Below are 56,056 nucleotides of genomic sequence, written 5' to 3'. Positions count from 1 at the left end.
CCAGCGTGTCAGCGTCGAGCCGAAGGCACGACCGCACTTCTCGGCCGCCGCCGTGGCTGCGGCCGCTTCGTTCTCGGTGCTCGGGGTGTTCACCTCGCTCACGGCCAGCTTCGTCGGGGGCACGCTCGGCCTGCACTCGAGGCTGCTCACCGGCGCCATCGTCTTCGGGGTCATCGGCGCCTCCACGGTGTCGCAGGTCGTCCTCGGCGCACGCGACGTCCCCGACCGCCTGCGGGCCGGCATGGCCGCCATGTCGGTCGGGCTCGTCCTCGTCGCGGTCGGCGCCTGGACCACGTCACTACCCGTCTTCGTCGTCGCCGGCGTCCTGGCGGGGGCCGGCGTCGGGCTCGTCTTCAACGTCGCGATCACGACGGCCGCCACGGTCTCCTCGCCCGAGCACCGAGGCGGCACCCTGGCCGGGATGTTCCTCGCCGCCTACGTCGGGATCACGGTCCCCGTCGTGGCAGCCGGTGTCGCGGTGACGTTCTTCCCCGCGTCGGCCGTGCTCGTGGTGTTCGCGGCGGTCGTGCTCGTCGCCGTGCTCGTCTCGACGACGAGGCTGCTCGCCCACTCGACCCCGTCGTCCCACTCCTGAGCGGCCCTGGCTCGAGGGACGCCGCTCCTCACACCAGACGAGCCGGCCAGGCGGCCCCCACTCGACCACGACCGGGAGCCACTCGTGGCCTCTCGACGGTGACAGAGGGCCAGACGTGGCCTCTCGACGGTGAGCGAGGCGCCAGACGTGGCCTCCCGACGGGGGAACGTCAGTCGCGGCCGGAGGCGGCGTAGATGCGCCGGACGACGTCCTCGATGTCCGGCTCCTCGATGGTCAGGTCACGCACCTCGTGCCGGGACGAGACGTGGGCCAGGACGGCCGCGACGGTCGTCGCCGCACTGTCGAACGACAACCGCTGACGCAGCCCGTCGGACTCGCTCTGCACGAGCGTCGCCCCCGGCACGTCGCACAGGTCGGGGGTCGGCCCGGCCAGGTCGAGGACGAGGATCCGCTGGGCACCCACCGTTCCGGCGAGCCCCGTGAGCGTGCCGTCGAAGGCGAGCCGCCCGTGGTCGACGACGAGGACCCGGTCGCAGAGCCGCTCGATGTCGCCCATGTCGTGCGTCGTGAGCAGCAAGGTCGTGCCCTGCTCGTGCCGCTCGGCGACGAGGAACTCGCGCAACCGCTGCTTGGAGAGCACGTCGAGCCCGATGGTCGGCTCGTCGAGGATGAGCAGCTCGGGAGAGTGCAGCAGGGCCGCGGCGATCTCGGCGCGCATCCGCTGTCCGAGGGACAGCGAGCGCACCGGCGTGCCCAGCTGGGGACCCATCTCGAGCTGCTCCACGAGCAGGTCGGTGCGGGCGCGGGTCGAGCCGTCGTCCATCCGGTGGATCGCGCCGAGGATGGTGAACGAGTCACGCAGCGGCAGGTCCCACCAGAGCTGCGAGCGCTGGCCGAAGACGACTCCGAGCCGACGCGCCACCTCCACGCGCCGGCGCATCGGGTCGAGCCCGCACGTGCGCACGTGACCCGAGGTCGGCTTGAGGATGCCGGTGAGCATCTTGATCGTCGTCGACTTGCCGGCGCCGTTGGCCCCGATGTAGCCGACCGCCTCGCCGGGCTCGACGGAGAAGGTCATCCGGTCGACCGCTCGGGTCTTCCTGAAGTCGCGCACCAGCTCGCGCGTCTCGATGATGCTGTCGGCGCTCATCCACCTGCTCCTTGGTAGTGACGGGTCCCGAGCCTCCAGCAGAGACCGGCAATGGCCCAGGCGAGCAGCGCCGCGAGGGGCGTGCACCAGGCGAGCCAGTGCGGCGCGAGGCGGTCGCCCGGAAGGCCGAGGACGGCCACGGCCGGGATGTAGGCGACGAAGGCGGTCGGCGCGACGAACGTCCAGAAGATGCGCAGCGGACCGGGGAAGACCTGCTGGCTCTGCTGGGCGGCATACGACCCGCCGTAGGTGAAGGCGTTGGTGAACTCGGAGCCGTCGACGAGGAAGAACTGCAGGCCACCCGCTGCCGTGAAGAGGGCCGAGAAGATCGCGGTACCGCTCACGACCGTGAGGACGATGAGTGCGACGGTGGCCGCCGACCAGGCGATCGGGGCCGTCACGAGGGCCACCGTGAGCGCCACTAGCGCGACCGCGAGACGGCCGACCCTCCGCAGCGAGAGGTCGCTCGTCATGAGCTGGGCGAGCAGCGGCAGTGGGCGCACGTAGAACGCGTCGACCTGGCCGGCCCGGATGAAGCGCGGCAGCTGGTCGAGGTGGCCGACGAACATGTCCGCGAGCGAGAAGGCGAGGTTGGACAGGGCGAAGACGAGCAGGGCGGCCGTGAAGTCGAGGCCGCCGAGCACGTCGACGTTGTGGAAGATGACCCAGACCTCGGCGAACTCCGCGAGCCCCACGCCCACGGTGCCGAGGATGTCGGTGACGAACGACGCGCGGTACTGCATCTGCGCGCGGGCACGCGAGGCGAGCAGCACCCGGTAGGGCCGCAGCCGCTCGGACAGGCTCTCGTCAGCCACCCTGCACCTCCAGGCGACGGCGACCGGCCCGCAGCACGAGCTGCCCCAGCCCGAGCAGCGCCACGGCCCAGAAGACCTGGACCGCGACCGCGGAGGCGATGTCGGTCCCGACGACGCGACCGGCGAGGATGTCGATGGGGTTCTGCAGCATCGACGGGAAGGGCGACCAGTTGGCGATGGTCCGCAGCCAGGTCGGGAACCACGGCACGGGCAGGTAGAGCCCGCAGAGCAGACCACCGGTGATCATCCACAGCAGCGTGATGCCACGGATCTCGACGAGCCAGAACGCGAGCAGGTTGATGACGAAGTTGCCGGCGAAGGCGACGACGACCGCGAGCACCACGGAGACGGCCCCCGCCACCCAGCTGAGCGCAGAGGGCGGCCACGCCAGGTCGAAGAGGAGCCCACCGAGCAGGATCGCCGGGACGCCGCGACCGACGAGGTTGATCCCGGCGCGGCCGAGATCGCCTGCGAGGTAAGCCATCTGGGGGTCGACCGGTCTCAGGAAGTCCACGGCGATGTCGCCCGTGCGCACCCGGTCCTTGACCTCGGCGAAGCCCCACAGGTTGACGGTCCCGAGCAGCGCCTGCCCCCACCAGACGAAGGCGAGCGCCGTGGGCGCGTCGTAGCCGCCGATGGCCGAGCCGGCCGACGCCAGGGCGGCCAGCAGCACCGAGGCCCGGATGAAGCCGAAGACCGAGTTGGTCGTGACCCCCGCGAGCAGTGCCAGACGGTAGGTCGAGTGGCGGCGGAAGCCCGCCCGGACGAGTAGCCAGAAGGTCCTCACGACGCCTCGACACCTCCCCCTCGACCCACGCGCCCGGCAGATGGCACGAGGGGCGACGCTACAAGTCGGCGGGTCCTCCGGCAACCCCGGGCGGCCGATCTGCCCCTCGTCATCTACCGTGGGCCCGTGGCCTCCTCCCCTCGCGACCTGTCCCCGGACGCCCTCGAGTTCCTGTCCGTGCGACACCTCGCGACCCTGACGACGCTGCGCGGCGACGGTGGCCCGCACGTCACCCCCGTCGGGTTCACCTGGGACACCGAGTCGCTCGTGGCGCGGGTCATCACCAGCCGGTCGAGTCAGAAGACGGTCAACGCGGCTCGCGGCGGCCGCGCCGCCCTCTGCCAGGTCGACGGCCGACACTGGCTGACGCTGGAGGGCCACGCCCGCGTCGTGGACGACGCCGCCTCGGTGTCGGACGCCGAGCGACGGTATGCCGCCCGCTACCGCGAGCCGCGACCCAACCCGCAGCGGGTGGTCATCGAGATCGTCGTCGACCGGGTGCTCGGCAACCTCTGAGCCGGGCCGGTCACGCCGGGAGGCGGTAGCGCTCGCCTTCGAGGGGCTCGACGAGGCCGTCGGCGACGAGCGAGTCGAGGCAGCGCATCACCTGCGTCCGGTCGTCGGCCGAGTCCTCGAGGCGGGCAAGGGGCAGTGCCGCGTGGGCGTCGCGGAGCCGGCGCAGCAGCTCGCCCCGAACCTGCCGGTCGGTGCCGTGCCAGCTCTGACCGCGCCTCGGTGGTCCGTCGTAGGCCGGCCGGCCCGCGACGTTCCAGGCGCACAGGTCGGCGACCGGACACTCGTCGCACCGTGGCCCGCGCGCCACGCACACGAGCGCCCCGAGCTCCATGACCGCGACGTTCCACGTGTTGGCCGTGCTCCGCTCGGCCGGCATCGAGTCGGCTGCGAGCTGCGCCTCGGCCCGGTTCAGCGTGAGATTCGGGAAGGCCTTGCCCTCCCTGGTGCGGGCCAGCACGCGCCGGACGTTCGTGTCGACGACGACCTCGGGGATGCCGAACGCGAAGCACGAGACGGCTGCCGCCGTGTAGGCGCCGACCCCCGGCAGGGCCAGCAGCTCCTCGGGTCGGCCCGGCACCTCGCCCCCGTGTCGCTCGACCATGGCCCGCGCCGCCTCGTGGAGGCGCAGCGCACGACGCGGGTAGCCGAGGCGCCCCCACGCCCGGACGGCGTCACCGGGGGCGGCGGACGCGAGGTCGGCCGGGGTGGGCCAGCGCTGCATCCACTCGCGCCAGATCGGCTCGACGCGCGAGAGCGGCGTCTGCTGCGACATCACCTCGGAGAGGAAGACACCCCAGGGCGTGGCGTCCGGCGCGCGCCACGGCAGCTCCTTGCGCCCCGCCTCGGCGTACCAACCGTTGACGCGCTCGTGGAGCAGCGACAGCGGGACCTCACGGGACGGCATACGACAGCGGACGACGGCGGAGCCGGTCAGACGTAACGCTCGAGGATGCTCGACTCGGCCAGGCGCGAGAGGCCCTCGCGGACGGCTCGGGCCCGGCCCTCGCCGACGCCCTCGACGAGCATGAGGTCCTCGATGCCGGCCGCGAGGAGGCGCTGGAGCGACTCGAAGTGCGTCACGAGGCGGTCGACGATGGCGGTGGGCAGGCGCGGCACCTTGGTCAGCAGGCGGTAGCCCTGGGGCGAGACCGGGACGTCGAGGCTGTCGCCGACGACGGAGAACCCGACGGCGCGGGCGCCGGCCGCGAGGTCGAGCAGCTCGACGGCGTTGAGCGTCTGGAGGTTGTCGAGCGCCTCGTCGACGTCGAGCCCGGACTTCGTCGCGGGGAGGTAGTCGCGGATGACGAGCTCGCGGTCGTTGCCGAGCCCGCCGACGAGCTCCTCGAGCTGGAGGCTGAGCAGGCGGCCGTCGGTGCCGAGCTCGACGACGTAGTCCTGGATCTCGGCGGAGATGCGGCGCACCATCTCGAGACGCTGGAGCACCGCGGTGACGTCGCGGACCGTGACGAGGTCCTCGATCTCGAGCGCGGACAGGGTCCCGGTGACCTCGTCCAGGCGGGACTTGTAGCGCTCGAGGGTCTGCAGGGCCTGGTCGGCGCGCGAGAGGGTCGTCGGCGAGCCCTCGATGACGTGCCGGAGGTCGCCGACGTAGAGCGCGACGACGCCCATCGACTGGCTCACCGAGATGACGGGGAAGCCGGTCTGCTTGGCCACGCGCTCGGCCGTGCGGTGGCGCGTGCCGGACTCGGTCGTCTCGATGCGTGAGTCGGGGACGAGCTGCGTCGCGGCGCGCAGGATGCGGGTGCCCTCACGGTCGAGCACGACCGCGCCGTCCATCTTGCACAGCTCGCGCACGCGCGTCGCCGAGAACTCCATGTCGAGCACGAAGCCACCCGTGCAGATCGAGTCCACGACACGGTCGAAACCGAGCACGATGAGCGCTCCGGTGCGACCGCGCAGGATCCGTTCGAGGCTGTCGCGCAGCTCCGTGCCGGGGGCTACCGCGGCGAGGGCCGCGCGGAGCAGCAGCTCGTCGTTCCGGTCCATCACTTCCCTGTTCGCAATGGGGGCGCCGAGCGTCCCGCCCGGTCGCTCGCAGTCTAGACGGTGCCGACCGCAGCCGCGCTCGTTGACCGACCACCGGCGAGGCGTCCCATGGCCTCGATGGCTCGCGGCACGTCCGCGACCTCCACGGCGCGCAGTCCGGCGGGCACGACGGTGCCGGTGAGGCTCCCCGCGGGCACGAGGGCATGGCGGAAGCCGAGGCGCGCCGCCTCGGCGAGCCGGCGGTCGAGTCCGGTGACGCGGCGCACCTCCCCGGCGAGCCCGACCTCACCGAAGGCGACGACGTCGGGAGCCAGCGGCTTGTCGACGACGGAGGAGGCCACGGCGCAGACGATGGCGAGGTCGGCGGCCGGCTCGGTGATGCGGACACCGCCGACGGTGGCCGCGAAGATGTCGCGGGAGGCCACCGGCGCGCCGGCCCGCTTGTCGAGGACGGCGATGATCATCGCCAGCCGCGAGGCGTCGAGCCCGCTGGAGGTGCGACGCGGCGACGGCAGGGTCGAGGTCGCCACGAGCGCCTGGACCTCGGCGACGAGCGGCCGCCGGCCCTCGAGGGTCACGGTGACGCACGTGCCGGGCACCGCGTGGTCGCGCGTCGAGAGGAACAGCCCGCTGGGGTCGGCCAGGCCGGTGATGCCGGAGTCGGTCAGCTCGAAGCAGCCCACCTCGTCGGTGGGGCCGAAGCGGTTCTTCACGGCGCGCACGAGGCGCAGCCCGGAGTGACGGTCGCCCTCGAACTGGATGACGACGTCGACGAGGTGCTCGAGCAGGCGCGGCCCGGCGATCGAGCCGTCCTTGGTGACGTGCCCGACGAGGAGCACCGCGACCCCACGCGACTTCGCCGCGGCGATGAGGCTGCCCGTCACCTCGCGCACCTGGGAGACGTTGCCCGCCTGCCCCTCGACGTCGGCGCTGGCGATGGTCTGCACGGAGTCGACGACGAGCAGCCCCGGCGAACGGGCCTCGACGTGGCCGAGCACGGTGGCGAGGTCGGTCTCGGCGGCGAGGTAGAGCGTGTCGGCCATCGCCGAGATGCGCTCGGCGCGGGTGCGCACCTGGGCGGCCGACTCCTCGCCGCTGATGTAGAGCACCTCGGAGCCGGACCGCGCGGCCCGGGCGGCGACGTCGAGCAGCAGGGTCGACTTGCCGACGCCGGGCTCGCCGGCCACGAGCACGACGCCCCCGGGGACGAGACCACCGCCGAGCACCCGGTCGAACTCGGCCACACCGGTGGGGCGGGCGGCTGCCCGGGTCAGGTCGACCTCTCCGATGCGCTGCGCCGGCGTGACCGCGGTGGCCGCGGTCGTGCGGGCGGCCGTCGGGGCGCCGGTCTCGGAGACCGTGCCCCAGGCCTGGCACTCCCCGCAGCGGCCGACCCACTTCGCGGTGGTCCACCCGCACTCGGCGCAGCGGAAGCCGGGCGTGCGTCGGGTCGTCGTCCTCGTAGCCATGGGCACGACCGTACGGCGCGCGTGCGACAGCGCCCGGAGTGGCCTGCCGGGACGGCGTGAGAAAATGGCGCCATGGAATCGGTTCTGCCCTACGTGCTCGCCATCGTGCCCACGGTGGGCGTCGGCACGCTCTTCTACTTCGTCATCAAGAGCATCCTCGAGGGCGACCGTCGTGAGCGCCTCGCCCAGGCGCAGTGGGAGGCCCAGCACGACCGGCGCGCCAGCACCGCGCGCCAGAGCGCCTCCGCTGCCCCGGGCACTCCGGATGCCGCCGACACCGCTGACACCGCTGACACCGCCGGCTCTCCGAGCAGCCCCTCCGCCCCCTGACGACACCCGCGCAACGCCCTGACGAGACCCGCACGAGGCCTTGTCGAACGGGCATCTCGGCGTTAGCCGTCAACGCCCCCGAGGCCTTTATCGGCAATCCCCTCAGAGGTCACGATCCGACACCGGAAATATCGTCCGGGCGCCATTGTTTTGGATGGAAATGCATTCAGAGCCGCAGGGCGCTAAATTGATACTGCCCGCGGGTCACGCATTCGCGGATTACCCCTCCCACACCGAATTGCAGATGGAGAAAAATGGCTCAGCGTGTCGAAGTGGTGTTGATCGATGACATCGATGGTGGAGATGCCGCCGAAACGGTGACATTCGCCCTTGATGGCGTCACGTACGAAATCGACCTGTCCGACAAGAATGCCCGCAAGCTTCGCGACGACCTCGCGACGTGGACGGGACATGCCCGCCGCGCGGGCACGGCCAAGGCCTCGTCGCGTCGTCGTGCGGGTGCCGGTGCGGCGAAGCGCACCGACCTCGCGGCCGTGCGCGAGTGGGCCCGGGCCAACGGTCACGACGTCTCGGACCGCGGCCGCATCTCGGCCGACGTCCAGGCGGCCTACGACAAGGCGCACTGACCGAACCGGTCACGACCGACGAGAGGGCCCGGCACACCACAGGTGCCGGGCCCTCTCGCGCCCCCTACCCGGTGGCGCGCGGCTCAACCAGTGATCGCTGCGGCGAGATCGCCGTCGCGCGCGACGCGCTCGAGCACCTCGTCCGCGGTCAGCTGGGTCAGCTCGCCCCCGTCCGCTCCTGCCTCGATCTCGTCCCACGAGCGCGGTGCCGCGACGGTCGGGCTCTCGCGGCCGCGCAGGGAGTAGGGGCACACGGTGGTCTTGGCCGCGACGTTCTGGCTCCAGTCGAGGAAGATCTTGCCGGGCCGCAGCTCCTTGGCCATCTTCCACACGACGAGGTCGGGATGGGCCTTGGTCAGCTCCTGCGCGAGCTGCTGGACCGTGTCGCGGATCTCGTCGCTCGTGTGCGCTCCGGGCAGCGCGGCATACAGCTGGAGTCCCTTGCTGCCGCTCGTCACCGGAAGGGTGTCGAGGCCGATGCCGCCGAGCCGGTCGCGCACGATGAGCGCGACGCGGGCGCACTCGTGCAGGCCCGTGCCGGGCCCGGGGTCGAGGTCGATGACGAGCCGGTCGGGACCCCGCGCCTCCGCGTCGCGGCCCTCCCCCTCGTAGCGCCACTGGTGCACGTGCAGCTCGAGGGAGTTGAGGTTGGCGAAGTAGGTGAGCCCGGCGAGGTCGTCGATGAGGGGGAACACGGGGTCTCGTCCGGCTCTCCGGATCCACGACGGGGTGCCGGCGGGGATGTTCTTCTCGAAGAACTGCATGTCACCGACCCCGTGCGGGAAGCGGATTCGCGTGACGGCGCGGTCGCGCAGGTGCGGCAGCATCACCGGGGCGATGCGCGCGTAGTAGTCGAGCACCTGGGCCTTGGTCGTGCCGGTCCGGGGGTACATCACCTTCTCGAGGCTCGACAGCCTCATCCGTCGGCCGTCGACCTCGACGGTGACCTTGGTGGCCTCGTAGGGCATCATTCACCGTCCCCGTGGTCGTCGACGTCGCTGTCCACGTCGACGGCGGTGAGGTCACCGCGCAGGCCCTTGTATGCCGGTTGGCGCAGCTTGCCCTGCCCGCTGAGTCCCAGCGACTGCACGTCGGCGACGAGCACCGGGTGCACCCAGGTGGCACCGGACGAGTCTTCCGCGGGAACGTCGGTGGCAAAAGGGGATTCGGCCGATGTGAGGGACTCGAGGTCGCGCATCAGGGCCTGTCCGGTCTTGCCCGCGAGCCCCGACCCGACACGGCCGAGGTAGCGCAACCCGCCGGGGCCGGGGACGCCGACGAGCACCGCGCCGAGGCGGCGCGAGACGGTGCCGGTCGACTCCGGACGCCAGCCGCCGATGACGACCGAGACGGTGCCGCGGTGGGGCGACTTCAGCCAGTGCGGCGACCGGAGTCCGGGCACGTAGACCGAGTCCGTGCGCTTGGACACGATGCCCTCGAGGCCCTGCTCCTTGGTCGCGGCGTGCAGCGTCACGCCGTCGGAGAAGGTCGGGGGCGTCTGCCACCGGGGTGCGGCGAGCTCGAGTCGTTCGAGCGTCGCGCGGCGGTCGGTCCAGGCGCGCGACAGCAGCTCGACGCCGTAGAGGCGCAGCAGGTCGAAGGTCATGAGGGTGACGGGCGCGGCCTCGGCGAGCATCGCCGCCCGCCGGGCGTCGGTGACGTGGAAGCGCTCGGCCATCGCCGCGAACGACGGCACGCCGTCGCGCATCGAGACGATCTCGCCGTCGAGGAGCATGTCGGCGTACTCGTCGGCGAGCCCCCGCAGCTCGGGAAAGGCCACCGTGACGTCGCGTTCGGTGCGGGAGAAGAGGCGCAGCTCGCCGTCCACGACGTCTGCCAGCACCCGCATGCCGTCCCACTTCACCTCGTGCTGCCAGCGGTCGCCGACCGGAATGGTCGTCGTAGCCGTCGCGAGCATGGGGCGCATGGGTGCATTCTTGTTCCCATGCGAGCCATCTGGAAAGGCGCCGTGTCGTTCGGCCTCGTCAATGTGCCGGTCCGACTCTTCTCGGCGACGGAGAACCACGACGTGCAGTTCCGGCAGGTCCACGAGAAGGACGGCGGCCGCATCAAGTACCAGCGCGTCTGCTCCATCGACGGCGAGGAGGTGCCCTACTCCGACATCGCCAAGGGATACGAGGCCGCCGACGGCCAGATGGTCGTGCTGACCGACGAGGACCTCAAGAGCCTCCCGACGCGGTCGACGAAGGAGATCTCGATCGAGAAGTTCGTGCCCTCGGAGCAGATCGACCCGCTGCTCTTCGACAAGAGCTACTACCTCGAGCCGGACAAGACCGGTCTCAAGCCCTACGTCCTGCTCCGCGACGCCCTCGAGAAGGCCGACCGGATGGCGCTCGTCACCGTCTCGGTGCGCACCCGCATGACCCTGGCAGTGCTCCGGGTGCGCGACGGCGTCATCGTGCTCCAGACGCTGCTCTGGGCCGACGAGGTGCGCGCTCCCGAGTTCGAGTCGCTCTCGGAGGAGACGCACGCGACGGCCAAGGAGCTCGCCATGGCGAGCTCGCTCGTCGACTCCCTGTCAGGCGACTACGAGCCCGAGGAGTTCGAGGACGACTACGCCGAGGCGGTGACCCAGCTCGTCGCGACGAAGATCGAGGGCGGCGACATCACCGAGACGCCCGAGGCCAAGGGTGAGGAGACCGAGGTCGTCGACCTGCTCGCTGCCCTGCAGCGCAGCGTCGACAAGGCCAAGGCCGCCAGGACCGGCGGTGCGCCCGGTTCGTCCGGTTCGTCTGTTTCTGCCGGCTCGTCCGACGCCTCGGACGACGACTCCTCCGCCACGTCCGCCTCGAGGCCCGCCGCGAAGAAGGCGACGACGAAGTCCGCCGCGAAGAAGACGACGGCGACGAAGAAGACGGCGGTCAAGAAGACGACGGCCAAGGCCTCGACGAAGAAGGCAGCCACCAAGAAGGCCAGCTGACGAGAACCGGCGCCTCTCGCGGCCACGCCTCGCGACGTAGGTCACGTTGACGGCATACGCCCTCTTCCGGGCACCCGCTGCGCGAGGATGAAGGCGTGCGGACGGCGACGATCGACGAGCTCACCCAGCGCCTGCGGACACTTCCCGAGAACCCTCGAGTCGTCGTCAGCGGCAACATGGCCGTGCCGTGGGAGGCGGTGCGCGCGCTCGACGAGGCCCAGCCGACCTACGTGCTGCACGCGCTCAACGCACCGGCGGGACTGCCCACGCGCGAGGGCGTGACCGTCGAGACGTGCTTCGTCGGACCGGGGATGCGTCGTCACCCGCGGCTGCGCTACGTGCCCTCGCGCCTGTCCCTCGTCCCGCTCCTCTTCGCCCGCGCCCTGCCGCCCGACGCGGTGCTCCTGCACTGCGCGCCGCCGCGGCACGGCCAGGTGAGCATGGGCCTCGAGGTCAACGTGCTGCCGGCGGCGCTCGAGGCGTGCCGGGCGCGCGGCGGGCTCGTCGTCGCGGTGGTCAACCCGCAGATGCCCTACACGTTCGGCGACGCCGAGGTGCCCCTCGAGCAGATCGACCTCGTCGTCGAGGTCGACTCCCCGATGGCGTCGCACGCGGCCCTGCCGCCCGACCCCGAGAGCCAGGTCATCGGCGAGCGCGTCGCGGCCATGGTCAAGGACGGCGCGACGATGCAGCTCGGCATCGGAGCGGTGCCGGACGCGACCCTCGCGGGGCTCACGTCCCGACGCGGACTGCGCATGTGGACCGAGATGTTCTCCGACGGCGTCCTCGCCCTCGACGAGGCGGGCGCGCTCGACCCGGACCACCCGCTCGTCACGTCGTTCAGCTTCGGCTCGCCCGCCCTCTACGCGTGGCTCGACGGCAACCCGCGCGTCCGGATGATGCGCACCGAGAAGACGAACGACCCGGGCCTCATCGCCTCGCAGCGGCAGATGACCTCGGTCAACACGGCGCTCGAGGTCGACCTCTTCGGACAGGCCAACGCCTCACGCATCAGCGCCCGCATCCACTCCGGCTTCGGCGGCCAGACCGACTTCATCGTCGGTGCCCTGCACTCCCCCGGCGGCCAGTCGTTCATCGCACTGCGGTCGTGGCACCCGAAGGCGGACGTGTCGACGATCGTGCCGCTGCTCGACGAGCCCGTCACGAGCTTCCAGCAGAGCGCCATCGTCACGGAGCACGGCGTCGCTCCGCTCTGGGGCCGCAGCGAGAAGGACCAGTGCCGCGACATCATCGAGGAGTGCGCGCACCCGCGGGTCCGCGACGACCTGTGGGAGGAGGCGCACGGCCTCGGCCTCGCCTGACCGAGGGCGTATGCCGTCCGGCTCGTAGGGTGACCGCATGACCTCCGCCTCCCCCTCCTCGCCGGCCTCACCCTCCACCTCGACGGGTGGTGACCGGCCGGTCGCCGTCGTCACGGGCGGGACGCGGGGCATCGGGCTCGCCGTCGCCCGCGACCTCGCGGACACCCACCACCTCGTCATCGGGGGACGCAGTCCGGAGTCGGTGGCCGAGGTCGTCGCGTCGTTCCCGTCAGCCGAGGGGCTCGTCGCCGACCTCGCCGACTGCTCGGCCGGCGGGTCGCTCGCGAGCGCCCTGGATGCGCTCGTGCCCCGTCTGCACCGGGTCGACGTGCTCGTCCACTCGGCCGGAGTCCTGCGCAACGGCACCGTGGCCGAGTCCCCGGTCGGCGACTGGGCCGACTCGATGACCGTCAACGTCGTGGCGGTCGCCGCCGTGACCAGGGCCCTGCTGCCGGCGTTGCGCGCCGCCCACGGGCTCGTCATCACCGTCAACTCCGGGTCGGGCCTGACCGCGACGCCCGCCTCCGGCGCCTACTGCGCGTCGAAGTTCGCGCTCCGGGCGCTCAGCGACGCGTTGCGGCAGGAGGAGCGCGAGCACGGGGTCCGTGTCACGTCGCTGCACCCGGGCCGGGTCGACACCGACATGCAGCGCGAGCTCGTCGAGTTCGAGGGGGCGGAGTACGACGCCGGCGCCTACCTCGACGTGGCCTCGGTCGTGCGCGCCGCTCGCCTGGCCATCGACGCCGCCCCCGACGCGAGCGTCGACATGATCTCGGTCCGCCCCCGCGGCTGGCGCCCCACCACCGCCTGACCCCGGCAACACACCGAGCAGGTGCCGGCCCACCGGGATCGGATGCCGGTGAGTTGCGACCTGCTCGGTGTGTTGCGGTCAGATGCGGCTGGCTCCGCGGGTCGGGACGAGCGCGAGCCGGGCGAAGGCCAGCGCCTCGGCGAGGTCGACCTCACGCTGCTCGCGGCCGACCTTGCGGGTCGAGACCTCGACGACGACGTCACCCTGCCAGCCGCTGTCGGCCACGTGCTCGAGCACGGCCGCGCACGGCTGCCCGCCACGGCCCGGGACGAGGTGCTCGTCGAGGAACGACCCCAGCCCGTCGGCGAGGTGCAGGTGCGCGAGACGGTCACCGAGGGCCTGGGCCATCGCCAGCGCGTCCGAGCCGGCGGTCGCCGTGTGCGACAGGTCGAGGGTGACGTTGGCGTAGGGCTGGCCCACCGGGTCCCAGTGCGGGAGGTAGGCCATGACCTCGCGCCGTGCTGTGCGCCACGGGTACATGTTCTCCACCGCGAGCCTGATCCCCGACTCCTGCTCGCGGAGCGCGACCCCGTCGACGAACCCCGCGGCATACTCCCGCTGCCAGCGGAACGGCGGGTGCAGCACGACGGTGCCTGCGCCGACCTCCAGCGCGAGGTCGATGGAGCGGTCGACCTTGCCCCACCGGTCGGTGCCCCAGACCCGCTGGGTCAGCAGCAGCGTCGGCGCGTGCACCGAGACGATCGGCAGGCCGTGCAGCTCGGACAACGCCCGCAGCGCGCCGGCCTCCCGTGTGACGGGGTCGGTCCAGACCATGACCTCGATCGCGTCGTAACCGAGCCGCGCCGCGGTGGCGAAGGCCGTCGCCGCGTTGTCGGGATAGAGCGAGGCGGTCGAGAGGCCGACCCGGATGGTCATGCGGCCATTGTGCGCCACCGCCGGGCGCGTCCCACGGGGCGGGTCACGGGGCAGGTCACGGCGTGGTCGCCGGCGACCGGGCCGCCCTCACGACGTGAGGTGGTCGAGGCGCCGGAGGATGAGGCCCTCGCGCAGCGCCCAGGGGCAGATGTCGAGCTGCTCGACCTGGAGCAGGTCGAGGGCGGCCTCGGCGACGAGCGCCCCGGCATACAGCTGGCGGGCGCGGCCCTCGGAGACCCCGGGCAGGTGCGCACGCGCCGCTGCGTCGAGCGGTCCGACCCGTGCGACGATCCGGCGCAGGTCGTCGCGAGTCAGGGTGCGCGGCACGAAGGGACCGTCGGCACGGGGCGCCGCGCCGGCGATCCGGGCCAGCGACCGCATCGTCTTGGACGTGCCGACGGCCCGGTCCGGCGCCCCGGCCGTCAGCAGGGGTCGGACCCGCTCGGCGAGCGTGGTGCGCACGAACGAGCGGAGCTCGCGCGCGGCGGCCTCGGTGGGCGGGTCGTCGGGCAGGTGCTCACGGGTGAGGCGTCCGGCGCCGAGCGGCAGGCTGAGTGCGACGTCCGGCTCCTCGTCGAGGCCGGCCGCGAGCTCGAGCGACCCCCCGCCGATGTCGACGACGAGCAGGCGGCCGCTCGACCACCCGAACCAGCGACGCACCGCGAGGAAGGTCATGCGTGCCTCGTCCGAGCCGCTGAGGGCCTCGAGCTCGACGCCGGTCTCGGCACGCACCCGCTCGATGACGGCCTCGCCGTTGGGCGACTCGCGCAGCGCCGAGGTCGCGAAGGCGAAGAGGTCGCCGACGCCCTGGTCCTCGGCCACCGCGAGGCACTCGTGGATGAAGGCGACGAGTCGGTCGGCCGTGACGTCGCTGACGCGTCCGTCGACCCCGAGGCTCTCCGACAGCCGCAGCTCGGTCTTGTGCGAGAACGCCGGGAGCGGCTGCGCGCCGGGGTGGGCGTCGACGACGAGGAGGTGGACCGTGTTGGACCCGATGTCGATGACGCCCAGGCGCATGCGTTCACCCTAGTGGCGCCCCGTCGGTGACGTATGCCGTCAGGCCGAGCGGCGGCTCAGCGTGAGCGAGGCGAGGGCGAGCGCACCGGCGATGAAGGCCGCGACGACGCCGAGGTCGCCGAGCACGGCGGTCACGGGGTCGGCGTTGCTCGCGATCTCCTTCATCGCGTCGACGGCGTAGGACAGCGGGAGGACGTTGCTCACCCACTCGAGCACCGTCGGCAGCTGGTCCCGGGGCACGAGCAGACCACACAGCAGGAACTGGGGCAGCAGGAACGCGGGCATGAACTGCACGGCCTGGAACTCGGTGCGCGCGAAGCCGCTCGCGAGGAGCCCGAGCGCCGTGCCGAGGACGGCGTCGAAGACGGCGACCACGACGAGGAGCCACAGCGGCCCGGCCACGTCCAGACCGCACACCCACACGGCGAATCCCGTTGCGATCAGGGCCTGCACGGTGGAGAGCGCACCGAACGCGGCGGCATACCCCATCATGAAGTCGCCCTTGCCCATCGGCGTCGTCAGGAGGCGCTCGAGCGTGCCGGTCTGGCGTTCGCGAAGGGTGGCGACGGAGGTGACGATGAACATGACGATCATCGGGAAGACGCCGAGCAGGGCGGGCCCGATCGCGTCGAAGACCGGTGTGCCGTCGTAGATCCAGGCGAGCAGCCCGAGCAGGACGCACGGCACGACGATGATGAGCGCGATGGTGCGACGGTCGGTGCGCACCTGGCGCAGCACGCGCCCCGAGGTGGCGACGGTGAGCGCGGCGTTCATGACGCGCTCCTCTCACCGGAGCCGGCAGTCCTGGCCGTCTCGGCGTCGATGAGCGCGAGGAAGGCGGCGTCGGCGTCGACGGCACCGGTCTGCTGGAGCAGCTCGGCGGGTGTGACGTCGGCGAGCACCCTCCCCTCGCGGAGCAGGACGAGGCGGTCGCAGCGGGTCGCCTCGTCCATGACGTGGCTCGACACGACGAGCGAGTGGCCGCGGTCGGCGAGGTGCCGGAAGAGGTCCCAGAGGTCGCGGCGCAGCACCGGGTCGAGTCCCACGGTCGGCTCGTCGAGCACGAGCAGGCTCGGCCGCCCGACGAGCGCCGCAGCGAGGGAGACGCGCGACTCCTGGCCTCCGGAGAGGTCCTGGACGAGCTGGTCGGCGTAGGACGTGAGGTCGACCTCGGCCAGGGTGCGGTCGACGGCCTCACGCAGCTCGGCGCCCCTCAGTCCGACGGCTCGGCCGAAGTAGGTGACGTTGTCGCGCACGCTGAGGTCGGCGTAGACGCTGGGGCTCTGGGTGACGTAGCCGACGCGGTCGCGCAGCACGGCCGAGCCCGCGGGGTGGCCGAGCACCGTCACGGTGCCCGACTCGACGACCTGGACGCCGACGATGCAGCGCATGAGCGTGGACTTGCCCGAGCCGGAGGGGCCGAGCAGGCCGACGACCTGGCCGCCGGGGATCTCGAGGTCGAGGCCCGGGATGACCCGACGCCTGCCGCGCACGACCTGCAGGCCGCTCACGGCGACCGCCGGACCACTGTTATTCATCATGTGATGAAATCTACTCCGGTGCGACCGAACCGTCCACCAGGTAGCCCTGCAGGACCGGGCCGAGCCGGTCGACGAGCTCGTCGCGGCTCGCGTCGACCAGGCCCGGGACGCGCACGACGTAGCGCGCGATGACCACCCCGATCATCTGCGAGGCCGCCAGCGCGCCGCGCAGCTGCGCGTCCTCCGCGCCCGCCGAGGCCGCCAGCCGCCCGAAGACCTCGCGCCCGAGGAACTCGCGCAGCATCCGCGCCGCCTCGTCGCTCGTCATCGCCGAGCGCACGAGGGCGACAAGGGCCTCGCGGCGCTCGGGGGGCTCCCAGACCGTCAGGAACGTCTCGACGAGCCGCCGCCCCAGCCCTTCCCGACCGCCGTCGAGCACGTGCTCGATGAGCTCGGCGGGGTTGACCGGCACGGCCATCGTCTCGGCGAAGAGCGCCGCCTTGCCGTCGAAGTAGTGGTGCACGAGCGCCGGGTCGACCCCGGCGTCACGGGCGATGCCGCGCAGGCTCGACTTGTCGTAACCCTTGGCAGCAAAGGACTTCCGGGCCGAGCTGACGATGGCCGCCCGCGTGTCGACGCCACCCGGGCGGCGCCCCCGCCCCTTCGGCGTCGGCTCGCTGCTGGCCCTCGGCGTCATGGGCCCACGCTAGCCCTCGCCGTCGGGGACTCCTCGCGTATGCCGTGTGGTGACCTCACGCAGCACCGCCGCGGCGCCGTCGGCGCGGGCCCAGACCGCCCAGTCGTAGGGCCGAGTGCCGTGCACGTCGTCGCGCGCCTCCGGGTCGGCCCCGTCCGCCAGCAGCAGACGCACCTGCTCGACGTCGTCCATGAACGCCGCCTGGTGCAGGGCGGTCCTGCCCCGAGGCACTCGTGGACGCGGCAGCCCCTCCAGCACCGCGGCGTCGGCCACGCCGTGGTCGACGAGCAGGGCGAGGCGGTCGGTGAGGCCGTGGTCCCGGGCCCAGTCGACCTGCCGGGCGATCATCTCCGCGATCGTCTCGGCGGGCTCGCCCGTGCGACGGGCCCAGACCTCGGAGGAGGGACGGCCCAGGCCGTGCGCGAGGAGCAGCTCGAGATGGCTGTCGTCGCGCCCGAACATCCGGTTGTAGAGCGCCTGCCGGTCATTGGGGTCGGCGCCGCGCTCGAGGAGCAGCTCGGCGAGTGCCCGCCACTGCGGGTGCCGGGGCTGGCGACCCGGCCCCATCTCGCCCTCCCCGAACACGCCGGTCAGGGCCGTGAACGCGGTGGGCAGCCCCTGCCAGAGGTAGCCGCTGTCGGGGTCGGCACCGGCATCGAGCGGGACGCGCGCGGAGCCGACGGCGTCGACCTGCGGCAGCCGTGAGTAGACGAGGTAGAGCAGCGGTGGCCACCGGAACGGCCCACCCTCCCGGGTCGCAGCTCCGCGGTCTGCGGTGACGTGCGCCCGGACGGCGCGCGCGTCGCCGGCCGCTGCTGCGACGAAGACGTCGCGGTCGACGAGACCCGGTTCGTGCGCGAGCAGCCGCGCGGACCGGATCCAGCGGTCGGGATCGTCGCGGTCGGTGTAGGTCAGGCAGGCGAGCGCCGCTACGAGAGCGGCGGGAGAGGCGAGAGAGGCGGACTCGCCGATCCCGGCGCCGTGAGCATCGTCGGCCTCGTCGGCCTCGTCGGCCTCGTCGGTCTCGTCGGTCTCGTCGGCCTCGTCGGCCTCGTCGGCCTCGTCGGCCTCGTCGGTCTCGTCGGCCTCCTCGGACGCCGGGTCGAGGGCAGCAGGGTCGCGGCTCAGGTCGGCCGCCGCAGCGAGGTACGCACGCAGCCGCGGCCAGCTCGCGAACCCGAGGCGACGCGCCACGACGAGCTGGGCATCTGACAGGGCAAAGGTCGTGGCGTCGGCAGGAGCACCCTCTGGATGGTGCCGCTCGACGTCGCCGACCGCACGTGGCCGGCCGGAGCGGACGGCCCGCTGGAGCCGGCGCGCCTCGCGGCGCAGGTGCTCGAGGTCGGGGTTGGCGGGCAGGGACAGGGCCATGACGGCCTCCTCTCGTCGTGCCCGCGTGCGCTCATCGGGCCGAAAGGAGGTCGGACCGCGTGCTGTTCCGCCCCAGGGAGGCTGAGCCCCTTCCCGCGCACCGGAGGCGACCTGGACGCCACCGCCAGCGTACGCCCGCGGGCCGGTGGGAGGCAGGACACGGCATACGCGATCGGGTTCACGCCGCCGACGCGCCATCCACGGGGTGGGCGTCGTCGACGCGGTGGAATCCTCGGCGGCATAGGGTGAGTCGGTGGCCGAAGCACCTCTGGACCTCCCCCGCGTCTGGGTCGAGTTCGCCGACCCCGCCGACAGCAACCAGCGCTACCGCTGCGACCTCACGTGGCTGACGAGCAGCTGGACGTGCATCTTCGGCAGCGGCTGCCAGGGCATCTACGCCGGGCGGCCCGACGACGGGTGCTGCACGCTCGGAGCGCACTTCACGGACAAGGACGACTGGAAGCGGGTCGAGAAGGCCGTCGCGGAGCTCGGCGAGGACGAGTGGGAGTACCACTCCGTCGGCCGCGCCACCGGCAGCAAGGACGACTGGACCGAGAAGGAGGACGGCGCGCGCAAGACGAAGGTCGTCGACGGTGCCTGCATCTTCCTCAACCGTCCCGGCTTCCCCGCGGGCGCCGGCTGCGCGCTGCACCAGCACGCCGTCCTGACCGGGGTCGAGCCGCACACGCTCAAGCCCGACGTCTGCTGGCAGCTGCCGATCCGGCGCACCTTCCGCACCGTCGAGCTGCCCGACGACACGAGCTACCTCGAGGTGACGATCACCGAGTACGACCGTCGCGGGTGGGGTCCCGGTGGCCACGACCTCGACTGGTACTGCTCGGGCAACTCCGAGGCGCACGTCGGCCGCGAGCCGGTCTACCGCTCCAACGCGCCCGAGCTGACCGAGCTCATGGGGCCGCTGGCCTACGCCGAGCTGGCGATCCGCGCCGAGGCGCACCTCGCCCAGGTCAAGGCCGTCCGCGCCCGCGGCGTGCGCAAGCTGCTCCCGCTGCTCGTGCACCCCGCCACGATCGAGGCGCAGCGCGGGAAGTGAGCCGACGATGAGCGAGATCATCCCGTCCCCCAACATCTGGGAGACGCCCGACGTCTACGAGGTCGAGAACCGCGGCGTCGACCGCGCCCACGTCATCGAGGACGCGATGCGCGCCGTGCTCGACTGGTCAGGACGCGACGTCCTCGACGTCGGGTGCGGCACCGGCTACCACCTGCCGTTCTTCGCCCGCGACGCCCGTTCGGTCCTCGGTGTCGAGCCGCACCCGCCACTGGCTTCGCTTGCGGCACAACGCATCTCGGGTATGCCGTCCGTCTCGGTCCGCGAGGACGGCGCAGATGCGATCGGAGTGCCCGACGACTCGTTCGACGTCGCGCACGCGCGGTGGGCCTACTTCTTCGGACCAGGATGCGAGCCGGGGCTGGCCGAGCTCGACCGCGTCATGCGACCAGGTGGGGCGGCGTTCGTCATCGACAACGACGCGACCCGGTCGACGTTCGGCCAGTGGTTCCGGCGGGCGCTGCCCTCCTACGACCCGCGCGCCGTCGAGCGCTTCTGGCAGCGACAGGGCTGGGAGCGCGAGCAGCTCGACATCCGTTGGGAGTTCGACTCGCGCGAGGACTTCGAGGCCGTCGTCGGGATCGAGTTCGCGCCGGAGCACGCCGACCTCATCCTCGCCGAGCACCCCGACGCGACGGGCGTCGACTACGCCGTCAACCTCTGGCACCGCCGCTTCTGACCCGTCAGTCGGTGAGGTCGAGGGCGATGTCGACGATGGGTGAGCTGTGCGTCAGGCCACCGACCGAGACGTAGTCGACGCCCGTGCCGGCATACTCGCGGACCACCTCCAGGGTCAGGCCGCCGGTGGCCTCGATCTCGACGGGTTCGCCTGCGGCGCGGAGCAGCTCGACGGTCCGGCCGAGCACGTCGACCGTCATGTTGTCGCACATGATGAAGCGCGCGCCGGCCTCGTAGGCCTCCTGCGCCTCGGCCGGTGTCGTCACCTCGACCTGGACGTCGACGTCGGGGAACCGGTCGCGCACGAGCGCATATGCCGCCGCCACCGAGCCGGCCGCGAGCTTGTGGTTGTCCTTGATCATCGCGACGTCGTAGAGGCCCATGCGCTTGTTCGTGCCGCCGCCGCAGCGCACGGCGTACTTCTCGAGCCAGCGCAGGCCGGGTGTCGTCTTGCGCGTGTCGAGGACCATCGTCCGAGTGCCCTCGAGCGCGTCCGCCCAGCGCCGCGTGTGCGTCGCCACGCCCGACAGCCTGCTCAGGATGTTGAGGATCGTCCGCTCGGCCACGAGGATCACCTGCGTCGGGCCGGTGAGCCGCGCGATGACGTCGCCGCGCTCGAGCCGGGCACCGTCGCCGCTCACGACCTCGACCGTCGGCACGTCGCCGCCGACCTCCTGAGCGACCGCGGCGAGGACGAGGGCGATGACCGGCACGCCCGCGACGACGCCGGGCGCCCGCGCGACGATCTCGGCCGTGCGCGTCTGGTCGGCGGGGATCGTCGCCAGGGTCGTCACGTCGACGCCCTCCGGGCCGAGGTCCTCGCGCAGCGCCACCGCGACGAGCTCCTGCGCCCACTCGTGCGGGAACCCGCTCAGGCCGTCGCCACTCACTGCTTCTCCTTCGTCCCAGCCGGTTGCGTATGCCGTCCAGCGTGTCCCGTGGTCACCGTGCCGTCCACGCGGTCCTCGTCGAGCACGTCCAGCGGCACCGAGCCGTCGAGGTCGAGACCGACGAGGTTGGCCCGTGGCACGGGCACCACCGTCGCCTCCAGCACCCCCGAAGCGGCGCGCTCAAGGTGCACGTGGTGCAGGAAGTGCGCGTCGTCACGGGCCGGGAAGTCCTCGCGCACGTGACCGCCACGGGTCTCGTCACGCAACGCGGCGGCATACGTCAGCGCGCGTCCGAGGTGGAGCAGGTTGGTCGTCTCCCAGCTCTTGGGACCGCCCTGCTTGTCGGCCGCGTCGGTGACGGCCCGGGCTGCGAGGGCGGCGAGGGTCTCCTGCGTCGCGGCGAGCGAGCCGGCCGAGCGCACCGTGCCGGAGCCCGCCGTCATGGCGCGCTGGACGTCGAGGCGCCGCTTGCCGCGGATCAGCTCGGGCTCACCCTCCGCCGCGACGGGCGTCGCCTCGGGCAGCTCACCCGCAGCGAGGCGGGCCGTGAGGTCGTCGGCGATGCGGCGGGCGAAGACGAGCCCCTCGAGGAGGGAGTTGGAGGCGAGGCGGTTGGCGCCGTGCACCCCGGTGCACGAGGTCTCGCCGCACGCGTAGAGGCCCTCGAGCGAGGAGCGGCCGCGCAGGTCGGTGCGCACCCCGCCGCTCGCGTAGTGCTGGGCCGGTGCGACGGGCAGCAGCTGCGTGGCCGGGTCGAACCCGAGCTCGCGACAGCGCTGGACGATCGACGGGAAGCGCTGCTCGAGGAACTCGGCGCCGAGGTGGCGGCAGTCGAGGTAGACGTGGTCGGTGCCGGTCTCGCGCATGCGGGCGATGATGGCCCGGGCCACGACGTCGCGCGGCGCGAGGTCGGCCAGCGGGTGCTGGCCCTGCATGAACCGCTCCCCCGCCTCGTCGACGAGGAAGGCGCCCTCGCCACGGACCGCCTCGGAAATGAGCGGCTGCTGGCCCCGTGAGCCCTCGCCGAGCCACAGCACCGTCGGGTGGAACTGGACGAACTCGAGGTCGGCGAGCACGGCGCCGGCCCGCAGCGCGGCGGCCATCCCGTCGCCGGTCGCGACGGACGGGTTGGTGGTCGAGGCGTAGATCTGGCCGAGTCCACCGGTGGCGAGCACGACGGCCCGTGCGTGCGCGGCCCCGACGCCGTCGACCTGCCCCTCCCCGATGACGTGGAGGGTCACGCCGCAGACGCGCTGGTCGGCGTCGGTCAGCAGGTCGACGACGAGGGCGTGCTCGATGACCTCGATGCCCGGGTCGTCGCGCACCCGGTCGAGGGCTGCGATGAGGGCGCGGCTGATCTCGCGCCCGGTGGCGTCACCGCCGGCGTGCAGGATGCGGTCGCGGTGGTGGCCGCCCTCACGGGTCAGCGACAGGCCGCCGCTGTCGCCGCGGTCGAACTCCGCCCCGAGGGCGATGAGGTCCCAGACCGCGTCGGTGCCCTCGCGCACGAGCGCCTCGACGGCGTCGACGTCGCAGAGGCCGACGCCCGCGACGAGCGTGTCGTGGATGTGCTCGGCGGGGCTGTCCTCCGGTGACATGACCGCCGCGATGCCGCCCTGCGCCCAGGCGGTCGAGCCCTCGTCGAGCACCGTCTTCGTCACGAGCAGCACGCGGTCGACGCGACGCCGCAGCCGGAGCGCGGTCGTGAGGCCGGCGACGCCGGAGCCCACGACGATGACGTCGGCGGTGGCCGTCCAGCCCGGTGCGGGGGCACGCAACCGCCGGGGGACGGTCACGTCGGGTAGCCCGCTCTGCGGCATACGCCTGGCCTCTCAGTCCTGGTGGTCGTGCTGGTGTTCGTGCTGGTGTTCGTGCTGGTGTTCGTGCTGGTGGTCGTGCTGGTAGTCGTGGTGGCGCTCCGTGACGGCGGAGGTCAGGAGACCGAACCCGTCGGGCACATCCCCTGCATCGTGCCCCACCTCGACCGTCCGGTTGTGCTCGTCGACGAAGACGACCCTCGGCTCGAAGGTGCGCGCCTCGGCATCGTCCATCGCGGCGTAGGCGATGATGATGACCGTGTCACCCGGCGAGATGAGCCGCGCGGCCGCGCCGTTGATGCACACGATGCCGGTGCCGCGCTCGCCCTCGATGGCGTAGGTCGTGAGGCGGTTGCCGTTGTCGACGTCGACGACGTCGACCTGCTGACCGGGCCAGAGGTCGGCGGCGTCGAGCAGGTCGCGGTCGATCGTCAGCGAGCCGACGTAGTGCAAGTCGGCCTGCGTCACCCTGGCCCGGTGGATCTTCGAGTGGAGCATGAAACGCTGCACGGTGCTGTTCCTTCGTGCGTCGGAGAGCGTGGACGGCTCAGTGGGACAAGGGCGCCCGGCGGCGATCAGGCTTGGGTGAACGTCTCGAGCGCACCGCCGCCGGGGCCCACGAGGACGGGCAGGTTGTCGATGAGACGGGTCGTGCCGACTCGGCCCGCCACCGCGAGCAGGGCCTCTCCGCGGTACCACTCCGGCACGTCCTCGAGCGTGTCCGGGTGGACGAGCACGAGGTAGTCGACGAGGGCGAGCGGCTCGCGCACGAGCACGGCGCGGGCGGCGCGGCGGACCGCCGACGGGCCCTCCGGGGCGGCCTCGGCGCCGGCGCGCAGGGCGGCCGAGAGGCACAGGGCCGTCTCACGGTCGGAGGCGGTGAGGTAGGTGTTGCGGCTCGACATCGCCAGGCCGTCGGGCTCGCGCACGGTGGGCACCGCGACGACGCGCACGGGGAAGTCGAGGTCGCGGCACATGCGGCGGATGAGGAGCAGCTGCTGGGCGTCCTTCTGCCCGAAGTAGGCCGCGCTGCACCGGGTCAGGTGCATGAGCTTGCCGACGACGGTGAGCATGCCGTCGAAGTGCCCGGGGCGGGCCTGCCCCTCGAGGACGTCGCCGAGCGGTCCCGCGGACACCCGCACCCCGGGGTCGCCGTCCGGGTAGATGACGTCCGGTGTCGGCGCGAAGACGAGGTCGACCCCGGCGGCCGTGCAGATCTCGAGGTCGGCGTCGAAGGTGCGCGGGTAGCGCGAGAGGTCCTCCTTGGGCCCGAACTGCAGCGGGTTGAGGAAGATCGTCACGACGACGTGGCGGTGGGCCTGGCGCGCCTGGTGGATGAGCGTCGCGTGGCCCTCGTGCAGGGCGCCCATCGTCATGACGACGGCGACGTCACCGTCGTCGAGCGCCGACCGCGCCTCACGCAGCTCGTCGCGGGTGCGCGCCACCACGGGCGTCGCGGGCGGCGTCGCGGGCGGGGTCGCTGGCCGGGTCGGCGGCGTCAGGGCCGGCGCGGTGGTGTCAGTCACGGTTGGTCCTCCTCGTGCGCGAGCAGCTCGAGCAGCGGGTCGGCGTCGGAGGCGCGAAGGCGTCCGCTGAGCAGTGCCCGCTGCGCCGTCGCGCGGGCCAGGGCGAGGTAGGTCGGGCGGATGTCCGGGGCGACCTTGCGCAGCAGCGCGACGTGCCCGGCAACGGTACCGGCATCGCCACGGGCGACCGGACCGGTGAGGGCTGCGTCACCCCGCTGGAGCGTGTTGGCGAGCGCGGCCGACAGCAGCGGCTCGAGGACGCGGGCCGGGTCCTCCACGCCTGCCTCGCCGAGCAGCTGCATCGACTGCGCGACGAGGGTGACGAGGTGGTTCGACCCGTGGGCGAGGGCCGCGTGGTAGGTGACGCGGTCCTCCTCGGCGATCCACACCGGGTCGCCGCCCATCTCGATGACGAGCGCCTCGGCGAGGGGACGGGCCAGGTCGACCGTGGTGACGCCGAAGCAGCAGTCGTGCAGGCGCTCGAGGTCGAGCGAGGTACCCGTGAACGTCATGGCCGGGTGGATCGCGAGCGGCACGATGTCGCTGTCAGCGGCAGCCTCGAAGACCGAGATCCCGTGGGCTCCGGACGTGTGCAGGACGAGCTGCCCCGGGGTGAAGGTCCCGGTGGCACTGAGCCCGGCGACGAGGTCGGCGAGCGCGTCGTCGGGCACCGCCAGCACCACGAGGTGGGCGCCGGCCACGACGTCCGGGATCGGCTTGACGGGGACGCCCGGCAGGAGGGTCGCCGCGCGCTCGAGGCTCTGCTCGCTGACGGCGGAGACGCCCGTCACGACGTGTCCGGCGCGGGCCAGAGCGGCTCCGAGGACGGCTCCGACGCGCCCGGCGCCGACGACGCCGACGTCGAAGCGCGCGGGACGCTCGTGCGGGGTGCTCACCCACGGCACGCTATCGCCTACAGTCGGCGGACGTGGATCCCGTTCCCTGGCGCGACGCGTGGCACGAGGGGCTGTATGCCGTGGGCCACGGTTTCTACGTCACCCGCGGTGGTCCGGCCGCGCACTTCACGACCGCCGCGCACGGTCCCACCGGGGCCGTGCTCGCCCGCGCTCTCCTCGCGCTCCCCGACCGTCCGGTCCGTGTCGTCGTCGACGTCGGGGCCGGGCGCGGCGAGCTCGCGACCCACCTCGTCGAGGCCCTCGCGTCGTCGTCGGCCGGTGCGGCAGCTCCGCCATCCGTCGACTCGGCCCTGTCACCCGACGGCGCGCGTGCCGAAGTGCCCACTCGACGTGGGGAGGTGCCCACTCGACGTGGGGAGGTGCCCACTCGACGTGGGGAGGCCGGGGCCGGGGTCGCGGCAGGCACTCGCGTGGTGGCGGTGGACGTCGTCGACCGGCCCGAGGGGCTCGACGACCGGGTCGAGTGGATCCGCTCCCCCGGCGGCTCCGGCCTGCCGCCGGAGCTGACCGGGCTGCGTGACGCCCTCGTCATCGCCCACGAGTGGCTCGACGTCGTGCCCTGCACCGTGGCCGAGGTCGACGCCGACGGCACCGCCCGCGAGGTCCTCGTCGACCCCACGACCGGCGCGGAGTCGCTCGGCGCACCGCTCGGGGCAGCCGACCACCGGTGGGCGACCGCCCACTGGCCCACGACCGCTCCCGGCGACCGCCTCGAGATCGGCCGTTCCCGTGACGAGGCCTGGGCCGACCTCGTCTCGCGCGTCGACTCCGGCACGCTCGTCGCCGTGGACTACGGCCACACGGCGGCGTCACGGCCGTCCGCGGGCACGCTCACGGCATACGCGGGCGGGCGGCTCACGGTGCCCGTGCCCGACGGCTCGTGCGACGTCACGGCCCACGTCGCGATGGACACCCTCGACGCGGACGACGTGCGCACCCAGCGCGAGGCGCTCCGGGCACTGGGGCTGACCGGCGCCACGCCCCCGCACGCGCTGGCGAGCACCGACCCGCTCGCCTACGTCGCTGCCCTGGGCCGCGCCGGTGCCGAGGCCCGGCTGCTCGACCGCGACGGTTTCGGTGGCTTCTGGTGGGCGGTGAAACGCGTCCGGGGGCACGACGTAGCCTGAACGGCATGCGTCGTCTCGCCTCAGCGCTGCTCGCCCTCGGACTCCTCGTGGCCCTGCCGTCCACGGCCTTCGCCCACGACGTGCTCGAACGGACCGACCCCGCCGACGGCACCACCGTCGCGAAGCTGCCCGGGTCGGTGGTGCTCACCTTCGCCGAGGCGCCGCTGGCGATCGGCGCCCAGGTCGTCGTGACCGGCCCCTCGGGGACCGCCTCGTCCGGTGCCCCGACGATCTCCGGCCGCGAGGTCACGCAGGCGATCGCGCCCACGGCGCCCGGTGGCGACTACACGGTGTCGTACCGCGTCACCTCCGACGACGGGCATCCCGTCACCGGCACGTTCTCGTTCCACGCGACGGTCGGGCTCGACGGGTCGACGGCCACGGCGGGCGCCACGGTCCACGTCAGGCCCGTCTCCGCCACCGACGACGGCCAGGGTTCGCTGCTCGTGCCGATCCTGCTCACCATCGTCGGGACCGTCGTGCTCCTCGGGGTCGGTGGCTTCCTCCTCCTGCGCGGCCGCGAGGCCGACCGGTCCGGGTCCGCAAGCGGTCGGTGACGGGCACGAGCGTGCGCACGGCATACTCGGGCGCATGAGCCACGTAGGGTCGACTCCGTGAGCAGCCCGACGGACACCCCGCCCGTGGGTGGCGCCCCCGGCGACGACGGCGCCGGCCCGGGCGCGCGGCAGGGGCGGGAGCTCACCGTCGGCATCGGTGCGGGTGGTCTCGCGACCGCCGACATGGTGCTCAACATCGGCCCGCAGCACCCCGCGACGCACGGCGTCCTCCGGCTGCGCATCGTCGTCGACGGCGAGCGCATCGTCAGCGCCGAGCCGATCGTCGGCTACATGCACCGCGGCGCCGAGAAGCTCTTCGAGGTGCGCGACTACCGCCAGATCATCGTCCTGGCCAACCGCCACGACTGGCTCAGCGCCTTCTCCAACGAGCTCGGCGTCGTGCTCGGCGTCGAGCAGATGCTCGGCATGGAGGTGCCCGAGCGGGCCGTCTGGGCGCGCACCGCCCTCGCCGAGCTCAACCGCGTGCTCAACCACCTGATGTTCCTCGGCAGCTACCCGCTCGAGCTCGGCGCCATCACGCCCGTGTTCCACGCGTTCCGCGAGCGCGAGGAGCTCCAGGCCGTCATGGAGGAGGTCTCGGGCGGCCGCATGCACTACATGTTCAACCGCGTCGGCGGGCTCAAGGAGGACCTCCCCGCCGGCTGGATGGGGCGCGTCGACAAGGCGATCGCCAACGTGCGCAAGCGACTTCCCGACCTCGAGCGACTCATCGTCGGCAACGAGATCCTCGAGGCACGCACGCGGGGGGTCGGCGTCCTGTCGCGGGCCATGGTCGAGGCCTACGGCGTCTCGGGCCCCATCGCGCGCGCCAGCGGCCTCGACGTCGACCTGCGCCGCGACGCGCCCTACCTCGCCTACGGCGAGCTCTTCGGCGACAGGGGTCCCGGCCGCGTCGTGACCCGCACGGCCGGCGACTGCCTCGCGCGCCTCGAGGTGCTGCTGGAGCAGGTGCACGTCTCGCTCGACCTCGCACAGGCCTGCCTCGACCGGCTGGTCCAGCTGCCGCAGGGCCCGATCAACGTCAAGCTGCCCAAGGTGCTCAAGGTGCCCGAGGGCGAGATCTACTGCGCCACCGAGAATCCCTTGGGCTTCAACGGCTACTACCTCGTCTCGCGCGGCGAGAAGACGCCGTGGCGGCTCAAGCTGCGCTCGGCGTCGTTCAACAACGTCTCGGTGCTGAGCGAGATGCTCCCGGGCCAGCTCATCGCCGACATGGTCGCGATCCTCGGCTCGATGTTCTTCGTCGTCGGGGACGTCGACAAGTGATGGGTCGTATGCCGTCTGCCCGGCCCACGCGCGCGACCGTGGTGCGTGCCGTGGCCGTCGCCGTCATCACGGCCACGATCACCGTCGCCGCGGCCTGCTCCGACGAGGACACCGTCGACACGATCCCGCCGCCGTGGCCGGTCCGCACGACGACTCCCGACGGTCCGCCCCAGCCGCCGACGGTTACGACGAAGCCCGCGCCCACCTCGACGGTCACCGTCGCCGGCACCACCTGACGCGCCGCTCGACCCGTCAGGCCTGGGGTTGGTCCTCGTCGTCGCGCGGTCGCAGCCGGCACCAGGCCTGAACGACCATGCCGGCGACGGCGAGCAGCAGCGCCACGACGGCATGGAGCGCGAACAGCCAGATGCGGCTGCGCTGCGAGTCGACGTCACCGTCGGGCAGCAGGACGAGGGCGTTCGCGGCATACCACCCGACGAGCACCGCACCGGTGAGCGCCCCCGCCTGGCCCAGCACGAGCGTCCGGGCGGCGCGCAGCGGCGTCACCGCGGGGTCGGGCCGGCCGTCGCGGACCCGGCGCACCCGCCAACCGGCGAGGACCAGCCCGGCGCCGAGGACGAGCATGGCCACCGCCCCGATCCACCCGGGATCGGGCACGGGGCTGCCGCCCGAGGCCATCCAGCGCAGCACGAGCCAGGCGACCACGGTCATGGCCAGTCCCGCGAGCACGAGCGTCGTGACGCGGATGCCGGAGTGTGGTCTCACTGCTGCTCCCATCGGGGACCGGGTCGCACGCCCGATCGGTCGAGGTCGGCCAGCAGGTCGACCACCGGACGGAGGCCGTCGCGTCCGCCCGCAACGCGCAGGCTCGCCCGGGGGTCGGCGTCGGTCCACGGCACGAGGACGAAGGCCCGCTCGTGCGCACGGGGGTGCGGCAGCAGCAGCGCGGGATCGTCGCTGACGACCTCGCGCGAGCTGCCGGGCGTGCCGTACTGGATGAGGTCGAGGTCGAGCGTCCTTGCGCCCCAACGCACCTCGCGGGTACGGCCGTGCTCGGCCTCGATGGCGTGCAGCGCCGCGAGCAGCTCCGCCGGCGCAGAGGTGGCGCGGCCCACGGCCACGGCGTTGAGGTACGGCGGCTGCTCGGGCCCACCCACGGGGTCGGTCTCGACGATCGCCGACACCGCCGTGACGGTGAGACCGGGCAGGTCACGCAGCGCCCGGACGGCGGCGCCGAGCGTCTGCCCGCGGTCGCCGAGGTTCGAACCGAGCGCGATCGTCACGTGCGCGGCGTTGGTGCGCTCGAGGCGCACCTGCACGTCGGTGAAGGGATGCCCGACGGGCGCCTCGGGCTTGTGCACGACGACCTCGACGGACTCGACGAGGTCGTGGCGCAGCACGTCGTCGGCGATGACCTCGGCGAGCCGCTCGATGAGGTCGAAGGACGGTCCGGTGATGCGGGCGACGACGTCGGCGGCGACCTCCGCGTAGTTGACGGTGGCCGTCAGGGCGTCGGTGCGCCCGGCGCGCTCGAGGTCGCACGCCATCGTCACGTCGACGAGGAAGGTCTGGCCGTCGCGCTTCTCGACGTCGAGCACGCCGTGGTTGCCGCGGGCCGAGACGCCCTGCAGGACGATGCGGTCGGTCATCGGCCGAGGTCCTCGAGCGCGTCGAGGTCCTCGATATCCTCGAGGTCCTCGGGGGCGTGCTCGAGCGCGGCCTGGACGACGGTGAGTGCGCGCACGGTCGAGGCGACGTCGTGGACCCGCACGCACCACAGGCCGGCCATGGCCGCCATGACCGAGGTCGCGGTGGTCTCGACGTCCCGCTCGGCGGGTGGGCGCGGCTCGGCGCCCTCGGGCCGGCCGAGCCGGCCGAGGAAGGTCTTGCGCGAGGCACCGAGCAGGACGGGCAGGCCGAGCTCGTGCAGCGCGGGCAGCGCCGCCATGAGCGCCCAGTTGTGGTCGGCGTTCTTGGCGAAGCCCAGACCCGGGTCGAGCACGAGGAGGTCCTCGTCGATGCCACCCTCGAGGAGGGCGTCCCGGCGCTGCGCCAGCTCACGCACGACGTCCTCGACGACGTCGTCGTAGACCGCGAGCGACTGCATCCCGGTGCTGTGCCCGCGCCAGTGCATGGCCACGAACGCGAGCCGGTTGGCGGCGACCCAGGGCACCATCTCGGCATCGGCGAGCCCGCCGGAGACGTCGTTGACGATGGTGGCGCCGGCATCGACCGCGGCGCGCGCGACCGAGGCACGCATCGTGTCGACGGACACGACGGCGCCCTCCGCCGCGAGGGCGGTCACGACGGGCAGCACGCGACGCAGCTCCTCCTCGACGGACGGGCGCTCGGCGCCGGGCCTCGTCGACTCACCGCCCACGTCGACGATGTCGGCACCGGCCGCCACCACCTCACGGCCGTGGGCGATCGCCGCCTCCTGCTCGAACCACTGCCCACCGTCGGAGAAGGAGTCGGGCGTGACGTTGACGACGCCCATGACGAGGGTGCGGTCACGGACCGCCAGGAGCTCGGTCGCGTCGGGCGTGGGCCGGTGGTGGGGAGCAGGCGCAGTCATGGGCGCCATTGTGTCGCGGGTCGGTGCGCCGGCGGAGCGGTGCGGGTCGGACAGGTGAGGGTCGTGGAGGGAGGACCGACGGTCACTTGTTGCCCTCGAGCATCAGCGCCATGGCCTCTGCTCGAGTGGCCGGGTCGCGCAGCTGGCCGCGCACCGCCGAGGTGATGGTGCTCGCGCCCGGCTTGCGGATGCCGCGCATCGACATGCACAGGTGCTCGGCCTGGACGACGACGATGACGCCCTGCACGTCGAGGTGCTCGACGAGCGCGTCGGCGATCTGGGTCGTGAGGCGCTCCTGCACCTGAGGGCGCCGGGCGAAGACCTCGACGAGCCGCGCGAGCTTGGACAGCCCCGTGACGCGCCCGTCCTTGCTCGGGATGTAGCCGACGTGCGCCACCCCGTGGAAGGGCACGAGGTGGTGCTCGCACGTGCTGTAGAGCTCGATGTCCCGCACGATGACGAGCTCCTGGTGGTCGATCTCGAACGTCGTGCCGAGCACGTCGGCGGCCGTCATGTCGAGGCCGGCGTAGATCTCGGCGAACGAGCGGGCCACCCGGCCCGGGGTGTCGAGGAGGCCCTCACGGTCGGGGTCCTCGCCGATGGCGAGCAGGAGCTCGCGCACGGCCGCCTCGGCACGCGGCTGGTCGATCGCCACAGGTCAGCTCTTCTCGTCGGGGTTGACGGGTCGGTCGTCGGGCACCTCGATGACCTGCTCGGCGGGGTGCTCCTCCGCGAGCGGGTGGGCACCGACCGAGGCGGCCTCGTCGATCTGGTCCTCGAGACGCCTGTCGGCCGGGACCGGCGGCGGCAGGTGGCCGTTCTGGCCCCCCACGCCGTACTGCCCGTTCTGGCCGTTCTGGGCGGCGATCTCGGCCGGGGTCAGGACCGGGGGCCGGTCGCCGAGCTGGCGCGTCTGCGAGGAGAGCCACGTCGGGCGCTCGGGCGCCTTGACGACCGGCTTGAAGAGCTCGGCCAGCTCGTGCACGTTGAGCGTCTCCTTCTCGAGCAGCTCGAGGACGAGGTGGTCCAGCAGGTCGCGGTTGGCGTTGAGGGCGGCGTAGGCCTCGTCGTGCGCGGCCTCGATGAGCGAGCGCACCTCCTCGTCGACGATGCGGGCGACCTCCTCGGAGTAGTCGCGCTGGTGACCCATGTCGCGGCCGAGGAAGACCTCGCCCGTGCTCTGGCCGAGCTTGATGGCACCGACCCGTGCGGACATGCCGAACTCGGTGACCATCTTGCGGGCCATGCCCGTGGCCTTCTCGATGTCGTTGCTCGCGCCGGTCGTCGGCTCGCGGAAGACGATCTCCTCGGCGACGCGGCCGCCGAGGGCGTACGCGAGCTGGTCGAGGATCTCGTTGCGCGTCGTGGAGTACTTGTCGTCGATCGGCATGACCATCGTGTAGCCGAGGGCGCGACCGCGCGGGAGGATCGTGATCTTGGTGACCGGGTCGGTGTGGTTGAGCGCCGCGGCGACGAGGGCGTGCCCGCCCTCGTGGTAGGCCGTGATCTTGCGCTCCTTGGCCGACATGATGCGCGTGCGCTTCTGCGGACCGGCGATGACGCGGTCGATGGCCTCGTCGAGGGCCTCGTTGTCGATGACCTTCTTGTCGCCGCGGGCGGTGAGCAGGGCGGCCTCGTTGAGGACGTTGGCGAGGTCGGCACCCGTGAAGCCGGGCGTCCGGCGGGCGACGGCCAGCAGGTCGACGTCGGCCGTGACGGGCTTGCCCTGGGCGTGGACCTCGAGGATGCGGTGGCGGCCGATCATGTCCGGCGCGTCGACGGCGATCTGGCGGTCGAAGCGGCCGGGGCGCAGGAGGGCCGGGTCGAGGATGTCGGGGCGGTTGGTCGCGGCGATGAGGATGACGTTGGTCTTGACGTCGAAGCCGTCCATCTCGACGAGCAGCTGGTTGAGCGTCTGCTCGCGCTCGTCGTGACCGCCGCCCATGCCGGCGCCGCGGTGGCGTCCGACGGCGTCGATCTCGTCGACGAAGACGATGGCCGGCGCGTTGGCCTTGGCCTGCTCGAAGAGGTCGCGGACGCGGCTGGCACCGACACCGACGAACATCTCGACGAAGTCCGAGCCGGAGATCGAGTAGAACGGCACGCCGGCCTCACCGGCGACCGCGCGGGCGAGGAGGGTCTTGCCGGTACCGGGCTGGCCGTAGAGCAGCACGCCCTTGGGGATCTTGGCGCCGACGGCGAGGAACTTCGCGGGCTCCTGGAGGAACTCCTTGATCTCCTGGAGCTCCTCGATGGCCTCGTCGCAGCCGGCGACGTCGGCGAAGGTGACCTTCGGGGTGTCCTTGGTCGCGAGCTTGGCCCGGGACTTGCCGAACTGCATGACGCGGTTGCCGCCGCCCTGCATCTGGCCCATGAGGAACCAGAAGAGCGCGAGGATGACGATGATCGGCAGGATCGAGAAGAGCAGCGACCCGAACCAGCTCTGCTGGTCGATCTGGTCGGTGTAGCCCTTGGGTGGGTTGGCCTTCTCGAGGGCCGCCACGACCTGGCCCCCACGTGCGTCGACGTAGTACGCGTAGACCGCCTGGGCGTCCTTGACCGTGCCGTCCGGCGAGGAGTACGGCGTCTTGAGCTGCAGGGTCACCTGCTCGTTGTTGGCCAGCGTCGCCGACTCCACCTGGCCCGAGGCGATGAGCTTCATCGCCTCGGACGTGTCGATCCGGGGCGGCCCGGAGCTGGAGAACATCATGCCGAAGACGAGCGCGCTGATGAGGACCAAGATCCACAGCAGTGGTGTGCGCAGAATCCGCTTAGCGTCCATGTACGTGCGGGGCCTGTCGGGCCCCGGTCCTCCTGCTCGTCCGGTGACTTAGTCCACCGGCACAACGTCCGGTGGGCCACCAGTGTTCCGCATGCGGCGTGCTGGTGACCAACGCGTCCGTCCAACCTTCCGGACGGGGACGCGAGGTCAGCGGCTCGTGGTGGCGCGCAGGGCCTCCAGGACCCGTCGGTCGATGCCGTCGGGGCTGAGCCGGGCCTCGTAGTTCGCGTTGCCCGCCCAGTCGGCGAGGGCCGTCGCGACGTCGGCGTCGGAGAAGCCGGCGTGCGCCAGCCGCTCGCGCACCTCCTCGGCGAGGTCGCCCTCGAGCGGCTCGACGTCCTCCGGCTTGCCGAAGTACATCTCCCAGTCCGACAGGAGGCGGCCGAGCTCGGTCACCGGGTCGGCGTGGTCGTCGACCCGCAGGTCGGCGAGCACCCCGCACGCGTCGTAGCCGGCACCCGGCTCGACGGCATACATCGCCGCGGCCTGCCGACCGCGCGAGTCGCCCCCCGCGGCGTCGCCGGCCACGAGCGCGGCGAGCAGGCGACGGGCGAGCGGCTGGCCGGCCGTGGCGTGCCAGGCCCGCTCCATCTCCTCGACGACCTCGGGTCCCGTGAGGATGTTGCCCTGGATGGCGTATGCCGTGTCGCCCTCGTCGCGCGCGACACCGCCGGCCCAAACGTTGCACTCCGAGCCGGTGAAGGTCGCGGCCGAGCCGACGCCCACGACGCCGACCTGGCGGGTCTCGCGACCCTCGTCGAGGGCCGTCGCGGCGGCGAGCGCCTCGTCGGCGGGTTCGCCGGCGGCGAGGCGTCCGAGCAGCTCGTCGAGGTAGGCGACGCGGGCGAAGGACTGCGTCGCCACCGCGCCGACCCCGAGACGGGCGCCGGGCACGACCGCTCCGACGGCGAGGAACTTGCTGGCGACGGCGATGCCGTGGGCGTCACCCTGGCGCGCGACGATCGAGAAGGTCACGGGTCTCCCTGGGCTCAGGCGTAGACGTGGGGGGCGAGGGTGCCGACGCAGCGCAGGTTGCGGTACTTCTCGGCGTAGTCGAGGCCGTAGCCGACGACGAACTCGTTGGGGATGTCGAAGCCGACGTACTTGACGGGGATGTCGACCTTGACGACGTCGGGCTTGCGCAGCAGCGTGCAGATCTCGACGGAGGCCGGGTTGCGCGACTCGAGGTTGGACTTGATCCACGACAGCGTCAGGCCGGAGTCGATGATGTCCTCGACGATGAGCACGTGGCGGCCGCTGATGTCGGTGTCGAGGTCCTTGAGGATGCGCACGACGCCCGAGGACTTCGTGCCGGAGCCGTAGGACGAGACCGCCATCCAGTCCATCGGCGCGGTGCCGGGCAGGGCGCGCATGAGGTCGGCCATGACGACGACGGCACCCTTGAGGACCCCGACGAGGAGGAACTCCTTGCCCTCGTAGTCCTTCCAGATGTCGGCGGCGAGCTCGGCGAGCCGGGCCTGGATCTGCTCCTCGGTGAACAGGACCTGGGCCAGGTCATCTCCCATGTGCTCGTGGTCCACGAAGGCTCCTCGATGTGTGGCGGTGCGGGGTCGTGCGGGGCGGGATCCATTCAACCGCACCGGCGCGCGGGCTCAGGCGTCGGCGGTCTCGCGCAGCGGGCTGAAGACGATGGCTCCCCCGGTGCGCGCGACGGCGATCCCGCCCGGCACGTGCAGCGGACCCTGCCCGTGCCACGACGTGAGCAGCGCGTCGAGCGACTCGACGTGGGCGGCGCTGACGTCGGCGAGCGGGGCGCCGGCCTCGGCGGCCAGCAGCCGCCAGACCCGGGTGCGGATCGCCCGCGGCAGGGCCGCCAGCGCGCCCAGGTCGATCCCGTCGCCGGCCGGTCCGGCCGGCAGGTCGGCCCGCGCCCTCACGGCGAGGGTCTCGAGGTAGTCGGCGTCCTCGCGGAGCAGGTCGGCGCTGCGGGCGAGCGCCGCCGCGAACCCCGGACCGAGGTCGGACTCGAGGGTGGCGAGCAGCCGCCGCGCCCGGACCCGACGGAACGAGTCGTCGCTGTTGTGCGGGTCGTCCCACGGGTGGATGCCGTATGCCGCGCACGCGGCGAGGGTCGTGGCGCGCGGCAGGGCGAGGAGCGGGCGCACGAAGCGGTCCCGGCGCACCGGCATACCGCTGAGCGACCGGGCGCCCGAGCCGCGGGACAGGCCCAGCAGCACCTGCTCGGCCTGGTCGTCACGGGTGTGACCGATGAGGACGGTGCAGGCGTCGAGCCGGTCCGCGGTCGCCACGAGGGCGGCGTAGCGGGCGGTGCGCGCGTCGGCCTCGAGGCCGGCGCCACTCGTGCGGATCTCGGCGGAGACCACCTCGACGGGGTCGAGCCCGATCTCGCGACAGAGCGCCGCGGCGTCCCGGGCCACCTCGGCCGAGCGCTCCTGCAACCCGTGGTCGACGACGACGGCACCGGCACGCACCCCGGCACGCGGCGCCTCGAAGGCGAGGGCGGCGGCGAGCGCCACCGAGTCGGGGCCACCCGAGCAGGCGACGAGCACGACGCCTCCCTCGGGCACGTCTGCGAGGTGCTCACGCACCGCGAGACGGGTGGCGGCGACGGCGGGGTCGGGACCGGGCATGTCTGCGGGACCTCGCATCGCTCAGCCGTGGACCCGGCGCACCCAGGCGTCCGGCTCGAGGATCTCGGCGGCCCGCGGCAGGGTCTCGGGCGAGGTCCAGACCGCGTTGAAGCCGTCGCGGCCGACCTGGTCGGTGACGGCACGGACGAAGACGGCGCCGTCGCGGTACTGCCGCATCTTGGCCTCGAGGCCGAGCAGCTTGCGCAGCAGCCGGTCGACGCCGACCGAGCTGTTGCGGCGCTGGTCGAACTTGCGGCGGATCTCGTCGACGCTCGGGATGACCCGAGGGCCGACGGCGTCCATGACGACGTCGGCGTGGCCCTCGAGCAGCGACATGACGGCGGTCAGCTCGGCGATCCGGGCCTTCTGCTCGGGCGTCGCGAAGAGCTGCCCGACGCCCTCGCCGGAGCTCAGCACCTGCGGCAGGTTCTTCGTCAGCTGCTCGAAGCGCTTGGAGAGGTCCTCGGGGGTCGGCGCGAGGTCGACCGCGAGGGCCTGGGTGCGCGAGACCATGTGGTCGCGCAGCCACGGCACCGCGGTGAACTGCACCCGGTGGGTCTCCTCGTGCATGGCGACCCAGCGGCGGAAGTCGGTCGGGTCGACCTGCATGCGCCGCTCGGCGGCCACGATGTTGGGCGCGACGAGCATGAGGCGCGCAGTGCCACCCGGCGCGAGGTCGTACTGGCCCAGCACCTTGCTCGACAGGAACGCGAGCAGGCCGCCCATCTCGGCGCCGGTGACCTTGCCGCCGATCGCGGCCGCCGTGGCGCTCGTCGAGGACTTCTTCGTCGCGTTGAGCTTGTCGACGACGGGGTCGAGCATCGACCGGAACGAGTCGACGTTGGCGCTGATCCAGCCGGCCCGGTCGACGACGAGCGGGTCGGGCGCGCCGGCCGGGGCGGTGAGGGCGCTCGTCTCGGCAACCGGGGCGACGGCGGAGGCCGCGGCGGCGCGCAGGTCGGCCACGATGGCGGCCGCCTCGTCGCTGGAGACCTGGGGGCCCGGGTTGACGATGGCGCGACCGGTGCGCTTGGCGAACTCGTAGTCGACGGAGGCGGCCGGAGCACCACCGGCGACGCGTTCAGGACGGCGGGCGTCCTCCGGGGTCCGGTGGGTCGTGTCGGTCATGCCAGCCCTTTCCGTCCGTGACGATGTCGACGTCGCGCGAGGTGTCTGGAGGGCCGGACCGCTCGTCGGCGAGGTCGTGAACGTCGTCACCACCCGGTCCCCGAACGGCCCTGTCGGCCCGTCAGCGGCACCCGCACGAGGCGATCGCCGCTACCAGACGGTCCAACGCCGCCCGAGCGTCGTTGGTTCCCACTCCGGCGACCATACCCACGAAGACGAGGAGTCGACCGTCGTCGTCGACGACGCTTCCGGCGAGCGCGTTGGCGCCGGTCAGCGTGCCGGTCTTGGCGCGGGCCCGGCCCGCCGCGACGTGGTCGGCGCCCGTGAACCGGTCGGCCAGGGTGCCGGTCAGCCCGCCGATCGGGAGGCCGTCGAGGGCGCGCCGCAGCACCGGGTGGCGGCCGTCGTAGCCGAGCACGAGCACGTCGGACAGGAGGGAGGCACGCACCCGGTTCTCGCGGGAGAGCCCACTCGCGTCCGAGAGGGTGACCCCGGCCGTGTCGAGGCCGAGCGCGGCCACCTGCGACACGACCCAGGCTCCCACGGCCGCGAACGCCGTGCCCGCCCCGGAGCGGTAGGCGGCCTGGCGGGCGAGGATCTCGGTCAGGGCGTTGTCGCTGTCGGTGAGGGCCAGGGCGAGCTGTTCCTGAACCGGGGCCGACTCCACGCTGCCGAGGACCGCTCCGGGGCCGGTCGTCGGGGCGCTCGTCGTGGGCGTGGCGGTCGAGTCCGTGGCGGTCTGAGGCGTCGAGCCGGAGGTCGGCGTAGGCATCGGCGTGGGCATCGGGGAGCCGGGTGCGCCGGGCGCCCGCCCGCGGGCGGCGACCTTCACGGCGAGGCCCCGCGCGTCGAGCAGGCCGGCGAAGGCCGTGCGGACCGACAGGACGGGATCGGCGGGCCCGGCCGCACCACCGCGGGCGCGCTGGCTCGACAGCCCGAGCATCGCCACGGCGCCGGTGATGCCCGAGCTGCGGAACGTCGAGGCCCAGGTCGGTGCGGTTCTGGGGCCGTCGGCATAGGTCTCGTCGACGTAGAGCGTCACCGAGCGCGTCCCGCGGGCACGGAGCGCGGAGGCGACCTGGTCGGCGAGGTCCCCGAGGCCGGCCCGTCCGGCCACGGCCCGGGGGTCACCCCTGCCCGGCGCGAGCAGCGAGTCACCGCCGGCCACGAGGACGATCTCGTCGGGCGTGTCGCCCTCGCGCACCACGGTGCGCAGCGTCTCGCCGGGGGCGAAGGCGCGCCCGATCGCCGCCGCGGAGAGCAGCTTCGTCGTCGATGCCGGGATGCGCAGCTCGTCACCGCGCTGGTCGAGGAGCACGTCGCCGCTCTGCCCGTCACGCACGACGAGCGCCGAGTCGCGCAGGGCCGGAACGGCACGGACCGCGGCGAGGGCGCGCTCGATGCCGGTCGGTGAGGGGGCGGCCGTCTCGCCGGCCAGCGGCGGCAGCGGCTCGGCGACCGACGTGGCCGGCGTCGGCTGCGGAACGAGGGGCAGCGTGCGCGTCGCGACGTACTCGGTGGGCGCGGGCGGCGGCAGTGGTCGCAGGGTCAGCACACCGGGCGCGGCGTCGGCGACGTCGAGGACGGCATACCCCAGCAGGATCGTCACGACCGACCACACGACGGCCATGCCGTAGGTCCGGCGGGGTCCGCGCCGACGAGCCCCTGACTCTCGTGCCATGGCCCGTCACCCCCGTCCGTCGTCCGCGGCTGTTTCGCGCAAGGCCGGTCCTTGCTGCCACACTGTCGCGGACGATTCTGTCAGCCGCAGGCCGGTGCTCCGGCACCCGAGCCGCACCCGACCCATCACCCGAAGACCGTGAAGAAGGGGAAGACGTGGAGTTCGACGTCACCATCGAGATCCCGCGCGGACAGCGCAACAAGTACGAGGTCGACCACGAGACCGGTCGGATCCGCCTCGACCGCTACCTCTTCACGCCCATGGCCTACCCCGCCGACTACGGCTACATCGAGGACTCGCTCGGCGAGGACGGCGACCCGCTGGACGCCCTCGTGCTGCTGCCCGAGCCGGTCTTCCCCGGCGTCGTCGTCGAGGCGCGTCCGATCGGCGTCTTCCACATGACCGACGAGGCCGGCGGCGACGACAAGGTGCTCTGCGTGCCGGTCGACCCGCGCAACGTCGACGTGCAGGACATCAGCGACATCAACGAGTTCACGCTCAAGGAGATCCAGCACTTCTTCGAGCGCTACAAGGACCTCGAGCCCGGCAAGCACGTCGAGGGCTCCGACTGGGGCAACCGCGAGGCCGCCGAGAAGATCATCGGCGAGGCCTTCGAGCGCGCCAAGGAGCAGGGCACCTCGACCGCCCGCTGGGCGATGCCGCAGGGCCACTGAGCCTTCCGCGCGACCCGACCACCGCGGTCGTATGCCGCGTGCCCGACCCCCGCTGCCCACCCGGGCCGCGGGGGTCGCGTCGTTCCCGGGCGTCCCGCTTCAGCGCAGGTGCGCGCGGGGATCGTGCTGCAGATGGTGCTGCGTCCGGTGGGGTGATGACCCCACCGGACGCAGCACCATTCGCCGTTCCAGGCGCGGGACGGGGTCAGCTCGCGTCGGCTCCGTCCACGGCGGCGACGGCGACCGTCTCGCGGGTCGGCTCGGTCGGCTCGGACGGCACGGTCGGCTCGGCGACGGCGCTCGCCGGGCGGGGCCGGAGCACGAGGGCCGCGACGAGCAGCGCCACGAGGGCGAACGTCGCCGAGGTCAGGAAGGCCGGCTCGACGCCGGGCACGAACTTCCCCGGGACGGCCTTCGAGGCGTAGACGCTGACGATGGCCGCGAGCCCGATGGCGCCGCCGAGCTGCTGGGCCGTCTGGAGCAGCCCGGACACCGTGCCGGCCTGGGCGCGGTCGACGCCGCCGAGCACGACGACCGTGACCGGCATGAAGACGAGCGCGGCCGAGACGCCGTTGAGCACGAGCGCACCGAGGAGGTGGCCGGCATACGTGCTCGTCGTCGTGATGCTGCTGAGCCACACGAAGCTCGCCGCCAGCCCGAGCGTGCCCACGAGGAGCATCGGGCGCGGACCCACCTTGGCGACGAGGCGGGCGCTGACCCGCGACGTGGCGAAGATCGCGAGGCTGAGCGGCAGGAACGCGGCCCCGGTCGCGACCGGGCTGAAGCCGAGGACGAGCTGGAGGTACTGCGTCACGAGGAAGAACGTCGAGAACTGGGCGCCGACGACGAGCGCCATGAGCACGAGCGCGCCACCACGGGTCCGGTTGCGCACGAGCGCGAGCGGCAGCAGCGGTGCCGAGACACGGCTCTCGGTGCGCACGAAGAGGGCGAGCAGCGAGAGGCCCACGACGAACGACGCCAGCGTCAGCGGTGCGGTCCAGCCGCGGTCGGCGGCGCTGATGAAGCCGTGCACGACGGCGACCGAACCGAGCGTCGCGGTGACCGCGCCGACGACGTCGAAGCGCCCGCTGATGCGCGGGGTCTCGGTGACGAAGCGGCGGGCCAGCACGAGCACGACGGCGCCGATCGGGACGTTGACGAAGAGGGTCCAGTGCCAGCTGACGAAGTCCGTCAGCGCGCCGCCGAGCAGCAGGCCGATCGAGGCGCCGGCGGACGACACCGCCGTGAAGAGGGCCAGTCCGCGGTTGCGGGCGGCCTCGTTCGGGGCGCTCGTCGTCACGAGCGCGAGGACGCTCGGCGCGGCGAGGGCGGCACCGACACCCTGGAGGGTGCGGGCGCTGATGAGCCACGCCGGCGAGGTGGCGAGGCCACCGAGCAGGCTCGCGACGGTGAAGATCGCCAGTCCGATCTCGAAGCTGCGCAGGCGTCCGAGGACGTCACCGAGGCGGCCACCGAGCAGGAGGAGTCCGCCGAAGGCGAGGGTGTAGGCGTTGAGCACCCAGGACAGGCCCGCGGGCGTGAACCCGAGGTCGGTCTGGATGTGCGGGAGCGCGACGTTCACGACGGTGGCGTCGAGCACGAGCATGAGCTGGGCGACGAGGACGACGCCGAGGCCGATGGCTCCCCTGCGGGCGGCGCGCTCCCCATTCGAGGGTTCGGGTCGCCGGGAGACGGGTGGTGCGGTGGTGCTGGTCGACATCTCTGACCTCAGGATTCGTGGTGCTGGGACCGGTGGTCCGCGGACGGGGTGCGCGAGCTCTCGACGGTGAGCGGGTCGCGGGTCATGGGGGTGAAGGCGCGGGCCCGGGTGCGCGTGGCACCGGAGCCGTCGGCGGCCTCGGTCTGCTCTCGGCGCTGGACGAGCGGGGCGCGGTGCGTGGTGGCCAGGTGCGACCGGTGGACGCGAAGGGCCTGTCGGGTGGGTCGGATCGTCGTGGTCATGGGTGCCGGACTCCTCTGTGACGACGGTCGGCGCTACGATTAGCGGAGAACCACTCCGGTTCTGCCTGACCCACAATACGGAGACTGTCTCCGTTTTAGCAAGGGAGATTTCTCGTGACGCCTGCCGTAGCCGGCAAGGCGACGCTCGATCCGTCGCCGGAACCTGTTGCCACCGAAGAGGATTCGGCCAACGGACCAGCTCAGGACGATGCCGCGAAATCGCCTCGCCCCATGCGCGCCGACGCCAGGCGCAACTACGACAAGATCCTCGCGACCGCCCGCATCGTCTTCACCGAACGCGGCACGGACTCCTCCCTCGACGAGATCGCGAAGCGGGCCGGCGTGGGTCCCGGCACGCTCTACCGCCACTTCCCCACGCGCGAGGCCCTCGTCGACGCCCTGATGCAGGACTGGACCGACCGCGTGTCCGCCGACGCGGACGCGGCGATCGCCACGGGCCTGCCCGCACGGCAGATGCTGCTCGGCTGGTTCGAGCACTTCATCGACCACATCACGCTGCACCGTGGCGCCGCGAGCAAGATCTGCGCCGCCATGGACGACCCCGCCTCGCCGATGTACCGCAAGTGCCGCGTCATGAGTGACGCCAACCGGCGGGTCATCGACCACCTCGACGCCGACGGCCAGCTGCGTCCCGGCATCGACGCCGCCAACGTCATGCGGCTCGTGAGCGGTGTCGCGAGCGTCGCCGACACGAGCCACACCGAGCTCGACGTGCGCCCCATGCTCGAGGTCGTCGTCGACGGGATTGTTCACGACTGACCGGTGGTTGCACCCGGCATGACCGTCGACCTGCGCATCTTCACCGAGCCCCAACAGGGCGCCACCTACGACGACCTGCTCGCCGTCGCGCGAGCCGCCGAGGACCTCGGCTTCAGCGGCTTCTTCCGCTCCGACCACTACCTCCACATGGGCGGGGACGGCGGCGTCGGACCGACCGACGCCTGGACGACTCTCGCCGGACTGGCCCGGGAGACCTCGACGATCCGGCTCGGCACGCTCGTCACGTCGGCCACCTTCCGCCTCCCCGGGCCCCTGGCGATCCAGGTGGCGGGAGTCGACCAGATGAGCGGTGGACGCGTCGAGCTGGGACTCGGCGCGGGGTGGTTCGAGGCCGAGCACACGGCATACGGCATCCCGTTCCCGCCGCTCGGCGAGCGCTTCGACCGCCTCGAGGAACAGCTCGCCGTCATCACCGGCCTGTGGGCCACGGAGCCGGGAGCGACGTTCAGCCACGACGGGACCCACTACCCCGTCACCGACTCCCCCGCCCTCGTGCAGCCGTCCCAGCGGCACGGCGTGCCGATCATCATCGGTGGTGGCGGCAGGCGACGCACGCCTGCCCTCGCCGTGCGGTATGCCGCCGAGTTCAACGCCCCGTTCATGGCGGCGCCCGACGCCGGCCGGCTCTTCGAACGGGTCCGCGGCGTCGCCGCCGACGCCGGGCGCGACCCCGGCTCGCTGACCTGCTCGGCCGCCCAGATCGTCTGCGTCGGGCGCGACGAGGCGACGCTACGTCGCCGGGCCGACGCCATCGGGCGCGACCTCGACGAGCTGCGCTCCAACGGCCTGGCCGGCTCCCCGGACGAGGTCGTGGAGAAGCTCGCGGCGTTCGAGGCCGAGGGCGCCGAGCGGCTCTACCTCCAGGTGCTCGACCTCTCCGACCTCGACCACCTGGCCGACATCGCGGACGGCGTGCTGCACCAGCTCGTCTGAGGCCACGCCCACCGACGTGCCACGGGAGCGCACGCCCTCGACTTGATATACATAGGTTGTCTATGTAAATTGGAGCGAGTGACCGCACCGACCACCCTGGGCAACGACCTGCTGCGCTCGGCCGCGCGACTCTCGCGCTGGGCCAGCCGGCACGCGTCGTTCGACGTGCCCTTCGCGCAGGCTCGGCTGCTCGCCCTCCTGGACGAGCTCGGGCCCTCCCGCGTCAGCACCCTCGCGGCCGCCGATCACAGCAGCCAGCCGACGATCACCACCCAGCTCCAGCGCCTCGAGGCGTCCGGCTGGGTGCACCGCGCGTCCGACCCCGACGACGCGCGCGCCACGGTGATCTCCCTCAGCGCCGAGGGCCACGCCGCACTCGAGAGCGTGCGCCGCGCCCGACTGGCCGTCCTGTCCCCCGCCCTCGACCAGCTCGACGGCCCGGCTCTCGACCGGGTCCGCGTCGCCATCGACGTCATGAACGAGCTGCTCTCGGCCGCGGCGGACGCCCCCGTACCGCACCCCACCCGAAAGGACGGATGACCACCACCATGTGGCGCCAACCCAAGACCGTCTGGTCGATCGCCTTCGCCTGCGTGATCTCCTTCATGGGCATCGGCCTCGTCGACCCCATCCTCAAGCCGATCGCCGACGAGCTCGGCGCCGGCCCCTCGCAGGTCTCCCTGCTCTTCACCAGCTACCTCGCCGTCATGGGCATCGCCATGCTCGGCACCGGCTGGGTCAGCAGCCGCGTGGGCGCCAAGCGCACCCTGCTGCTCGGCCTGGCGCTCATCATCGTCGGCGCCGCCCTCGCCGGCAGCCAGGACACCGTCGGCGGCATCGTGGCCTTCCGCGCCCTGTGGGGTCTCGGCAACGCGCTGTTCATCGCGACCGCCCTGGCGACCATCGTCAACGCCGCGTCCGGCTCGGTGAAGCAGGCGATCATCCTCTACGAGGCCGCCCTCGGTGTCGGCATCGCCACCGGCCCCCTGCTCGGTGGCTGGCTCGGCGGCATCTCCTGGCGCTGGCCGTTCTACGGCGTCGCCGTCCTCATGGCGATCGCCTTCATCGCCACCGTGGCGACCCTGCCGAAGACCCCGCCGGCCGAGACGCCGACCTCGCTGTCGGCACCGCTGCGGGCCCTCGGCCACCGCGGCCTGCTCACGGTCGGCATCACGGCGCTGCTCTACAACTTCGGCTTCTTCACGCTCCTGGCGTTCACGCCGTTCCCGCTCGCCATGGGCGCGCACCAGATCGGCTTCATCTTCTTCGGCTGGGGCCTGCTGCTCGCGATCACCTCGGTCTTCGTGGCCCCGATGATCCAGCGCCGTTTCGGCACCCTGGCCGGCATCGTCGGCGCCCTGCTCGGCTTCGCCGTCATCCTCGCCGTCATGGCCGCGCAGACGGAGAACAAGACCGTGCTCGTCATCGGCGTCATCCTCGCCGGCGCGTTCCTCGGCGTGAACAACACCCTCATCACCGAGACGGTCATGAAGGTCGCCCCGGTCGAGCGCGGCGTCGCGTCCGCGGCATACTCCTTCGTCCGCTTCAGCGGCGGCGCCGTCGCCCCGTGGCTGGCGGGCAACCTCGGCGAGTCCTCGATCCACCTGCCCTTCTGGGTCGGCTCGGGAGCGGTCCTGCTCGCCGTGCTCGTGCTCCTCACGGCGCGCCGGATCATCAGCGCGCTCGACGAGGCTCCGGGTCACGGCGCCGAGGCGGTCACCTCGCGCACCGAGGCCGAGGCCCTCACCGTCGGCGACGCCTGAGTCGCGACCTTCCCGCACCGCGCCCGAACGCCGCACCCCCACGGGGTGCGGCGTTCGCGCGTGCGACGCCAGGACGCACACGGCATACGCGAGCCGTATGCCGTGTGCTCAGCGTGCCGAGGCCAGACTGGCCTCGCCCGACTCGACGAGGCTCGTCTCGCTGCTGCCGAACCGGACGCCGCGACGCTCCTTGCCCACCGCCGTGAGCACGGCCACGGCGACCAGGACCGGCACGATCGTCACCGCCAGTGCGAAGGGATAGCCGTGCGACGAGGCGATGGCCTGCTGGATGGGCAGGTTGAAGGCCGCGAGGCAGTTGCCGAGCTGGTACGTGACGCCGGGGTAGAAGCCGCGGATCTCGTCGGGGCTCAGCTCGGTCAGGTGCGCCGGGATGACGCCCCAGGCGCCCTGGACCATCACCTGCATGAGGAACGACCCGAGGACGAGCATGCCCGCGGTGTGCGAGTAGGCGAAGAGCGTCACGACCGGCAGGCCGAGCAGGGCGCAGAAGATGATGACGACCTTGCGACCGTGGCGCTCGGACAGCGCCCCCGCTACCGCACCACCGGCGATCGCACCGACGTTGTAGATGACGGCGATCCACGACGCGGTGCTCTTGGCCAGCCCGGCGCCGCCGTCGTCGGTCGCCTTGAGGAACGTCGGGTAGATGTCCTGGGTGCCGTGGCTCATCCAGTTGAAGGCCGTCATGAGCAGGACGAGGAAGACGAAGCGGCGCCAGATCGCCCGGTTCGCGAGCAGCTGGCGCAGCGAGGTGCTCGTCTGCCGGACGCGCTGGTCGGCGTTCTGCCAGACCTCGGACTCCACGACGCGCGAGCGGATGACGAAGGTGATGACCGCCGGCACGATGGACAGCGCGAACATCCAGCGCCACGAGAGCCCGAGCCACGAGTTGACGACGAGGAAGGCCAGCGACGCGAGCAGGTAGCCCATCGAGTAGCCGCCCTGCAGGATCCCGGAGAAGAAGCCCCGGCGCTCGGCCGGCAGCTTCTCCATCGCCAAGGCCGCGCCCAGGCCCCACTCACCTCCCATCCCGATGCCGTAGAGCATCCGCAGGACCATGAGGACGCCGAAGTTCGGCGCGAAGGCACACACGAAACCGACGACGCTGTAGAACGCGACGCACGTCATGAGCGGCACGCGCCGTCCGCGTCGGTCGGCCCAGAGGCCGAAGAGGAACGCCCCGACCGGGCGCATGACGAGGGTCATCGTCGTGATGAACGCCATCTGGGCCAGCGACGTGTGGAAGTCCTTCGCGATGTCGGCGTAGATGAGCACGACGAGGAAGTAGTCGAAGGCGTCCATCGCCCAGCCGAGGTAGGCAGCGGCGAACGCGTTGCGCTGGTCGGACGTGAGTCTGGTGCGTGTCTGTGCCGGCACTGCCATCCGGGCCTCCCGTGGTCAGGGGCCGGCGGGGATGTCCGTCATGCCCTCGTTTCGACCACATACCGGAAGTCTGGGAAAACCCTCACAAGATGCCGGTCCAGCCGGACGCGCAGGCCCGTCAGGGTCAGGCGAGCAGGTCGACGAGCGGTTCAGGCGAGCAGCGCAGCCAGCCCCGTGTCGCCGCGACGACGACGGCCTCCACGGATGTCGTAGGAGTCGAGGAGCAGCTCGGCGAGCTCACGTCGGTCGAGCCGGTCGAGGCGTCCCCACAGGGTGACGCGGAACCGGAACGTCTCCATGCGCACGAACGTCTCCCGACGGCCCGCGAGCGCCGGCTCGGTGTCCATCTCGCCCGTCCACACCTGCACGAGGTCACGTCCCTCGTCGTCGGCCCGCGCCCGGGCGAAGGTATGCCGTCCGGCCCGCCAGGCCGGTGACCCGTCGTGGGCGACCGTGCGTTCGGCGCCGGGCAGCCGCCCGGCCAGCTCGTCCACGTCGGCCCACGTCGCCATCGCGCCTCCTCACGAGCAGGCTAGACCCACGAGCTCCGGCCCCTCGACGGTCGAGCACCCACGAGCCCTGGCCTCTCGACGGTGGAGGTGGGGTCAGTGGAAGGTGACGGAGCGGCCGGCCTGCATGGCGGCGTAGGCGTCGGGGTCGGCCTCGAGCGCGGCACGCCTGGCCTTGTGCCGGTAGCGGAGCACCTGCACGATGCCGAGCGCCCACACGGGGTACTGCACCGTCATCGCGAGCCGGAACGAGTCGACGTCCCACGTCGAGGGACCGCCGGGAGCGACCCGGTCGAGCACGACGCCGACGAGCGCGACCGCCGTCAGGGTCGCGATGAAGCCACCGGTGTTGACGATGCCCGAGGCGCTGCCGATGCGCGTCGGCGGGTTGAACGTCCGCGCGAGGTCGAAGCCGATCATCGAGCCGGGACCACCGACGGCGATGAGGACCACGAGGACGACGAGCATCCAGAGCGGTGCGCGCCCGGGCCACAGGAGCACGACCGTCCAGGCGGCGATCGCGGCCGCGACGATGCACAGCACCAGGGTGCTGCGCGAGAACGGGTAGCGCATCGTCAGCGTGCCGATGATCGGGCTCGAGACGACGGTCGTCACGACCATGACCATGAGCAGGACGCTCGCCGTGCCGGGCGAGAGTCCTTGTCCCGCAACGAGGAACGGGAAGCCCCACAGCATCGTGAACATGTTGGCGGCGAACTGCGAGGTGAAGTGCGACCACAGCCCGAGCCGGGTGCCGGGCACGAGCCAGGCCGCCCGGAGCGTGCGTGCGACGGCCCGGAGGCGCAGCTCGTCACGGTGCTGGTCGGCGTAGGGGCTGTCCTTGACGACGATGACGAGCGCGACCCCGGACAGCACGCCGACCGACGCCGCGACGGCATACGACGGCGTCCACCCGAAGCGGCTCAGCGCGGCCGCGAGCGGGCCGGCCGCGGCGAGCGCGCCCAGCTGGCCGAGCACGCCGGTCAGCTGGGTCACCATCGGCGTGCGCCGCGGCGAGAACCACAGCGCGACGAGGCGCAGCACCGAGATGAAGACCATGGCGTCGCCGATGCCGAGGAGCACGCGGCACAGCAGCGCCGCCTCGAACGAGCGGACGAACGCGAAGCCGAGCTGCGCGACGGTGAGCAGCGCCAGGCCGAGACCCAGCAGCTTCTTGGAGCCGTAGCGGTCGAGCAGCGCCCCGACCGGCAGCTGCATCGCCGCGTAGACGAAGACCTGCACGATGGTGAAGGTCGACAGCTGCGCGCTGCTGATGCCGAAGCGGTCGGCGGCCTCGAGCCCGGCGACGCCGAGCGACGTGCGGTGGAAGACGGCCAGGACGTAGACGGCGATGGCCGCCGCCCACACGGCCCAGGCGCGGCGGCCGTCGAGCGGGTAGCGCTGCCCGGCGGGCCCGGGCTGGGTCGTGCTCGTCATCCGGTGGGTCGTGCTCCTCAGTTCGCGCCGGTCATCGGGATGTTCTTCGTCGGGGCCTTGGGCACGCAGTCGACGATCGCCTTGGCGACGGTCTTGCTCATGTCGGGCTGGAAGACGCTGGGGATGATGTAGTTCGGGTTGAGCTGCTCGTCGGTGACGACGGACGCGATGGCGTCGGCCGCCTTGATGAGCATCTCGGTCGTGACGTCGGTCGCCCGCGCGTCGAGCAGGCCGCGGAAGACCCCCGGGAAGGCCAGCACGTTGTTGATCTGGTTCGGGTAGTCGCTGCGGCCCGACGCGACGACGGTGGCGCGCTGCGTCGCCTCGTAGATGTCGACCTCGGGGTCGGGGTTGGCGAGCGCGAAGACGATGCGCTGCTCGGCCATCTCGTCGATCCACTCCGGCTCGAGGATGCGCGGCGCGCTGACACCGATGAAGACGTCGGCGCCCTGGAGGCCGTCGCGCAGGGTGCCGGTGAGCCCCCGGGGGTTGGTCTTCTCGGCGAGCTCGCGCCACGCCGGGGTCAGCGACTCGTCGTCCTGGTTGAGCAGGCCCGGACGGTCGGACACGGTGACGTCGACGGCGCCGGCGGCCAGCAGCAGCTGGACGATCGCGGACCCCGCGGCCCCACCACCGGAGACGACGATGCGCGCGTCGGGCAGCTTCTTGTCGATGCAGCGCAGCGCGTTCTTCAGGGCCGCGAGCACGACGATGGCCGTGCCGTGCTGGTCGTCGTGGAAGACGGGGATCGAGAGGCGCTCGCGCAGCTTGGCCTCGACCTCGAAGCAGCGTGGCGCGGCGATGTCCTCGAGGTTGATGCCGCCGAAGCCCGGCGCGATGAGCTCGACGGTGCGCACGATCTCGTCGACGTCGGTCGTGTCGATGCAGATGGGCCACGCGTCGATGTCGGCGAACCGCTTGAAGAGCGCCGCCTTGCCCTCCATGACGGGCAGCGCCGCCATGGGGCCGATGTTGCCGAGGCCGAGCACGGCGGAGCCGTCGGTGACGACCGCGACCGAGTTGCCCTTGATCGTCAGGCGCGGGACGTCCTCGGGGTGCTCGAAGAGGGCCTGGCTGACGCGGCCGACACCCGGGGTGTAGGCCATGGCGAGGTCCTGGCGGTTGCGCAGGTTGACCTTGGACTCGACGGAGATCTTGCCGCCGAGGTGCATGAGGAAGACGCGGTCGGAGACCTTGTGGACCCGGACGCCCTCGAGGGTCTCGACGGCGTCGACGACCTCGGTCGAGTGCTCGGCGTTGCTCGCCGAGCAGGTGAGGTCGATGACGAGGCGGTCCGGGTGCGAGTCGACGATGTCGAGCGCCGTCGTGATGCCGCCGCTCTCGGCGACCTTGACGGCGAGGGCTCCGATGACCGCCGGGTCGGTGCCGGCGTGGATCCGCATCGTGATCGAGTAGGAGGCAGTGGTGGCACGGGCACGTTGGATCGACTCAGTCACGCCCCCCATCGTCCCACGATCCGAGAAACGCCCCGGACGACGTCCGAGGACCGATCAGTAACATTTGTCCGTCCCCTCGCCGGCCTCGTCGACCACTGCCGGCGTATGCCGTCCCGCCGCGTCCCCGGGGACGCACCCCGGGCGCTCGGGCGCGTTCGACGGCGAGGCGCACCACCCGGCATACGACAATGGAGCGGTGACGACACCCGGGACGCCGCCCGTGACCGCCCACCCGCCCGCCCTGACCCGGCCGGAGGGACTGACGAGCGCCGAAGTGGCCGAACGGGTCTCGCGCGGCGAGGTCAACCGGCTCGGCGAACGGACGTCGCGCTCGATCGGCGAGATCGTCCGTGCCAACGTGTTGACCCGCTTCAATGCGATCCTCGGCGGGCTCTTCGCCCTCGTCCTCGTGACGGGCTCGTTCGCCGACGGCCTCTTCGGGATCGTCCTCGTCGTCAACTCCGCCATCGGCATCGTCCAGGAGTACCTCGCCAAGCGGAAGCTCGACCGGTTGGCGCTGCTCAACGCCCCGACGACCCGCGTCGTGCGCGACGGCGAGGTGCGCGTCGTACCGACGACCGACGTGGTGCGCGACGATCTCATCGAGCTGCGCACCGGCGACGAGGTGCCCGCCGACGGCACCCTCCTCGCGAGCGCCGGGCTCGAGCTCAACGAGGCCAACCTCACCGGCGAGTCCGACCCCGTGGCCCATGACGTCGGCGACGACATCAGGTCGGGCACGAGCGTCGTCGCGGGATCGGGTCGCTTCCACGCCAGCCAGGTCGGTGCCGACGCCTACGTCAACCGGATCGCCTCTGACGCAAGGAAGTTCACACGCACCCACTCCGAGATCCAGGAGTCGATCAACACTCTGCTCACCTACATCACGTGGGTCATCGTCGCGGCGCTTCCCATCGCCATCTGGTCGCAGTGGCGCACCGTCGGCGACCAGGGCTGGCGCGAGGTCGTCATCCGCTCGGCGGCCGGAGTCGTCGGTCTCGTGCCCGAGGGGCTCGTGCTGCTGACCTCCGTCGCGTTCCTCCTGTCGGCCGTGCAGCTGACGCGGCGCAACGTGCTCGTGCAGCAGCTGCCGGCGGTCGAGGGACTGGCCCGCGTCGACGTCGTCTGCCTCGACAAGACGGGCACGCTGACGGCGGGAGAGATCGCCTACGAGGACGCGCACCTCCTCGACGGGCAGGACGTCGACGAGATCCGTTGCGCGCTGGGGGCGCTCGCGGACGACCCGAACGCCAACGGCACCCTGACGGCGGTCGCTGCCGCCGTCGGTTCGCCGGGTTGGCAACGGACGCAGACGATCCCGTTCAACTCGGCCCGCAAGTGGAGCGGGGCCTGCTTCGCCGAACGCTCGACGTGGGTGCTCGGGGCGCCCGAGGTGCTCCTGGCCGCCGATCCGCAGCCGTCGCCACCCGAGGTCATCGACGCCATCCGCGCGCAGGTCGCAGAGATGGCCGCTTCCGGCCGACGCGTCGTCCTGCTCGCCAGGAGCGACGAGCACCTCACGGACGCGACGCTGCCCGCCGACCTCACCCCGGCCGCCCTCGTGACCCTCACCGAGCAGGTGCGGCCCGACGCGAAGGAGACGCTCGCCTACTTCGCCGCGCAGGACGTCGCGATCAAGGTCGTCTCCGGCGACAACCCCGTCACGGTCGCCGCCGTGGCCCGCACAGTCGGCCTCGAGGTCGGTGAGCCCGTCGACGCTCGCACCCTGCCCGACGACCCGGACGTGCTGCGGCAGGTCCTGGCGACGCACACCGTCTTCGGACGCGTCACCCCCGAGCAGAAGCGCGCCTTCGTCCACGCCCTGCAGGCCGACGGCCACGTCGTCGCCATGACCGGCGACGGCGTCAACGACGCGCTCGCCCTCAAGGACGCCGACATCGGCGTCGCGATGGGCAACGGCGCCCAGGCGACCAAGGCCGTCGCCGAGCTCGTCCTGCTCGACGGGAGGTTCTCGCACCTGCCGGACGTCATCGCCGAGGGGCGCCGCGTCATCGGGAACGTCGAGCGCGTCGCCAACCTCTTCGTCGCCAAGAACGCCATGAGCCTCGTCGCGATCCTCGCGGCGGCGGTCATCACCGTGCCGTTCCCGTTCCTGCCGCGGCACCTGACGCTCGTGTCTGCCGTGACGATCGGGATCCCGGCGTTCTTCCTCGCGCTCGGTCCCAACCGGCGTCGCTACCTGCCGGGCTTCCTCGGCCGCATCCTGCGCTTCGCGGTGCCGTCCGGCGCCGTTGCGGGGCTCGCGGTCATCGCGTCGTACCTCTGGGCCGGCCGCGGCTACGGCGTGCCGAGCGAGGAGTTCGCCGGCCGGTGCACCGTCGACGCCAGTGCCCGGACCGTCGCGGACGTCGCGTGCTGGCAGCCCGGCAGCGGCGCGACCATCACGCTGCTCACCGTCTTCTTCTGGATCCTCGTCGTCCTCGCCCGGCCCTTCCGCCCGTGGAAGGCCGCCCTCGTGGCCGCCATGGTGGGCCTCGCCGTCACGGCCTTCGTCTGGCCCGTGGCCGCGCGGTTCTTCAACCTCGACGCCCCCCTGCCGCTGCTCTGGCAGTCCCTCGCCGTGGGCGCCGTCGGGGCAGGTCTGGTGGAGGCGATCTACCGCCTCTCCCCCTCCGTCCGGAACGCCCACCACCTGCGCGACTGACCCCTCCGGTGCGCTCAGGTCACGAATCGGCTCCAAGGGGCCCAAGGCGACGATTCCGGTGGTAATTTCCGCTGGCACGCTGTCGCAGGGGCAGCGCTCACTTACGAACAGGGGGACCTGCCGTGCGGCGGTCTGTCATCTCGGGGCTGTCCGCAGCCCTCGTCCTCACCTCGGCGGGCGTCGGCGGCGCGCTCCTCGCGCCGGCCGCCTCCGCGGCTCCGGCCGCCCCGGCCGTCACGACCGGCGTCGCCGACGGCACCTACGTCTCGCTGAAGCCCAGCCGGATGCTCGACACCCGTGGCTCCAACCTCGGTCGGCCGCTCAACGCGGGCGAGGTCTACAACCTCAAGGTCAACGGCCGCGGCGGTGTGCCGTCGACCGGCGTCTCGGCGGTCGTCCTCAACATGACCGTCACCGCGCCCACCCGCGACGGCAACATCGTCGTCTACCCCAAGGGCACGACGGTCCCCAACGCCTCGAGCCTCAACTTCGTCGCCAAGGACACCCGCGCCAACCTCGTGACCGTCCCGGTCAGCAGCGACGGCTGGGTCAGCATCCGCAACGCGACCGGCCAGACCCACGTCATCGCCGACGTCCAGGGCTACTACGTCGGCTCGACGACGACGAAGCCCGCCGGCGCCGTCGACTACTTCCCCGACGACCCGTGGCGTGCCCTCGACACCCGGACGCAGCAGGACGGCCCCGCGCTCGCCGCGAACGACTACCTCATCCAGTCGGTCAACTACGGCTCGGAGACCCCGACGATCTCCGCTCTCGCGGTGAACGTCACGGCCGTCAACCCGCAGTGGACCGGCTTCCTCAACGCCTGGAACGGTGACGAGAACGCCATCCCCAACACCTCGAACGTCAACTTCGCCTCCCGCAAGACGACGTCGAACATGGTGATCGTGCCCGTCACCCACTCCATGGCGAGCGACGGCACCACCCCGCTCATCAACTTCGGCATCGGCAACGCCAGCCCCGGCACGGTCGACGTCATCGTCGACGTCGTCGGCCTCTACGCCACGGGTGACGGTCTGCGATTCCGCAGCGTCGGTGCCCCGAAGCGCATCGTCGACACGCGCACGAGCCTCGGCACGACGACCCTGTCCGCGGGCACGACGCGCACCGTCACGGCTCCGAGCTCGGTCACCAACTCCTCGACCGTGGCGCTGGTCACGAACGCGACCGCCGTCAGCCCGACGGCCGCCACGTACCTGACGATCTGGCAGACCGGTGTCACCCGATCGGCCGCGAGCAACCTCAACCCGGCTGCGGGCCAGACCGTCGCCAACATGGCGATGGTGGGCCTCAGCGACATCAACCAGTTCGACATCTACAACAACGCGGGCCGGACCAACGTCATCGTCGACGTCGCGGGCCGGATGGACCTCTCGCCCAACCTGGCGCCCGGCGCGGCCCCGAGCGTCTCGACCCGCACCGCCCCCAAGGCCATGGGCTCTCGCGTGGCGCCGCTGCGCTGACGCACCGCACGAGGGCCGGGCGGGCATCCCCAACTGGGGGTGCCCGCCCGTGCCGTTCCCGGCGAACCTCGCACCGGCTCCCGCCGCCTCCCGACTCCCGACTCCCGACGCCCGACTCCCGCCGAGCGGCGTGCGGCGTGCGGCCCAGCCCCACCGACCGCGTAGAATCGGGAGCGCACAGGGATCCGGCGTGACCTGATGGGCGGGTAGGCACGCGAGCGTGTCGCGCACCCCGCGACCAGATCCGGAGCCGCCCTCGTGTCACCCATCGACTCGTACCGCCACCTCTTCGGCCTCACCGGCCGCACGTACATCGTCGTCGCCTTCCTCGCACGGCTGCCGCTCGCGATGAGCCAGCTGGGCACCCTCCTGCTCGTGTCGTCGGCCACCGGCAGCTACGGCGCGGGTGGCTTCTGCGCCGGCGCGCTCGCCGTGGCCAACGCGGTCGGCGCACCGTTCTGGGGCGCCCGTGCCGACCGGCTCGGCCAGCGTCGCGTCGTGGCCTTCCAGTCCATCGGCGGCGGCCTCGGCATCGCCGGCATCCTCGTGGTCGTCGGCGCCGGACTCCCGTGGGGCGTGGCCGCGGTCGCGAGTGCGGTCGCGGGTCTGCTGCTGCCGCAGATCGGCCCGCTGGCGCGGGTGCGGTGGCGGCCGATCACCGCGGACTCGGGCTCTCGACAGCATCGGCTCGTCGACGCCGCCTTCTCCTACGAGGGCGCGGCCGACGAGGCGTCCTTCGTCCTCGGGCCGGCGCTCGTCGGCCTCGGGGTGTCCGCCGCGAGCCCCACCGCGGCCCTGGCCCTGGCGGCCGCCGGTCTCGCCGTCTTCGGCACGTGGTTCGCCCTGCACGAGACGGCGACGGTCACGCATGCCGCGACCTCGAGCGGCGCCGGCGCCGTGGGCCGGCTCCTGACGCCGGCTTTCGCCGTGCTCGCGACCGCGCAGCTGCTCGTCGGCACGGTCTTCGGATCGGTCCAGACGGGCACGTCGGTGCTCGCGACCGCGGCCGGTTCGCCCGGCCTGACGGGGTACTTCCACGCCCTGCTCGGTGTGGGCAGCGTCCTGGCGGGGCTGGCGGTGGCGGCGCTCCCGTCGCGGTTCGCGCTGTCGAGGCGGTTGCGCTGGTTCGCCGCCGGTTTGCTGGTCCTGTCGGCACCACTCCTGCTCGTCGGGTCGCTGCCCGCGCTCGTGCCCGTGCTGCTCGTGCTCGGCTGCACGGTCGCGCCGTACATGATCACGACGTTCACCCTGGGTGAGCGGGTCACGCCGCCGTCGCGCACGGGAGCGGCGATGACCGTCCTCGCCGCCGCCACGGGCCTCGGCTACGCGATCGGCGCGGCCCTGGCCGGTCGCCTCGCCGACTGGGGCGGACACACGCCCGCGTATGCCGTCACGGTCGGTGCCGGGGCCGTGGCCGTCCTCGTGTCGTGGGGATTTCGAGGGGTCCTCGAGCGCGCCCAGCCCAGCGAGCCCGCAGCCGCGACCACCCCCTGACCCCGGTCCCCCGCGGCCCCCGAACCGACGCCCACCCAGGCCCGAAACCGACACGTCCGGCGCCGCGGCCCCCGAACCGACGCCCACCCACGCCCGAAACCGACACGTCCGGCGCCCCGGCCCCCGAACC

General features: G+C 72.5%; 56 protein-coding genes (1 of these 56 cut by a window edge). 21 read left to right on the top strand and 35 right to left on the bottom strand.

Annotated elements, in window-relative coordinates; all coding sequences use genetic code 11:
• A protein-coding gene (locus TAE01_RS16940) for an MFS transporter (protein WP_186815260.1) crosses the window boundary here: on the top strand, positions 1-595 show its final stretch. Its footprint begins 653 nt before the window's first position; 595 of the gene's 1,248 nt are visible here — the last part of the coding sequence; its start codon lies off the left edge, out of view; it ends in the stop codon at positions 593-595.
• A 169-nt stretch (positions 596-764) separates the two neighbouring features.
• Here the strand turns inward: TAE01_RS16940 and TAE01_RS16935 are convergent, their stop codons facing one another.
• The 3 genes from TAE01_RS16935 to TAE01_RS16925 are packed head-to-tail and all read right to left on the bottom strand — an operon-like array spanning position 765 to position 3,308.
• On the bottom strand, positions 765-1,706 hold the full coding sequence (locus TAE01_RS16935; RefSeq protein WP_147067987.1) for an ABC transporter ATP-binding protein: 942 nt from the start codon (positions 1,704-1,706) through the stop codon (positions 765-767).
• Positions 1,703-2,521: an ABC transporter permease gene (locus tag TAE01_RS16930; RefSeq protein WP_147067986.1), complete on the bottom strand. Its 819-nt coding sequence runs from the start codon at positions 2,519-2,521 to the stop codon at positions 1,703-1,705. Before TAE01_RS16930 ends, TAE01_RS16935 begins: the two co-directional genes overlap by 4 nt.
• A complete protein-coding gene (locus TAE01_RS16925) occupies positions 2,514-3,308 on the bottom strand; it encodes an ABC transporter permease (protein WP_147067985.1) in 795 nt (264 codons plus the stop codon). The genes TAE01_RS16930 and TAE01_RS16925 overlap by 8 nt, the downstream gene beginning before the upstream one ends.
• A 126-nt stretch (positions 3,309-3,434) precedes the next feature.
• Here TAE01_RS16925 and TAE01_RS16920 point away from each other — a divergent pair, with 126 nt between their 5' ends.
• On the top strand, positions 3,435-3,824 hold the full coding sequence (locus TAE01_RS16920; protein WP_147067984.1) for a PPOX class F420-dependent oxidoreductase: 390 nt from the start codon (positions 3,435-3,437) through the stop codon (positions 3,822-3,824).
• A gap of 10 nt (positions 3,825-3,834) precedes the next feature.
• On the opposite strand, the gene TAE01_RS16915 is transcribed toward TAE01_RS16920, so the two are convergent.
• Genes TAE01_RS16915 through radA form a run of 3 tightly spaced genes read right to left on the bottom strand, consistent with a single transcriptional unit; the run spans position 3,835 to position 7,300 of the window.
• Positions 3,835-4,728: an iron-sulfur binding domain-containing protein gene (locus tag TAE01_RS16915; protein WP_147067983.1), complete on the bottom strand. Its 894-nt coding sequence runs from the start codon at positions 4,726-4,728 to the stop codon at positions 3,835-3,837.
• A gap of 26 nt (positions 4,729-4,754) precedes the next feature.
• The gene (gene disA / locus TAE01_RS16910; RefSeq protein WP_147067982.1) at positions 4,755-5,831 is read right to left on the bottom strand and encodes a DNA integrity scanning diadenylate cyclase DisA; all 1,077 of its coding nucleotides are present in this window, start codon (positions 5,829-5,831) and stop codon (positions 4,755-4,757) included.
• Between the two features lie 53 nt (positions 5,832-5,884).
• Positions 5,885-7,300 (bottom strand): DNA repair protein RadA, encoded by a 1,416-nt coding sequence (gene radA / locus TAE01_RS16905; RefSeq protein WP_147067981.1) that lies wholly within the window; start codon positions 7,298-7,300, stop codon positions 5,885-5,887.
• Between the two features lie 72 nt (positions 7,301-7,372).
• Here radA and TAE01_RS16900 point away from each other — a divergent pair, with 72 nt between their 5' ends.
• Together TAE01_RS16900 and TAE01_RS16895 are read left to right on the top strand one after the other, a co-directional pair.
• On the top strand, positions 7,373-7,630 hold the full coding sequence (locus tag TAE01_RS16900) for a hypothetical protein (RefSeq protein WP_147067980.1): 258 nt from the start codon (positions 7,373-7,375) through the stop codon (positions 7,628-7,630).
• A 254-nt stretch (positions 7,631-7,884) separates the two neighbouring features.
• On the top strand, positions 7,885-8,217 hold the full coding sequence (locus TAE01_RS16895; protein ID WP_147067979.1) for a histone-like nucleoid-structuring protein Lsr2: 333 nt from the start codon (positions 7,885-7,887) through the stop codon (positions 8,215-8,217).
• 83 nt (positions 8,218-8,300) lie between these two features.
• Here TAE01_RS16895 and ligD (TAE01_RS16890) read toward each other — a convergent pair whose 3' ends face one another.
• Positions 8,301-9,185 carry a non-homologous end-joining DNA ligase gene (ligD, locus tag TAE01_RS16890; RefSeq protein WP_147068000.1) on the bottom strand — a complete coding sequence of 295 codons (885 nt, stop codon included), beginning with the start codon at positions 9,183-9,185 and terminating at the stop codon, positions 8,301-8,303.
• Positions 9,185-10,144 (bottom strand): non-homologous end-joining DNA ligase, encoded by a 960-nt coding sequence (ligD, locus tag TAE01_RS16885; protein WP_222594164.1) that lies wholly within the window; start codon positions 10,142-10,144, stop codon positions 9,185-9,187. The genes ligD (TAE01_RS16890) and ligD (TAE01_RS16885) overlap by 1 nt, the downstream gene beginning before the upstream one ends.
• Positions 10,145-10,162: 18 nt before the next feature.
• On the opposite strand from ligD (TAE01_RS16885), the gene ku reads away from it, so the two are divergent.
• The 3 genes from ku (at position 10,163) to TAE01_RS16870 (ending at position 13,291) form a co-directional block, all read left to right on the top strand.
• Complete coding sequence (gene ku, locus TAE01_RS16880) at positions 10,163-11,158, top strand: non-homologous end joining protein Ku (protein ID WP_147067978.1); 996 nt, start codon at positions 10,163-10,165, stop codon at positions 11,156-11,158.
• A gap of 95 nt (positions 11,159-11,253) precedes the next feature.
• Entirely contained in the window at positions 11,254-12,480 is a 1,227-nt protein-coding gene (locus TAE01_RS16875; RefSeq protein ID WP_147067977.1) for an acetyl-CoA hydrolase/transferase family protein, read from the top strand.
• A gap of 37 nt (positions 12,481-12,517) precedes the next feature.
• Positions 12,518-13,291: an SDR family oxidoreductase gene (locus tag TAE01_RS16870; protein WP_147067976.1), complete on the top strand. Its 774-nt coding sequence runs from the start codon at positions 12,518-12,520 to the stop codon at positions 13,289-13,291.
• A 78-nt stretch (positions 13,292-13,369) separates the two neighbouring features.
• Here TAE01_RS16870 and TAE01_RS16865 read toward each other — a convergent pair whose 3' ends face one another.
• The 6 genes from TAE01_RS16865 to TAE01_RS20590 all read right to left on the bottom strand — a co-directional run bounded on the left by TAE01_RS16865 (position 13,370) and on the right by TAE01_RS20590 (position 18,733).
• Positions 13,370-14,167 carry a sugar phosphate isomerase/epimerase family protein gene (locus TAE01_RS16865; RefSeq protein WP_147067975.1) on the bottom strand — a complete coding sequence of 266 codons (798 nt, stop codon included), beginning with the start codon at positions 14,165-14,167 and terminating at the stop codon, positions 13,370-13,372.
• 87 nt (positions 14,168-14,254) lie between these two features.
• A complete protein-coding gene (locus TAE01_RS16860; RefSeq protein ID WP_147067974.1) occupies positions 14,255-15,184 on the bottom strand; it encodes a Ppx/GppA phosphatase family protein in 930 nt (309 codons plus the stop codon).
• A 39-nt stretch (positions 15,185-15,223) separates the two neighbouring features.
• On the bottom strand, positions 15,224-15,958 hold the full coding sequence (locus TAE01_RS16855; protein WP_147067973.1) for an ABC transporter permease: 735 nt from the start codon (positions 15,956-15,958) through the stop codon (positions 15,224-15,226).
• A complete protein-coding gene (locus tag TAE01_RS16850; RefSeq protein WP_186815259.1) occupies positions 15,955-16,725 on the bottom strand; it encodes an ABC transporter ATP-binding protein in 771 nt (256 codons plus the stop codon). The genes TAE01_RS16855 and TAE01_RS16850 overlap by 4 nt, the downstream gene beginning before the upstream one ends.
• A gap of 10 nt (positions 16,726-16,735) precedes the next feature.
• Positions 16,736-17,362, bottom strand: a complete 627-nt coding sequence (locus TAE01_RS16845; protein WP_147067972.1) for a TetR/AcrR family transcriptional regulator — start codon at positions 17,360-17,362, stop codon at positions 16,736-16,738.
• A gap of 9 nt (positions 17,363-17,371) precedes the next feature.
• Positions 17,372-18,733 carry an ankyrin repeat domain-containing protein gene (locus tag TAE01_RS20590; protein WP_186815258.1) on the bottom strand — a complete coding sequence of 454 codons (1,362 nt, stop codon included), beginning with the start codon at positions 18,731-18,733 and terminating at the stop codon, positions 17,372-17,374.
• 253 nt (positions 18,734-18,986) lie between these two features.
• On the opposite strand from TAE01_RS20590, the gene TAE01_RS16830 reads away from it, so the two are divergent.
• Both TAE01_RS16830 and TAE01_RS16825 read left to right on the top strand, forming a co-directional pair.
• Entirely contained in the window at positions 18,987-19,787 is an 801-nt protein-coding gene (locus TAE01_RS16830; RefSeq protein WP_147067969.1) for a DUF3109 family protein, read from the top strand.
• A 7-nt stretch (positions 19,788-19,794) separates the two neighbouring features.
• Positions 19,795-20,484, top strand: a complete 690-nt coding sequence (locus TAE01_RS16825) for a class I SAM-dependent methyltransferase (RefSeq protein ID WP_147067968.1) — start codon at positions 19,795-19,797, stop codon at positions 20,482-20,484.
• A 4-nt stretch (positions 20,485-20,488) separates the two neighbouring features.
• On the opposite strand, the gene nadC is transcribed toward TAE01_RS16825, so the two are convergent.
• From nadC to TAE01_RS16800, 5 genes are all read right to left on the bottom strand, one after another.
• Positions 20,489-21,373, bottom strand: coding sequence for a carboxylating nicotinate-nucleotide diphosphorylase (gene nadC, locus TAE01_RS16820; protein ID WP_147067967.1), 885 nt, complete (start codon positions 21,371-21,373; stop codon positions 20,489-20,491).
• Positions 21,370-23,193, bottom strand: coding sequence for an L-aspartate oxidase (locus TAE01_RS16815; protein ID WP_147067966.1), 1,824 nt, complete (start codon positions 23,191-23,193; stop codon positions 21,370-21,372). The genes nadC and TAE01_RS16815 overlap by 4 nt, the downstream gene beginning before the upstream one ends.
• Positions 23,194-23,205: 12 nt before the next feature.
• Positions 23,206-23,700: an aspartate 1-decarboxylase gene (gene panD, locus TAE01_RS16810; protein WP_246111413.1), complete on the bottom strand. Its 495-nt coding sequence runs from the start codon at positions 23,698-23,700 to the stop codon at positions 23,206-23,208.
• A 65-nt stretch (positions 23,701-23,765) separates the two neighbouring features.
• A complete protein-coding gene (gene panC / locus TAE01_RS16805) occupies positions 23,766-24,692 on the bottom strand; it encodes a pantoate--beta-alanine ligase (protein WP_246111415.1) in 927 nt (308 codons plus the stop codon).
• 20 nt (positions 24,693-24,712) lie between these two features.
• On the bottom strand, positions 24,713-25,621 hold the full coding sequence (locus TAE01_RS16800; protein WP_147067965.1) for a Rossmann-like and DUF2520 domain-containing protein: 909 nt from the start codon (positions 25,619-25,621) through the stop codon (positions 24,713-24,715).
• Between the two features lie 23 nt (positions 25,622-25,644).
• On the opposite strand from TAE01_RS16800, the gene TAE01_RS16795 reads away from it, so the two are divergent.
• The 4 genes from TAE01_RS16795 to TAE01_RS16780 all read left to right on the top strand — a co-directional run bounded on the left by TAE01_RS16795 (position 25,645) and on the right by TAE01_RS16780 (position 28,840).
• Positions 25,645-26,760 carry an SAM-dependent methyltransferase gene (locus tag TAE01_RS16795; protein ID WP_246111412.1) on the top strand — a complete coding sequence of 372 codons (1,116 nt, stop codon included), beginning with the start codon at positions 25,645-25,647 and terminating at the stop codon, positions 26,758-26,760.
• Between the two features lie 5 nt (positions 26,761-26,765).
• Positions 26,766-27,317, top strand: coding sequence for a copper resistance CopC family protein (locus TAE01_RS16790; RefSeq protein WP_147067964.1), 552 nt, complete (start codon positions 26,766-26,768; stop codon positions 27,315-27,317).
• 183 nt (positions 27,318-27,500) lie between these two features.
• Positions 27,501-28,604 carry an NADH-quinone oxidoreductase subunit D gene (locus TAE01_RS16785; protein ID WP_246111414.1) on the top strand — a complete coding sequence of 368 codons (1,104 nt, stop codon included), beginning with the start codon at positions 27,501-27,503 and terminating at the stop codon, positions 28,602-28,604.
• Positions 28,605-28,612: 8 nt separating this feature from the next.
• Entirely contained in the window at positions 28,613-28,840 is a 228-nt protein-coding gene (locus tag TAE01_RS16780; RefSeq protein WP_147067963.1) for a hypothetical protein, read from the top strand.
• A 16-nt stretch (positions 28,841-28,856) separates the two neighbouring features.
• Here TAE01_RS16780 and TAE01_RS16775 read toward each other — a convergent pair whose 3' ends face one another.
• The 10 genes from TAE01_RS16775 to TAE01_RS16730 form a co-directional block, all read right to left on the bottom strand.
• The gene (locus tag TAE01_RS16775) at positions 28,857-29,330 is read right to left on the bottom strand and encodes a DUF3180 domain-containing protein (RefSeq protein ID WP_147067962.1); all 474 of its coding nucleotides are present in this window, start codon (positions 29,328-29,330) and stop codon (positions 28,857-28,859) included.
• Positions 29,327-30,214, bottom strand: a complete 888-nt coding sequence (gene folK / locus TAE01_RS16770; RefSeq protein ID WP_147067961.1) for a 2-amino-4-hydroxy-6-hydroxymethyldihydropteridine diphosphokinase — start codon at positions 30,212-30,214, stop codon at positions 29,327-29,329. Before folK ends, TAE01_RS16775 begins: the two co-directional genes overlap by 4 nt.
• Positions 30,211-31,140 carry a dihydropteroate synthase gene (folP, locus tag TAE01_RS16765; protein ID WP_147067960.1) on the bottom strand — a complete coding sequence of 310 codons (930 nt, stop codon included), beginning with the start codon at positions 31,138-31,140 and terminating at the stop codon, positions 30,211-30,213. Before folP ends, folK begins: the two co-directional genes overlap by 4 nt.
• 82 nt (positions 31,141-31,222) lie before the next feature.
• Positions 31,223-31,795: a GTP cyclohydrolase I FolE gene (gene folE / locus TAE01_RS16760; protein WP_147067959.1), complete on the bottom strand. Its 573-nt coding sequence runs from the start codon at positions 31,793-31,795 to the stop codon at positions 31,223-31,225.
• A 3-nt stretch (positions 31,796-31,798) separates the two neighbouring features.
• Entirely contained in the window at positions 31,799-33,922 is a 2,124-nt protein-coding gene (gene ftsH, locus TAE01_RS16755; RefSeq protein WP_147067958.1) for an ATP-dependent zinc metalloprotease FtsH, read from the bottom strand.
• Between the two features lie 147 nt (positions 33,923-34,069).
• A complete protein-coding gene (locus tag TAE01_RS16750; protein WP_147067957.1) occupies positions 34,070-34,897 on the bottom strand; it encodes a DUF1028 domain-containing protein in 828 nt (275 codons plus the stop codon).
• Positions 34,898-34,911: 14 nt separating this feature from the next.
• The gene (gene hpt / locus TAE01_RS16745; protein ID WP_147067956.1) at positions 34,912-35,463 is read right to left on the bottom strand and encodes a hypoxanthine phosphoribosyltransferase; all 552 of its coding nucleotides are present in this window, start codon (positions 35,461-35,463) and stop codon (positions 34,912-34,914) included.
• Between the two features lie 72 nt (positions 35,464-35,535).
• A complete protein-coding gene (gene tilS / locus TAE01_RS16740; protein ID WP_147067955.1) occupies positions 35,536-36,534 on the bottom strand; it encodes a tRNA lysidine(34) synthetase TilS in 999 nt (332 codons plus the stop codon).
• Between the two features lie 21 nt (positions 36,535-36,555).
• Positions 36,556-37,662, bottom strand: a complete 1,107-nt coding sequence (locus TAE01_RS16735) for an Rv3626c family coenzyme F420 biosynthesis-associated protein (protein ID WP_147067954.1) — start codon at positions 37,660-37,662, stop codon at positions 36,556-36,558.
• Positions 37,663-37,783: 121 nt separating this feature from the next.
• Complete coding sequence (locus TAE01_RS16730; RefSeq protein WP_147067953.1) at positions 37,784-39,343, bottom strand: D-alanyl-D-alanine carboxypeptidase/D-alanyl-D-alanine-endopeptidase; 1,560 nt, start codon at positions 39,341-39,343, stop codon at positions 37,784-37,786.
• A gap of 155 nt (positions 39,344-39,498) precedes the next feature.
• On the opposite strand from TAE01_RS16730, the gene TAE01_RS16725 reads away from it, so the two are divergent.
• Entirely contained in the window at positions 39,499-40,017 is a 519-nt protein-coding gene (locus tag TAE01_RS16725) for an inorganic diphosphatase (RefSeq protein ID WP_147067952.1), read from the top strand.
• Between the two features lie 205 nt (positions 40,018-40,222).
• Here the strand turns inward: TAE01_RS16725 and TAE01_RS16720 are convergent, their stop codons facing one another.
• Both TAE01_RS16720 and TAE01_RS16715 read right to left on the bottom strand, forming a co-directional pair.
• Complete coding sequence (locus TAE01_RS16720; protein WP_147067951.1) at positions 40,223-41,737, bottom strand: MFS transporter; 1,515 nt, start codon at positions 41,735-41,737, stop codon at positions 40,223-40,225.
• A gap of 8 nt (positions 41,738-41,745) precedes the next feature.
• Complete coding sequence (locus tag TAE01_RS16715) at positions 41,746-41,979, bottom strand: hypothetical protein (protein WP_147067950.1); 234 nt, start codon at positions 41,977-41,979, stop codon at positions 41,746-41,748.
• Between the two features lie 231 nt (positions 41,980-42,210).
• Here TAE01_RS16715 and TAE01_RS16710 point away from each other — a divergent pair, with 231 nt between their 5' ends.
• The 4 genes from TAE01_RS16710 to TAE01_RS16695 all read left to right on the top strand — a co-directional run bounded on the left by TAE01_RS16710 (position 42,211) and on the right by TAE01_RS16695 (position 45,476).
• Positions 42,211-42,759 (top strand): TetR/AcrR family transcriptional regulator, encoded by a 549-nt coding sequence (locus TAE01_RS16710; protein ID WP_147067949.1) that lies wholly within the window; start codon positions 42,211-42,213, stop codon positions 42,757-42,759.
• Between the two features lie 18 nt (positions 42,760-42,777).
• Positions 42,778-43,713 (top strand): LLM class F420-dependent oxidoreductase, encoded by a 936-nt coding sequence (locus TAE01_RS16705; RefSeq protein WP_147067948.1) that lies wholly within the window; start codon positions 42,778-42,780, stop codon positions 43,711-43,713.
• Positions 43,714-43,791: 78 nt separating this feature from the next.
• Positions 43,792-44,253, top strand: a complete 462-nt coding sequence (locus tag TAE01_RS16700; protein WP_147067947.1) for a MarR family winged helix-turn-helix transcriptional regulator — start codon at positions 43,792-43,794, stop codon at positions 44,251-44,253.
• Positions 44,250-45,476, top strand: a complete 1,227-nt coding sequence (locus tag TAE01_RS16695) for an MFS transporter (RefSeq protein ID WP_147067946.1) — start codon at positions 44,250-44,252, stop codon at positions 45,474-45,476. Before TAE01_RS16700 ends, TAE01_RS16695 begins: the two co-directional genes overlap by 4 nt.
• A gap of 108 nt (positions 45,477-45,584) precedes the next feature.
• Here the strand turns inward: TAE01_RS16695 and TAE01_RS16690 are convergent, their stop codons facing one another.
• The 4 genes from TAE01_RS16690 to TAE01_RS16675 form a co-directional block, all read right to left on the bottom strand.
• Positions 45,585-46,880, bottom strand: coding sequence for an MFS transporter (locus tag TAE01_RS16690; RefSeq protein ID WP_147067945.1), 1,296 nt, complete (start codon positions 46,878-46,880; stop codon positions 45,585-45,587).
• Between the two features lie 149 nt (positions 46,881-47,029).
• Complete coding sequence (locus TAE01_RS16685; protein ID WP_147067944.1) at positions 47,030-47,392, bottom strand: MmcQ/YjbR family DNA-binding protein; 363 nt, start codon at positions 47,390-47,392, stop codon at positions 47,030-47,032.
• A 93-nt stretch (positions 47,393-47,485) separates the two neighbouring features.
• Positions 47,486-48,826: an MFS transporter gene (locus TAE01_RS16680; protein ID WP_147067943.1), complete on the bottom strand. Its 1,341-nt coding sequence runs from the start codon at positions 48,824-48,826 to the stop codon at positions 47,486-47,488.
• Positions 48,827-48,843: 17 nt separating this feature from the next.
• Complete coding sequence (locus tag TAE01_RS16675; protein WP_147067942.1) at positions 48,844-50,292, bottom strand: NAD-dependent malic enzyme; 1,449 nt, start codon at positions 50,290-50,292, stop codon at positions 48,844-48,846.
• Positions 50,293-50,479: 187 nt separating this feature from the next.
• Here TAE01_RS16675 and TAE01_RS16670 point away from each other — a divergent pair, with 187 nt between their 5' ends.
• From TAE01_RS16670 to TAE01_RS16660, 3 genes are all read left to right on the top strand, one after another.
• Positions 50,480-52,948: an HAD-IC family P-type ATPase gene (locus TAE01_RS16670; RefSeq protein ID WP_246111411.1), complete on the top strand. Its 2,469-nt coding sequence runs from the start codon at positions 50,480-50,482 to the stop codon at positions 52,946-52,948.
• Between the two features lie 122 nt (positions 52,949-53,070).
• Positions 53,071-54,432 (top strand): hypothetical protein, encoded by a 1,362-nt coding sequence (locus tag TAE01_RS16665; RefSeq protein ID WP_147067941.1) that lies wholly within the window; start codon positions 53,071-53,073, stop codon positions 54,430-54,432.
• A gap of 258 nt (positions 54,433-54,690) precedes the next feature.
• Positions 54,691-55,926 (top strand): MFS transporter, encoded by a 1,236-nt coding sequence (locus TAE01_RS16660; RefSeq protein WP_147067940.1) that lies wholly within the window; start codon positions 54,691-54,693, stop codon positions 55,924-55,926.
• Positions 55,927-56,056 lie beyond the last annotated feature (130 nt).

The sequence above is a fragment of the Terrabacter aerolatus genome (assembly GCF_007991735.1).
GTDB classification, from domain to species: domain Bacteria; phylum Actinomycetota; class Actinomycetes; order Actinomycetales; family Dermatophilaceae; genus Terrabacter; species Terrabacter aerolatus.
Note: the sequence above shows the minus strand (reverse complement) of the source record. Positions and strands in the feature narration are given on the sequence as shown.

Coding starts and splice junctions, on each gene's coding strand:
- TAE01_RS16720 (WP_147067951.1), bottom strand. CDS start 41,737: ATGTCGACCAGCACCACCGCACCACCCGTCTCCCGGCGACCCGAACCC.
- TAE01_RS16780 (WP_147067963.1), top strand. CDS start 28,613: ATGCCGTCTGCCCGGCCCACGCGCGCGACCGTGGTGCGTGCCGTGGCC.
- TAE01_RS16680 (WP_147067943.1), bottom strand. CDS start 48,826: ATGACGAGCACGACCCAGCCCGGGCCCGCCGGGCAGCGCTACCCGCTC.
- ligD (WP_222594164.1), bottom strand. CDS start 10,144: ATGCGCCCCATGCTCGCGACGGCTACGACGACCATTCCGGTCGGCGAC.
- TAE01_RS16815 (WP_147067966.1), bottom strand. CDS start 23,193: ATGCCGCAGAGCGGGCTACCCGACGTGACCGTCCCCCGGCGGTTGCGT.
- TAE01_RS16710 (WP_147067949.1), top strand. CDS start 42,211: ATGCGCGCCGACGCCAGGCGCAACTACGACAAGATCCTCGCGACCGCC.
- TAE01_RS16675 (WP_147067942.1), bottom strand. CDS start 50,292: ATGGGGGGCGTGACTGAGTCGATCCAACGTGCCCGTGCCACCACTGCC.
- TAE01_RS16730 (WP_147067953.1), bottom strand. CDS start 39,343: ATGGCACGAGAGTCAGGGGCTCGTCGGCGCGGACCCCGCCGGACCTAC.
- TAE01_RS16860 (WP_147067974.1), bottom strand. CDS start 15,184: ATGCGCCTGGGCGTCATCGACATCGGGTCCAACACGGTCCACCTCCTC.
- TAE01_RS16865 (WP_147067975.1), bottom strand. CDS start 14,167: ATGACCATCCGGGTCGGCCTCTCGACCGCCTCGCTCTATCCCGACAAC.
- folK (WP_147067961.1), bottom strand. CDS start 30,214: ATGACCGACCGCATCGTCCTGCAGGGCGTCTCGGCCCGCGGCAACCAC.
- TAE01_RS16855 (WP_147067973.1), bottom strand. CDS start 15,958: ATGAACGCCGCGCTCACCGTCGCCACCTCGGGGCGCGTGCTGCGCCAG.
- TAE01_RS20590 (WP_186815258.1), bottom strand. CDS start 18,733: ATGGCCCTGTCCCTGCCCGCCAACCCCGACCTCGAGCACCTGCGCCGC.
- TAE01_RS16900 (WP_147067980.1), top strand. CDS start 7,373: ATGGAATCGGTTCTGCCCTACGTGCTCGCCATCGTGCCCACGGTGGGC.
- TAE01_RS16870 (WP_147067976.1), top strand. CDS start 12,518: ATGACCTCCGCCTCCCCCTCCTCGCCGGCCTCACCCTCCACCTCGACG.
- TAE01_RS16845 (WP_147067972.1), bottom strand. CDS start 17,362: ATGACGCCGAGGGCCAGCAGCGAGCCGACGCCGAAGGGGCGGGGGCGC.
- TAE01_RS16825 (WP_147067968.1), top strand. CDS start 19,795: ATGAGCGAGATCATCCCGTCCCCCAACATCTGGGAGACGCCCGACGTC.
- folP (WP_147067960.1), bottom strand. CDS start 31,140: ATGACTGCGCCTGCTCCCCACCACCGGCCCACGCCCGACGCGACCGAG.
- ligD (WP_147068000.1), bottom strand. CDS start 9,185: ATGCCCTACGAGGCCACCAAGGTCACCGTCGAGGTCGACGGCCGACGG.
- TAE01_RS16690 (WP_147067945.1), bottom strand. CDS start 46,880: ATGGCAGTGCCGGCACAGACACGCACCAGACTCACGTCCGACCAGCGC.
- tilS (WP_147067955.1), bottom strand. CDS start 36,534: ATGCCCGGTCCCGACCCCGCCGTCGCCGCCACCCGTCTCGCGGTGCGT.
- TAE01_RS16790 (WP_147067964.1), top strand. CDS start 26,766: ATGCGTCGTCTCGCCTCAGCGCTGCTCGCCCTCGGACTCCTCGTGGCC.
- ku (WP_147067978.1), top strand. CDS start 10,163: ATGCGAGCCATCTGGAAAGGCGCCGTGTCGTTCGGCCTCGTCAATGTG.
- TAE01_RS16735 (WP_147067954.1), bottom strand. CDS start 37,662: ATGACCGACACGACCCACCGGACCCCGGAGGACGCCCGCCGTCCTGAA.
- disA (WP_147067982.1), bottom strand. CDS start 5,831: ATGGACCGGAACGACGAGCTGCTGCTCCGCGCGGCCCTCGCCGCGGTA.
- TAE01_RS16705 (WP_147067948.1), top strand. CDS start 42,778: ATGACCGTCGACCTGCGCATCTTCACCGAGCCCCAACAGGGCGCCACC.
- radA (WP_147067981.1), bottom strand. CDS start 7,300: ATGGCTACGAGGACGACGACCCGACGCACGCCCGGCTTCCGCTGCGCC.
- TAE01_RS16895 (WP_147067979.1), top strand. CDS start 7,885: ATGGCTCAGCGTGTCGAAGTGGTGTTGATCGATGACATCGATGGTGGA.
- TAE01_RS16915 (WP_147067983.1), bottom strand. CDS start 4,728: ATGCCGTCCCGTGAGGTCCCGCTGTCGCTGCTCCACGAGCGCGTCAAC.
- TAE01_RS16785 (WP_246111414.1), top strand. CDS start 27,501: ATGGTGCTCAACATCGGCCCGCAGCACCCCGCGACGCACGGCGTCCTC.
- TAE01_RS16715 (WP_147067950.1), bottom strand. CDS start 41,979: ATGACCACGACGATCCGACCCACCCGACAGGCCCTTCGCGTCCACCGG.
- TAE01_RS16685 (WP_147067944.1), bottom strand. CDS start 47,392: ATGGCGACGTGGGCCGACGTGGACGAGCTGGCCGGGCGGCTGCCCGGC.
- TAE01_RS16695 (WP_147067946.1), top strand. CDS start 44,250: ATGACCACCACCATGTGGCGCCAACCCAAGACCGTCTGGTCGATCGCC.
- ftsH (WP_147067958.1), bottom strand. CDS start 33,922: ATGGACGCTAAGCGGATTCTGCGCACACCACTGCTGTGGATCTTGGTC.
- TAE01_RS16935 (WP_147067987.1), bottom strand. CDS start 1,706: ATGAGCGCCGACAGCATCATCGAGACGCGCGAGCTGGTGCGCGACTTC.
- TAE01_RS16850 (WP_186815259.1), bottom strand. CDS start 16,725: ATGATGAATAACAGTGGTCCGGCGGTCGCCGTGAGCGGCCTGCAGGTC.